At 72.9% G+C, this 57,671-nt stretch carries 44 protein-coding genes (2 of these 44 running past the window's edge); 17 read left to right on the top strand and 27 right to left on the bottom strand.

Translation table 11 applies throughout. The annotated features are described in order from the left end of the window. Positions 1-42, top strand: partial view of a hypothetical protein gene (locus NQZ70_RS39770; protein ID WP_237244465.1) — the end only. It extends 786 nt beyond the left edge of the window; 42 of the gene's 828 nt are visible here — the last part of the coding sequence; its start codon lies beyond the left edge, outside the window; it ends in the stop codon at positions 40-42. Positions 43-183: 141 nt separating this feature from the next. Here the strand turns inward: NQZ70_RS39770 and glyA are convergent, their stop codons facing one another. Then, complete coding sequence (gene glyA / locus NQZ70_RS39765) at positions 184-1,455, bottom strand: serine hydroxymethyltransferase (RefSeq protein WP_129578882.1); 1,272 nt, start codon at positions 1,453-1,455, stop codon at positions 184-186. Further along, positions 1,452-2,789 (bottom strand): dihydrolipoamide acetyltransferase family protein, encoded by a 1,338-nt coding sequence (locus NQZ70_RS39760; protein WP_272826511.1) that lies wholly within the window; start codon positions 2,787-2,789, stop codon positions 1,452-1,454. The genes glyA and NQZ70_RS39760 overlap by 4 nt, the downstream gene beginning before the upstream one ends. Before the next feature lie 272 nt (positions 2,790-3,061). Here NQZ70_RS39760 and NQZ70_RS39755 point away from each other — a divergent pair, with 272 nt between their 5' ends. Further along, a complete protein-coding gene (locus NQZ70_RS39755; RefSeq protein ID WP_129578881.1) occupies positions 3,062-4,855 on the top strand; it encodes a glycosyltransferase family 39 protein in 1,794 nt (597 codons plus the stop codon). A 56-nt stretch (positions 4,856-4,911) separates the two neighbouring features. Here the strand turns inward: NQZ70_RS39755 and NQZ70_RS39750 are convergent, their stop codons facing one another. Then, complete coding sequence (locus tag NQZ70_RS39750; protein ID WP_237244463.1) at positions 4,912-6,675, bottom strand: hypothetical protein; 1,764 nt, start codon at positions 6,673-6,675, stop codon at positions 4,912-4,914. Between the two features lie 410 nt (positions 6,676-7,085). On the opposite strand from NQZ70_RS39750, the gene NQZ70_RS39745 reads away from it, so the two are divergent. Further along, on the top strand, positions 7,086-8,132 hold the full coding sequence (locus NQZ70_RS39745) for a glycosyltransferase family 4 protein (protein ID WP_129578880.1): 1,047 nt from the start codon (positions 7,086-7,088) through the stop codon (positions 8,130-8,132). Positions 8,133-8,185: 53 nt separating this feature from the next. Beyond that, entirely contained in the window at positions 8,186-8,989 is an 804-nt protein-coding gene (locus NQZ70_RS39740) for a class I SAM-dependent methyltransferase (protein ID WP_165374394.1), read from the top strand. 75 nt (positions 8,990-9,064) lie between these two features. On the opposite strand, the gene NQZ70_RS39735 is transcribed toward NQZ70_RS39740, so the two are convergent. The 3 genes from NQZ70_RS39735 to NQZ70_RS39725 all read right to left on the bottom strand — a co-directional run bounded on the left by NQZ70_RS39735 (position 9,065) and on the right by NQZ70_RS39725 (position 12,724). Then, on the bottom strand, positions 9,065-9,370 hold the full coding sequence (locus NQZ70_RS39735) for a hypothetical protein (RefSeq protein ID WP_129578879.1): 306 nt from the start codon (positions 9,368-9,370) through the stop codon (positions 9,065-9,067). A gap of 295 nt (positions 9,371-9,665) precedes the next feature. Then, positions 9,666-10,298, bottom strand: coding sequence for an AgmX/PglI C-terminal domain-containing protein (locus NQZ70_RS39730; protein ID WP_129578878.1), 633 nt, complete (start codon positions 10,296-10,298; stop codon positions 9,666-9,668). Between the two features lie 59 nt (positions 10,299-10,357). Then, positions 10,358-12,724, bottom strand: coding sequence for a glycosyltransferase family 39 protein (locus NQZ70_RS39725; protein ID WP_129578877.1), 2,367 nt, complete (start codon positions 12,722-12,724; stop codon positions 10,358-10,360). 110 nt (positions 12,725-12,834) lie between these two features. Between NQZ70_RS39725 and NQZ70_RS39720 the strand changes: the two genes are divergently transcribed. Further along, a complete protein-coding gene (locus NQZ70_RS39720) occupies positions 12,835-13,680 on the top strand; it encodes a Uma2 family endonuclease (RefSeq protein ID WP_129578876.1) in 846 nt (281 codons plus the stop codon). 21 nt (positions 13,681-13,701) lie between these two features. Here the strand turns inward: NQZ70_RS39720 and NQZ70_RS39715 are convergent, their stop codons facing one another. Further along, entirely contained in the window at positions 13,702-15,282 is a 1,581-nt protein-coding gene (locus NQZ70_RS39715; protein WP_129578875.1) for an ATP-binding protein, read from the bottom strand. Between the two features lie 540 nt (positions 15,283-15,822). Here NQZ70_RS39715 and NQZ70_RS39710 point away from each other — a divergent pair. The 4 genes from NQZ70_RS39710 (at position 15,823) to NQZ70_RS39695 (ending at position 20,815) form a co-directional block, all read left to right on the top strand. Continuing rightward, complete coding sequence (locus NQZ70_RS39710) at positions 15,823-17,667, top strand: hypothetical protein (RefSeq protein WP_129578874.1); 1,845 nt, start codon at positions 15,823-15,825, stop codon at positions 17,665-17,667. Positions 17,668-17,703: 36 nt separating this feature from the next. Next, positions 17,704-18,543, top strand: a complete 840-nt coding sequence (locus NQZ70_RS39705) for an HmuY family protein (protein WP_237244462.1) — start codon at positions 17,704-17,706, stop codon at positions 18,541-18,543. Beyond that, complete coding sequence (locus NQZ70_RS39700) at positions 18,540-20,231, top strand: MXAN_6640 family putative metalloprotease (protein WP_237244461.1); 1,692 nt, start codon at positions 18,540-18,542, stop codon at positions 20,229-20,231. Before NQZ70_RS39705 ends, NQZ70_RS39700 begins: the two co-directional genes overlap by 4 nt. 161 nt (positions 20,232-20,392) lie before the next feature. After that, entirely contained in the window at positions 20,393-20,815 is a 423-nt protein-coding gene (locus tag NQZ70_RS39695; protein ID WP_129578872.1) for an STAS/SEC14 domain-containing protein, read from the top strand. Positions 20,816-20,817: 2 nt separating this feature from the next. On the opposite strand, the gene NQZ70_RS39690 is transcribed toward NQZ70_RS39695, so the two are convergent. Beyond that, positions 20,818-22,392, bottom strand: a complete 1,575-nt coding sequence (locus NQZ70_RS39690) for a S8 family serine peptidase (RefSeq protein WP_129578871.1) — start codon at positions 22,390-22,392, stop codon at positions 20,818-20,820. 541 nt (positions 22,393-22,933) lie between these two features. On the opposite strand from NQZ70_RS39690, the gene NQZ70_RS39685 reads away from it, so the two are divergent. Then, positions 22,934-23,953: a beta-propeller fold lactonase family protein gene (locus tag NQZ70_RS39685; RefSeq protein ID WP_129581845.1), complete on the top strand. Its 1,020-nt coding sequence runs from the start codon at positions 22,934-22,936 to the stop codon at positions 23,951-23,953. Positions 23,954-23,992: 39 nt separating this feature from the next. Here the strand turns inward: NQZ70_RS39685 and NQZ70_RS39680 are convergent, their stop codons facing one another. From NQZ70_RS39680 to NQZ70_RS39645, 8 genes are all read right to left on the bottom strand, one after another. Beyond that, positions 23,993-24,547 (bottom strand): hypothetical protein, encoded by a 555-nt coding sequence (locus tag NQZ70_RS39680; RefSeq protein ID WP_129578870.1) that lies wholly within the window; start codon positions 24,545-24,547, stop codon positions 23,993-23,995. A gap of 553 nt (positions 24,548-25,100) precedes the next feature. Next, positions 25,101-25,580, bottom strand: coding sequence for a hemerythrin domain-containing protein (locus tag NQZ70_RS39675; RefSeq protein ID WP_129578869.1), 480 nt, complete (start codon positions 25,578-25,580; stop codon positions 25,101-25,103). A gap of 188 nt (positions 25,581-25,768) precedes the next feature. Then, positions 25,769-26,464, bottom strand: a complete 696-nt coding sequence (locus NQZ70_RS39670; protein WP_129578868.1) for a pirin family protein — start codon at positions 26,462-26,464, stop codon at positions 25,769-25,771. A 124-nt stretch (positions 26,465-26,588) separates the two neighbouring features. Continuing rightward, entirely contained in the window at positions 26,589-27,548 is a 960-nt protein-coding gene (locus tag NQZ70_RS39665) for a GNAT family N-acetyltransferase (protein ID WP_129578867.1), read from the bottom strand. A 270-nt stretch (positions 27,549-27,818) separates the two neighbouring features. Beyond that, complete coding sequence (locus NQZ70_RS39660; RefSeq protein WP_129578866.1) at positions 27,819-28,994, bottom strand: hypothetical protein; 1,176 nt, start codon at positions 28,992-28,994, stop codon at positions 27,819-27,821. Next, positions 28,991-29,221, bottom strand: a complete 231-nt coding sequence (locus NQZ70_RS39655) for an acyl carrier protein (RefSeq protein WP_129578865.1) — start codon at positions 29,219-29,221, stop codon at positions 28,991-28,993. The genes NQZ70_RS39660 and NQZ70_RS39655 overlap by 4 nt, the downstream gene beginning before the upstream one ends. Before the next feature lie 15 nt (positions 29,222-29,236). After that, the gene (locus NQZ70_RS39650) at positions 29,237-30,031 is read right to left on the bottom strand and encodes an acyltransferase (RefSeq protein ID WP_129578864.1); all 795 of its coding nucleotides are present in this window, start codon (positions 30,029-30,031) and stop codon (positions 29,237-29,239) included. A 252-nt stretch (positions 30,032-30,283) separates the two neighbouring features. Next, on the bottom strand, positions 30,284-31,312 hold the full coding sequence (locus tag NQZ70_RS39645) for a lysylphosphatidylglycerol synthase domain-containing protein (RefSeq protein ID WP_129578863.1): 1,029 nt from the start codon (positions 31,310-31,312) through the stop codon (positions 30,284-30,286). A 155-nt stretch (positions 31,313-31,467) separates the two neighbouring features. Here NQZ70_RS39645 and gor point away from each other — a divergent pair, with 155 nt between their 5' ends. Next, positions 31,468-32,886 (top strand): glutathione-disulfide reductase, encoded by a 1,419-nt coding sequence (gene gor, locus NQZ70_RS39640; RefSeq protein WP_129578862.1) that lies wholly within the window; start codon positions 31,468-31,470, stop codon positions 32,884-32,886. A 172-nt stretch (positions 32,887-33,058) separates the two neighbouring features. After that, complete coding sequence (locus NQZ70_RS39635) at positions 33,059-33,649, top strand: DUF420 domain-containing protein (protein WP_129578861.1); 591 nt, start codon at positions 33,059-33,061, stop codon at positions 33,647-33,649. 60 nt (positions 33,650-33,709) lie between these two features. Here NQZ70_RS39635 and msrQ read toward each other — a convergent pair whose 3' ends face one another. The 7 genes from msrQ to NQZ70_RS39600 all read right to left on the bottom strand — a co-directional run bounded on the left by msrQ (position 33,710) and on the right by NQZ70_RS39600 (position 41,854). Continuing rightward, a complete protein-coding gene (msrQ, locus tag NQZ70_RS39630; protein ID WP_207217603.1) occupies positions 33,710-34,360 on the bottom strand; it encodes a protein-methionine-sulfoxide reductase heme-binding subunit MsrQ in 651 nt (216 codons plus the stop codon). A gap of 2 nt (positions 34,361-34,362) precedes the next feature. Further along, positions 34,363-35,406 (bottom strand): protein-methionine-sulfoxide reductase catalytic subunit MsrP, encoded by a 1,044-nt coding sequence (gene msrP, locus NQZ70_RS39625; RefSeq protein WP_129578860.1) that lies wholly within the window; start codon positions 35,404-35,406, stop codon positions 34,363-34,365. Positions 35,407-35,452: 46 nt separating this feature from the next. Then, positions 35,453-36,235 (bottom strand): DUF5995 family protein, encoded by a 783-nt coding sequence (locus NQZ70_RS39620; RefSeq protein WP_129578859.1) that lies wholly within the window; start codon positions 36,233-36,235, stop codon positions 35,453-35,455. 1,204 nt (positions 36,236-37,439) lie between these two features. Next, complete coding sequence (locus tag NQZ70_RS39615) at positions 37,440-38,213, bottom strand: succinate dehydrogenase/fumarate reductase iron-sulfur subunit (RefSeq protein WP_129578858.1); 774 nt, start codon at positions 38,211-38,213, stop codon at positions 37,440-37,442. Further along, complete coding sequence (locus tag NQZ70_RS39610; RefSeq protein ID WP_129578857.1) at positions 38,213-40,126, bottom strand: fumarate reductase/succinate dehydrogenase flavoprotein subunit; 1,914 nt, start codon at positions 40,124-40,126, stop codon at positions 38,213-38,215. Before NQZ70_RS39610 ends, NQZ70_RS39615 begins: the two co-directional genes overlap by 1 nt. Before the next feature lie 19 nt (positions 40,127-40,145). Beyond that, positions 40,146-40,841 carry a succinate dehydrogenase cytochrome b subunit gene (locus NQZ70_RS39605; protein WP_061628392.1) on the bottom strand — a complete coding sequence of 232 codons (696 nt, stop codon included), beginning with the start codon at positions 40,839-40,841 and terminating at the stop codon, positions 40,146-40,148. A gap of 152 nt (positions 40,842-40,993) precedes the next feature. Then, positions 40,994-41,854, bottom strand: coding sequence for a response regulator (locus NQZ70_RS39600; RefSeq protein ID WP_165374392.1), 861 nt, complete (start codon positions 41,852-41,854; stop codon positions 40,994-40,996). Positions 41,855-43,376: 1,522 nt separating this feature from the next. Here NQZ70_RS39600 and NQZ70_RS39595 point away from each other — a divergent pair. The 3 genes from NQZ70_RS39595 (at position 43,377) to NQZ70_RS39585 (ending at position 49,514) form a co-directional block, all read left to right on the top strand. Next, positions 43,377-44,699 (top strand): cyclopropane-fatty-acyl-phospholipid synthase family protein, encoded by a 1,323-nt coding sequence (locus NQZ70_RS39595; protein ID WP_237244459.1) that lies wholly within the window; start codon positions 43,377-43,379, stop codon positions 44,697-44,699. Positions 44,700-44,785: 86 nt separating this feature from the next. After that, the gene (locus NQZ70_RS39590) at positions 44,786-45,907 is read left to right on the top strand and encodes an aminopeptidase (RefSeq protein WP_129578855.1); all 1,122 of its coding nucleotides are present in this window, start codon (positions 44,786-44,788) and stop codon (positions 45,905-45,907) included. Positions 45,908-47,255: 1,348 nt separating this feature from the next. After that, a complete protein-coding gene (locus NQZ70_RS39585; protein WP_129578854.1) occupies positions 47,256-49,514 on the top strand; it encodes an ATP-binding protein in 2,259 nt (752 codons plus the stop codon). A gap of 75 nt (positions 49,515-49,589) precedes the next feature. On the opposite strand, the gene NQZ70_RS39580 is transcribed toward NQZ70_RS39585, so the two are convergent. The 4 genes from NQZ70_RS39580 to NQZ70_RS39565 all read right to left on the bottom strand — a co-directional run bounded on the left by NQZ70_RS39580 (position 49,590) and on the right by NQZ70_RS39565 (position 54,562). Continuing rightward, positions 49,590-50,108 (bottom strand): nuclear transport factor 2 family protein, encoded by a 519-nt coding sequence (locus NQZ70_RS39580; RefSeq protein WP_129578853.1) that lies wholly within the window; start codon positions 50,106-50,108, stop codon positions 49,590-49,592. Positions 50,109-50,218: 110 nt separating this feature from the next. Beyond that, a complete protein-coding gene (locus NQZ70_RS39575) occupies positions 50,219-50,629 on the bottom strand; it encodes a response regulator (protein WP_129578852.1) in 411 nt (136 codons plus the stop codon). Between the two features lie 108 nt (positions 50,630-50,737). Beyond that, entirely contained in the window at positions 50,738-53,101 is a 2,364-nt protein-coding gene (gene purL / locus NQZ70_RS39570; RefSeq protein ID WP_129578851.1) for a phosphoribosylformylglycinamidine synthase subunit PurL, read from the bottom strand. 186 nt (positions 53,102-53,287) lie between these two features. Continuing rightward, positions 53,288-54,562 (bottom strand): SpoIIE family protein phosphatase, encoded by a 1,275-nt coding sequence (locus tag NQZ70_RS39565; RefSeq protein ID WP_129578850.1) that lies wholly within the window; start codon positions 54,560-54,562, stop codon positions 53,288-53,290. A gap of 338 nt (positions 54,563-54,900) precedes the next feature. Between NQZ70_RS39565 and NQZ70_RS39560 the strand changes: the two genes are divergently transcribed. After that, positions 54,901-55,935, top strand: a complete 1,035-nt coding sequence (locus tag NQZ70_RS39560) for an outer membrane lipoprotein carrier protein LolA (RefSeq protein WP_129578849.1) — start codon at positions 54,901-54,903, stop codon at positions 55,933-55,935. After that, positions 55,935-57,671, top strand: partial view of a class I SAM-dependent methyltransferase gene (locus tag NQZ70_RS39555; protein ID WP_129578848.1) — the 5' portion only. 279 nt of this gene lie beyond the right edge of the window; 1,737 of the gene's 2,016 nt are visible here — the first part of the coding sequence; its start codon is at positions 55,935-55,937; the stop codon falls past the right edge of the window. The genes NQZ70_RS39560 and NQZ70_RS39555 overlap by 1 nt, the downstream gene beginning before the upstream one ends.

Genomic DNA, 57,671 nt, shown 5'->3' with positions numbered 1-57,671 from the left:
GCCGGCTCGGGCGTGGCCGCCGCGCAGCTCTACGTGAAGTGACGCCCCGAAAGCGCCGAGGACGCCGGGAGAGCTCTCTCCGGACGTCCTCGGGGCTCGCCGTGAAGTGACGCCCCGAAAGCGCCGAGGACGCCGGGAGAGCTCTCTCCGGGCGTCCTCGGGGGCTCGCTCCGTCGATCGGTGTTAGACGCGGATCCCGGGCGCCGGGAAGCCGCGGCAGAGCTCCGCGACCTCGGCGGCGATGCGCGCGATGCGCGCCTCGTCGTTGATGTTCTGCGCCACGTCATCCATCCACGCCGCCAGGCGCTCCATCTCGGCGACGCCCATGCCGCGCGACGTCACCGCCGGCGTGCCGATGCGGAGCCCCGACGGATCGAACGGCTTGCGCGGGTCGAACGGGATCGAGTTGTAGTTGGCCACGATGCCCGCGCGATCGAGCGCCTGCGCATAGGGCTTCCCGCCGATCCCCTTCGGGGTCATGTCGATCAGCAGCAGGTGGTTGTCGGTCCCGCCGGTGATGAGCCGGAAGCCGCGCGACTCCAGCGCGCGCCCGAGCGCCTGCGCGTTCTCCACGATCTGCTTCGCGTAGGCCCGGAACCCGTCCTCCGAGGCCTCCTTCGCCGCGACCGCGATGGCCGCGGTCGTGTGGTTGTGCGGCCCGCCCTGGAGGCCCGGGAACACCGCCTTGTCGATCGCGCTCGCGTGCTCCTTCTTGCAGAGGATCATCGCGCCGCGCGGGCCCCGGAACGTCTTGTGCGTCGTCGACGTCACCACGTCGGCGATGCCCACCGGCGACGGGTGCACCCCGCCGGCCACGAGCCCCGCGATGTGCGCGATGTCCGCCGCCAGGATCGCCCCGACCTCGTCGGCGATCGACCGGAACGCGGCGAAGTCGAGCGTGCGCGGGTACGCCGTCGTCCCGCACCAGATGAGCTTCGGCCGGTGGGCGCGCGCCAGGTCGCGGACCTGGTCCATGTCGATGCGGTGATCGCTCTCGCGCACCCCGTACGGGACGCTCTTGAAGTACTTCCCGGTGATGCTCACCGACCAGCCGTGGGTCAGGTGCCCGCCCGCGGGCAGGCCGAGGCCCATGATCGTGTCGTTCGCCTGCGCGAACGCGAGGTAGACGGCCAGGTTGGCCGGGCTCCCGGAGTAGGGCTGCACGTTCACGTGGTCGGCCCCGAACAGCTTGGCCACCCGCGTGCGCGCGAGCTCCTCGACCACGTCGATCTGTTGCTGGCCCTCGTAATACCGCTTGTGCGGGTAGCCCTCGGAGTACTTGTTCGTCAGCACCGAGCCGGTCGCCTCGAGCACCGCCCGAGACACGTAGTTCTCGCTGGCGATCAGCCGGAGCGTGTCCGCCTCGCGGCGCTCCTCCAGGCGGATCAGCTCGGCGATCTCCGGATCGACCTCGCTCAGCGGCCGCAGCCCCTTCACGTCGTTCTTCACGCTCATACCTCGAACTCCCCGCGTGAAAGGATGTCGGTGACCCGCCAGAGGAACGAGTTCGCCAGCACCCCGTCGATGATGCGATGGTCGTAGGACAGCGCGAGGAACATGACCGGATGGATCGCGATCGAGTCCTCCTTGTCCTTCGTGACCACCACGACGCGCTTCTTGATCTCCCCCATCCGCAGGATGCCGACGTTCGGCTGTGAGATGATCGCGCCGCCGAACAGGTTGCCCTTGAGGCCGGGGTTGGAGACCGTGAAGGTCGTGTTCGCCAGGTCGTCGGCGGTGATCTTGCCCGACTTCGCCCGCCCGGCCAGCTCGTCGATGCTCCGCGCGATGCCGCGCAGCGACAGCTCGTCCGCGTGCTTGATGCTCGGGACGATGAGGCCGCCAGGCGTGTCCACCGCCACGCCGAGGTTGACGTCGCGCAGCACCACGTACGAGTTCTCGAGCACGCGCGCGTTGAACTCCGGGTGCTCGCGCAGCGCGCGGACGGCCGCGGCGCAGATGAAGGACAGGAACGTCAGCGACACACCCGCCTTCTTGAACTCGTCCTTGTGCGCGTCGCGCAGCTTCGACGTCTCGTGCAGGTCGACCTCGGCGACCGTCACCACGTGCGGGGAGGTCACCTTGGAATAGACCATGTGGTCGGCGGTGATGCGGCGGCGCCGGCTGAAGGGCACCACCTTGTCGCCCGGCCTGGGCGTGTAGGGCGGCACCTTGTACGCGCCGTACCCGACGCCGGGCACCGGCGGCACGAACCCGCCGCTCGACTGGATGAGCTGCGACAGCTCGGCCGCCTGGCTCGCCGCGACCGCGGGCGGGGGCGCCGCGCTCGCCGGCGGCGCCGGCTCGGCCGCCGCGCCGTGGGCCGCGCGCATCACGTCGTCGCGGGTGATCCGGCCGTGCTCGCCGGTCCCCTGCACGCCGCGTAGATCGACGCCCGCCTCGAGCGCCAGCTTCTTCGTCGACGGGCTCGACAGCGGACGGGCGCTCTCGTCATGCCCGTTGCTGCCCGGAGCGGGCGCGGGCGCCGGCGCCGGGGAGCTGGCCGCGGCCGCGGCCTGCGGGCGCTGCTCGGCTGCGCCCTGCGCCTCCGACGCAGCCTCGTCGATCTGGCAGAGCAGACCCTCCTTGGCGACGACGGATCCCTCGGCCGCCGCGATCCGCGTGACGCGACCGGCGGTCGGCGCCGGGATCTCCGTGTCTGCCTTGTCGGTCGCAACCTCGAGCAGCGGCTGCTCGCGCTTGACGAAATCGCCCTCGCGCACGAGCCACCTCGAGACGGTCCCCTCGAGCACGCTCTCGCCGAGCTGTGGCATGCGAACATCGACCATCGCTTCTCGCTCCTCCAACGCGCGCCGCCGTGAGCGCCCGTTTCTCGGGGCAAGGCGGCACGGTCGTATACGCCGCCCGCCCTTCGAGAGCAACGACACAGTGTTCGTCCGCTGCGCATCCTTTTCGTGATTCACCCGCCGCTGCCTGGGCCGGCTCGGCGACGGCGCGCCGCGCTCGCCGACACGCCCGGCGCAGGAGGGCTGGAATCGTACGTGGAATCGCACGTCGACGCACGTAGACGCTGGCGCGCCCGAGCCGGTAAAAGGGCGCGGTGCGTGACGCCGCGCCGGATGTGACCGCGGTCCCTCGTCCCCGGGCCGCCTCGACCGAGATCGCGCGGGAGCGCCCCGACGCCGGGCCGGCGCGCGTCGCGGGGGCGCGGGCGATCTGCGCGGTCTCGCTCGGCGCGATCGCGTTCCTGCTGCTGCAGATCCTGACCTACGGCTACGGCCGCGATCAGGGCATCTACGCCATGGTCGCGCGGGCGGTGCTCGACGGCGGCATGCCGTACCGCGACGCGTTCGACTTCAAGCCGCCGGGTATCTTCTTGATCTACGCGCTCGCGCGCGCGCTCTTCGGCCCGGCGCAGTGGGGCGTCCGCGCCCTCGAGGTCGCCGGCCTCGCCGGCATGTGCCTCGCGATGACGTCGCTCGCCGGCCGCGCCTTCGGCGATCGCCGGATCGGGATCGTCGCCGCCGCGCTCGCCGTGCTCGTGCACGCCCAGCTCGATTTCTGGCACACGGCGCAGCCCGAGTCGTTCGGCGGCATGCTCACCGTCGCCGCCCTGCTCGTGGCCGCGCCGCGGGGCCGCGCCGCCGGCGCGCCGCGCGCCGCCGCGCTGGTCGCGTCGGGCGCGCTCTTCGGCGCCGCCGGCCTCCTCAAGCCGCCGCTCGCCGGCGGCGGCGTCGTGCTCGCCGTCGCGCTGGCCGCGCCCGCCCTCGCCGAGCTCGCGCGGCGCGGCGTGGCGCTCGCGCGGCGCGGCTCGGCGAGCGCCGCGGCCGTCCGGCCCGCGATCGAGGGCGAGCCGGCGCGCCCTCTTCCGGGCGCGCCCGCGCGCTCCTCCGCGGCCGCGCTCGTCTGGGCGGCGCTCCGGCCCGCCCTGCTCGTCGCGCTCGGCGGCGTGCTCCCCGTGCTCGCCTGCGTCGCATGGTTCGCCGCGCAGGGGGCGCTCGGCGACCTGTGGGAGGTCCTCTTCGTCTTCACGCCGCATTACACCGCGCTCGGGTGGCGCGGCGTGGGCGTGCTCGAGATGGCGTGGCACGGCGTCAGCGAGTGGCTCGTCGGGTACTCCGGCCCGATCGCGCTCGGCCTCGCGTGCCTGCTCGCGCTGCACCCCGATCGCCGCGAGCGCGCGGGCGTGGCGCTGTTCGCGGGCGTGATCGCCATGCACCTCGTCGGCGTGGTGATGCAGGCGAAGTTCTTCCCGTACCATTACGGCGCGACCTGGCCGCTCACCGCGATGCTCGCCGCGCTCGGCCTCTGGAAGGCGTGGCAGCGCTGCGTCCAGCGCGGCGCGCGGGCGGCCGCCGCGCTCGTCGCGGCGCTCGTCGCGGCCGCCTTCGCCCGCTCCGCGACGAAGGACGTGGCCGACGGGTACCTCGATCGCTGCGCCGAGCGGCTCGCGCTGCTCGCCGCGGGCGCGCGGGACCAGGGCCGCCTCGACCGCCTCGCCTCGGTGGCCGACGTCAACGCCGCGGCGAACCGCGCGGTCGCGGCGTGGCTGCGCGATCGCGTCGCGCCGGGGCGGCCCGTGCTCGTGTGGGGCTTCGAGCCGGTGATCTACGACCTCGCCGATCGCGCGCCGGCGACGCGTTACCTCTACAACGTCCCGCAGCGCGCGGCGTGGGCCCGGCAGGAGGCGCGCGACGCGCTGATGCGCGACCTCGTCGCGAGCCCGCCGGCGGCGATCGTGGTCGAGCGCCGCGACGTCTTCCCCTCGGTGACCGGCGACGCGCTCGACTCGCGCGACACGCTGGACGGGTTCCCTGCGCTCGCGGGGCTCATCGACGAGCGCTACGAGCTCGCCGTGCTCATCGAGGATTTCGAGATCTACCTGGAGCGCTGAGGATCGGGCTGGCGTGGGGCGGCGGCGCGGCCCGGAGGGCCGCGCGCGCGCCGGGATCAGGGGCAGGCGTTGTCACGGCCCGGGGTGGGCGCGGCCGTCACGAAGCGGCGGCCGTCGCGGGCGCCGTCGGCGCAGCGCTGGATGGACTGCGTCGCCGGCGCGGCCGTCGCACCCTCGTTGACCTGAACGCGCTCCGGGGCCTCCGGATCGCTGGAGATCAGCGCGTCCAAGAGCTCCTCGTCGTCGGCGTCGTTCGTGTCGTAGACCAGGGCATCGAGCAGGCGCGCGCTGGTGGCCGGCGTGCCCGAGGGGAAGTCCGCGGGCAGCCCCTGGTACAGGGCGACCGCGTCCGCGCCGTTCTGCAGGGTGTCGTTCGGGAAGACGAGGGCGGGCGCCGGCATGACGCCGCTGTTGCCGACGAGCAGGAGGCCGAATCGGTCGGTCGTGGCGTTGAGCTCGATCGCCCGGTAGGAGGCGTCGTCGGCGGACCCGTTGAAGAACACGAGCGTGTAGCCGGCGAGGCTCGTGGACCGCCAGCCCGTGCTGATCTCGACGAACTCGAGCGCGTCGACGTCCGGCGTGTCGGCGTCGAGCTCGTTGATCTGGAGCCGGAGCACCGTCACCCGGAACGACGTGCGCCGCGCGCCCGGGCGGCTCACCACGATGTCCCCCGGGCCGATCGGCGTCGCGCCCGAGAGCGCGGGGATCGTGATCCGCGTGTCGGAGTCGACCCTGAAGGGTTGCGTCGCGTAGCTCACGGTCACCTCCGTCGCTCCGGTGAACCCCGTGCCGGTGAGCACGAGCGCGCCTCCGACGGCGATGACCGGGTAATCGACCGAGGTCACCTGGGCCGGCGGCCCGCACGGCGGGCACGCGGAGCCGCCGCAGTCGATGCCGCCCTCGTCGCCGTTGAGGCGGCCGTCCTCGCACGTGGGCGTCTGGCACACGTAATCGAGGCACACCTGGGACGGGCAGTCCGTGTGGACCAGGCACTCCACGCAGGTCCCGGCGGCGTTGCACAGCCCGCCGTCGCCCAGGGTGCACGCGGTGCCGACCGCCTTCGGCTCGTGGACCGGGGAGCCGTCGCGGCAGGCGTCGATCGTGCACTCGCTGCGGTCGTTGGGCACGTCGTCGTCGTCGTCGACCTCCACGACCGCGCCGCCATCGTCGCAGACGCGCTCGCTGCAGTCGCCGGCCATCTGCTTCTCCGCCGGTGTCCCTGCGGCCACGGGCTCGGTGACGCACCCGCCGTCGACGCACCTCGCGATCGCGCACTCGCTCGCGGGCTCGGCGCAATCCGCGTCGACGGTGCAGGTGTCGCCGCCGCCGCTGCCGCCGGACCCGCCGGCTCCGCCGCCGACTCCACCCTCGCCGCCGTCACCCCCAATGCCACCGACTCCGCCGGATCCGCCGTTGCCATTCCCGGCGCCGCCGTCGCCGCCGCCGGAGCCACCGTCGCCGCCGCCGGAGCCACCGTTGCCACCGCCGGAGCCACCGTTGCCACCGCCGGAGCCACCGTCGCCGCCGCCGGAGCCGCCGTTGCCACCGCCGGAGCCACCGTTGCCACCGCCGGAGCCGCCGTCGCCGCCGCCGGATCCGCCGTCGCCACCCCCGCCGCCGTCATTGCCGCCGGAGCCGCCGTCGCCGCCCCCGCCGCCGTCATTGCCGCCGGAGCCGCCGTCGCCGCCCCCGCCGCCGTCATTGCCGCCGGAGCCGCCGGCTCCGCCAAGTCCTCCTGCGCCCCCTTGCTCGCCGCTCCCGCCGTCGCCGATCAGGCTGCGATCGGGCATCGTGATCAGCTCGCAGCCCGAGGTGGCCACCAGCGAAATGCTCAGCGCGAGCGCGGATCCGTATCGATTCGATCTCCAAGTCATGAACACACCTGGTTGCAGGTTGGGCTGGGCGCGCAGGCCGTCGACGCCGCCTGCGCTGCCCCGCGGCAGGGACGAGCGGGCGGCCATCCTAGACGCACGGGACGCCCGTTGAAAGCGCGCCGCGCAGCCCGCCGCGGGGCCGAACCCGCGCTGACCGCGGCGGCCCTGCTGGCTCGCAGCAGCGGCCGCTCCCGCGCGCTCCCTCGCCGGGGTGGCGGGATCCACCTGCTGGCATGCTCGTTGATGCGTCGATCCGCCGGCATGCGCTCCGCCTCGGGCGGGGGTCGAGCATGACGCCCCGGTTGCGGCGCGGCGACGCAGCGACGCAGCGACGCGGCGATCGAGGAGCAACGAGCATGCGAGTCGCGATCATCTCCACCCCGTTCATCCGGGTGCCGCCCTCCGGATACGGAGGGACCGAGCTGTTCTGTTACGAGCTCGCCGAGGGGCTGTCGGCGCGCGGACACGAGGTGACGCTCTTCGCGACGGGCGATTCGTCGGTCGCCTGCCGTCGCCGGTCGCTCTACGCGAGCCCGTGTTGGCCCCCTACGCCGGAGGACGAGGTCAACCACGTCGCGTGGGCCGTGTCGGAGATCGCGCGGGAGGACAGGTTCGACCTGGTCCACCTGAACAGCCCGATCGCCGTCCCGTTCACCCGCTTCCTCCGCGTCCCGGCCGTGCACACCCTGCACCACGCGTCGTGCGTCGAGAGCTCGCGCATCTACGCGCAGCACCCGGAGGTCGCGTACGTGGCCATCAGCGAGCGGCAGCGCTCCCTCGAGATCGCGCTCCCGCGCTCGTGCGTGATCCATCACGGCGTCGCGCCGGCGCGCTACCCGACGAGCCTCTCCGACGAGGGCTACCTCGCGCACCTCGGCCGCTACGCCGAGGAGAAGGGGACCCACCTCGCCCTCGACATCGCGAGGGCCGCGGGCATGCAGCTCAGGCTCGCCGGCCGCGCGCACCCCAAGGATCATCTCTATTATCTTCGCGAGGTCGCCCCGCGCCTCCGGGAGAGCGGCGCGTCGGAGCTCGGGGAGATGGATCACGAACGCAAGGTCGCGCTCCTGCGCGGGGCGCGCGCCCTCCTCTGCCCGCTCCAGTGGGAGGAGCCGTTCGGGCTGATCGCCATCGAGGCCATGCTCTGCGGCACCCCGGTGCTCGGCTTTCGCCGCGGCTCCTTCCCCGAGATCGTCGACGAGGGGATCACGGGCTTCCTGGCCGCGCCGGGCGACGCCGCGCGCCTCGCCGCGCTCGCGGCGGGGCTCGCGCGCTTCGACCGCGCCGCCTGCGCGCGCCGCGCGCGCGAGCGCTTCAGCAGCGCCGTGATGGTGGGGAGGTACGAGGCGCTCTACCGCGCCGTGAGCGGCCCGCGGCGCGCCCAGGGCTCCCGCGCCGCATGAGCGCCGCGGGGGCTGCCCCGCTCGCGCGGCCGCGGCGGTGATAAGAGGCGGCCATGAACGAGCTCTTGCACGCCCTGCTCCGGCGCCCGCCGCTCGGGCGCGCGGCGCGGGCCGCGTCGGACTGGGTGGATCTCCAGCTCACCCACGTCGTGACCTCGCTCGCGCGCCTCGCCCCGCGGGCGCGCGGGCGGCTGCTCGACGTGGGCTGCGGCGACAAGCCCTATGAGCACCTCTTCCTCCCCCACGTCCGCGAGTACCTCGGCGTGGAGCACGAGGCGACCTTCGGCGCCACGGCCGCGCGCGCGCGGGGCAAGGCCGACGTGCTCTATGACGGCGAGCGGCTGCCCTTCCCGGACGCGAGCTTCGACACCGTGCTCAGCGTGCAGGTCCTCGAGCACACCCCCCGCCCGGAGGCGCTCGTCGCCGAGATGGCGCGCGTCCTCCGCCCGGGCGGCCTGCTCATCCTGAGCGCGCCGTTCTCGTTCCGCCTGCACGAGGAGCCGCACGATTACTTCCGGTTCACCCCTCACGGCCTCCGCGCGCTGTGCGGCCGCGCCGGCCTGACCATCGAGGAGATCTGCCCGCACGGCGGCCTCTGGAGCTTGCTCGGCCACAAGGTGAACAGCTACCTGGCGCTCCAGGTGGCGCAGATCGGCGGCGTCGCGCAGGCGATGGGCAAGCTCGGCCACGAGGCCCGCGAAGGTCGCGGCGCGCGCGTGTGGACGCTGCCGCTGGTCGCGCCGGCCATGATCGCGGTGGCCGCGGGCGCGCGCGCGCTCGACCGCGCGCTACCCGACCCCACCGAGACGCTCGGCTTCACCCTGGCGGCGCGGCGGCCGGCGGCCACGGCGGCCTGACGGCGAGAGGGGTTGAGCCAGGGGGCGCAGCAGGCCATCGGGCACGCCCGCGCGGCCGCGAGCGCGACGACCCGCCTACGAGCGGCCCGGGGCGAGCTCTCCGGCGATGCGCTGCACGCTCTGGAGCAGCGCCTTGATCTGATCGCCGACGACCGGCCCCGCGTCCTCGACGAGCCCCTCGACCTGCTCGAGCACGGGCGGCAGCCCGTCCGCGGTGACCTCGTGGATGCGCTCGCCCCCGAGCTTCGCCTCGATGCGCGCGAGCTCGTCCTTGAGCTCGCCGAGCGCCTGCGACACGTGCTCCCGGTTCTGCACGTGCTCGTGGCGCGAGAGCTCATACGCTATCGCCATCGCGCTCCGGACATCCCGCTGCACTTCCATCCGCTCCATGCTCCCTCACCCGTGCCGTCGCCGGCGATAGTGGATCTCGAGCCGCCTTCAGCGTTTCAGCGCTTGAGCGTTTCAGCGCATAGCAGCTTCCGTGCCCTCGCCGGCCCTCTCGCCCTGCTCGGCCGAGCCCGGGCGGGCGCGTCTCCCGGGCGCGCGCCCGGCGCGGCCCACGCGGACGATCCGCCTCACGTGTCGCAGATCGCCACGCGGTCGCGCGCCTCTACCAGATCGGCCGTTCGCGGGGGCCGGCCGCGCCGGGCCCGCCGCGCTCCCGGGCAGGGGCCTCTCAGGGCACCAGCTCGACGCCGCTGAACTCGATGGGAAAGGTGATGACGGTCGTCACCCCGCCTTGCGGCGCGGGGAACTGCATCTTCTCGAACGCATCGGCCACGCAGCGGTCGACCTGCGGGTTCTTCGCCGTCGACCTCACGACGTCTGCCTTGTTGACCTTGCCGCTCGGGCCGATGGTCGCCTTGACGGTCACCTTCCCGACGAACTTCGGCGAGCTCTTGACGCCGATCTTGTAGCACTCGTCGAAGACCTCTCCGTGCTTCTCCACGACGTCGCGGACCTGCGCCTCCGAGATGCTGCCCCCGAGCGTCCCGGTCGCGACGGCCGCGCCGGGCTTCACGTTGCCGTCGCCCCTCGACGCGGCCGGCTTCGGCGCGGCCTCGACCGGCGCGGCCGCCCCGGGGACCTGCGAGGTCGCCGGGGGCGCCTCGCCGGCGGCGGGCGTCCGGCCCGCCGGCGTCGGGCCCGCCGCGCCCGCCGGCCCGGCGGACGTCGTGTCCGCGGGCGCCGTGGAGGTCGTACCCGCCGGCTCCGGCGGCGCGGGCTGCGCCGGCGCCTGGGCGGGCGGCGGCGCGCAGGCCGACGCGAGCGCGAGGACCAGAACCAGACCTGTTCGGCGAGAGCTCATGCCCGAAGGTAAAACCCGGATGCGGGGCCGTGTCCACGAGGATGGAGGCGCGCCGCCGCTCAGCGCAGCCGCAGCACCTCGACCTCGGACGCGTCGCCGCCGAGGAGCTTCGGCGCTCGGCCCCGGTCGCGGGCCTTCAACGACGCCCAGAACACCTCCGTCCCCGGCCGCTTCCGGATCGGCACCGGATCGGCGTAGACGAAGCCCGCCCTCCAGCGCTGCGGCGAGATCGCCGTCGGGAGGCCGACCTCGCGGTAGACCGGGTCCGCCATCGTCGAGGACAGCGGGGCGCGCTCGACCACCCGCGACCGCACCGTGAGCGTCACGTCGCTCGCCGCGGGCCCGCCCGCGCGCACGAAGATCGTGAGGAGCGAGCGCGCGCCCTCGTGGAACGTGGTCCCGAGCAGCTCCGTGCCGTCGTCGAACCGCGCGCCGAGCGGCGCGAGCGCGGCGGTGATCTCCGAGAAGAGCGCCGCCGCGCGCGCCGTGTCGCCCGCGGCCAGCGCGGCGTTGTGGGCGATCCGCTTCTGCTCCAGCGTCTCCGGCGGGCCGGCCGGCGGCTCGGCCGGCTGTCCGAAGTGCGCGCGGAGCTCCCACGTGAGGAACGGATCCGGCACGATCTCGCGCTCGGGCTCGGTGCCCGAGACGAAGTACCAGGCGAGGAGCCCCGGCTCCCGCTCGCGGAACGAGAACGCCTCGATGCCGCGCGCCCCCTGCGCCGGCGCCTCCGCCCCGACGCCCGCGCCGAGCGCCCAGAACGGGCCCACCGCGGTGATGTCGAAGCGCTGCGCGAGGCTCGCCTGGTCCCGGTCGAGCATGAACCGCGTGTCCACGAGGTAGGCGCCGCGGGGCGGCGTCTCCCTCGGCGCGGGCCGGGTCGGCTTGACGACGCGCCCGCCGAGCGCCCAGACCTGGGCCCACGTGGCCTTCATGCCCTCGTGCATCTCGACGAGCGCGCCGGTCGGCGTCCGCGGCAGCCTCGGCGCGAGCCAGCGCAGGAACGCCGTCTTCTCCCCGTCGGAGTCGATGAGGTGCCCCCGCTCGTTGAAGCGCCCGCCCGTCTCGCGCGCGTAGCGCAGCGCCGGGAGCCCGTCGCGCAGCACGGCGGCGAGCGGCGCGAGCCACAGCGCGAGCGCCGCGAGCGCCGGCCACGCGGGCGCCGGCCCTGCGATCCCGGCGGCCGCCGGCGCCGCGCGCGATCCTGCGGCCGCCGCCCCCGCGGCCGCCGGCCCGGCGGGATCGCGCGCGGCGTCGGGCGCGCGTTGCGCGGCCGCGGCGGCGGCGCGCTCGAGCAGCGCCGCGCCGGTCGCGACGAGGGCGGCGGCGCCGAGGGCGAAGTAGGCCCCGAAGTAGTGCGGCCAGAAGATGTGGATGTCGGCGCCCTGGCGGAAGACGACGTACTGCACCGTCGCCGTCGCGAGGTAGAGCAGCGGCAGCGCGTCGTGCTCGCGCCGGAGCAGGACGAGCCGCGCGGCGCAGACGATCGCGGCGAGCTTCCCCGCGGCGATGGCGATCGGCGTGAACGAGAGCTCGATCCAGTACCGCCGGCCCGCGAGCACCTTGGCGAGCGGCTCGGCGTTGCCCGAGGAGCGGAACCCGTAGCTCGCCAGGAGATCGCCGAGCTTGCCGGCCTGGTGGAAGAGGGCGAGGTAGAGCGCGGCGGTCAGCGCCGCGAGGAAGGCGGTGAGCACCCACCACTGCGCGTAGCGCCGCTCGTGGATCGGGCCGAAGACGCGCTTCGGGAGCAGGTAGGCGCGGATCGCGCCGAACGCGAGCAGCCCGCCCGTGAGCACGAACGCGGGCCAGTCGGCGTGCATGCCGAGCGTGAGCCCGAGCGCGCTCACCGCGAGGTAGCGGCGCCGGCCCGTCTGCGTGAGCCGGACGTACCCGAAGAGCCCGAGCAGCGTCCAGGCCATGACCGGGACCTCGAGCGCGTTGAGGTTCGCGAACGAGAGCGTGATCGGCAGGACGACGAACGCCGCCGCCGCGGCCGCCCCTGCGGCGGGGCGGTAGACGCTCCGGCCGATGGCGTAGAGCAGGGGCGGCGTCACGGCGCTCAGCAGGACGGCGGGCAGGCGGCAGACGACGTCGTGCCGCCCGAGGACCTGCATGAACGCGGCGGTCGTCCAGAAGATCCCCCAGGGGTGGTGGCAGTAGTACATCTCCGGCGCCGGCCGGCCCGCGGTGTACTCCCACACCGGCCCGGGGATCTCCCAGCGGAGCATGTTCTCCGCGATGATCCCGACGCCGGCGGACGACGCGTAATGGCCCGCGAGGATGGGCCCGAACAGCTCCCACGCGGCGACGAGCGCGAACCACGCGGTCGCGACGGCGGTGACGGCGAGCGCCGCGCGGGTCTCGAGGCGGGAGGCGGCGGGGAGGCCGCGCAGATCGGTCGGGCGGGGGGCGGGGCGCGGGAAGAGCAACGTGCGCGCAGCCTAGCGTCGATGGGGCGCTTCCGGAGAGGGGAGAAGCCCCCGCCGTCCGCGGCGGCGGCGCGGGTCGATGCGCGCGCGCGGCTCGGGTAAGGTAAGGCATGTCGACCGAGGCGCAGAGGCAGGCTCACGGGCGGGCGCACCGCGACGGCAGGGGGCGCGATCCGACGTTCTATCCCGTGGAGAAGAAGATGGGGGAGGACTCCCTTCAGACATGGATCGTGGAGCTCCTCCGCCCGCTGATCGAGCGCTGGTACCAGGAGCTCGGCCGGCCGCGGTTCGTGGGGGCGGACCAGTTCATCTATTATCAGCAGTTCGATCCTTCCAAGGTCGTGGCGCCGGACGTGTACGTGCTCCCCGGCGTGCCGCCGGGCCGGCGCGTGCGCAGCTGGAAGGTGTGGGAGACCGGGATCGCCCCGAGCTTCGCGCTCGAGGTCGTCTCCTCCGACGAGCCGTACAAGGACTACGCGGACGCGCCCGAGCGCTACCGGGAGCTCGGGGTGAGGGAGCTCGTGATCTTCGATCCCGACTGGGAGAGGAGCCGGGATCGGGTGCGCTTTCAGCGCTACCGGCGGCTGAAGACGCGGGGGTTCGTCCGGGTGGAGACGACGAACGTCGACCGGATCTACGCGCGCGTGCTCGGCTGCTGGCTGCGGGTGATCGGCGCGGGCGACGCGGCGCGCCTCCGGCTGGCCACGGGGCCCGAGGGCGAAGCGCTCTTCCCGACCGCCGCGGAGGCGGAGCGGGCCGCGAGGGAGGCGGAGCGGGCCGCGAGGGAGGCGGAGCGGGCCGCGAGGGAGGCGGAGCGGGCCGCGAAGGAGGCGGAGCGGGCCGCGAAGGAAGCGGAGCGAGCCGCGAAGGAGGCGGCGCTGGAGCGGGTCGCGGCGCTCGAGGCGCAGCTCGCGAGCGCCGCGGGCGCGAAGGACGAGGGGCCGGGCGTTCCCTGAGCCTCGCCGGCGCGCGGCCGTTCAGGCCCGGAGCAGCGCGACCCGCCGGCCCGAGGGCGTCCGGGCCTCGTCGAGCCGCGTGCGCGCCTCGACGTCGCCGGCCGCGGCGCGGCGGTCGAACAGCACGAGCACGCCCTCGTCGAGGCCGAGCTGGGCGAGGTAGCCGTCGAGCTGCTCGAGCCCCTTCGGCGTGGGATCCTTCTCTCCCTCGCGCCAGACCTTGAGCTCCAGGGCCGCGCGCTGCACGGCGCGCGACCCGTCCTCGCCGCGGTAGGGCCACCGGACCAGGAGGTCGATCCTCCCCCGGCCGAGGCCGTACTCCCGCTCGATCAGCCCCCCGCCGTTGACCACCCGCTGGAGGAAGGCCATCAGCACGAGCTGCGGCGCGACCTCGTGGTAACCGAGGTTGCCGGCCAGCGCCTCGCCGTGCTCCCTCCAGAAGGCGGCGAACTCCCGGAGCAGGCGCGCGACGTCGAGCCGGCCGTCGGGGAGCACGAAGCTCCTCGGCTCGGTCAGGATGACCGGCTCCACGTCGCCGGCGAGCACGCGGGCGATGACCTCGCGGTAGATGGGGTTCGCGATGCGCGCGGGGTTGGTCGGCGCGACGAGCCCGAGATCGCGGACGTACTGGAGGTCGTCCTGGTAGGCGTCGCCGACGATCGCGAGCGTGCCCGAGAGGATCGGCTCGAGCACGCGCCGGACGCGCGGCTCGTGCAGGCGGGCGACCAGCGAGTCGAGGTGGGTGGCGCGCGCCAGGATGAGCCGCTCCTTCGCCTCCTCGACGTGCGCTCGGGTGATCGGCTCGCTCGCCGGCACCGCGAGCTCCTCCACGATCTCGCGGGCGAGCGCGTTGACCAGCCAGGGCTGCCCGGCCGTGAGCGCGATGGCCCGCTCGAGCGCCTCCTCGGTGAAGACCTGGCCGGTGTCGGCCGTGTGCTGGGCGTAGAGCTCGCGCACCTCGCCGGGGTCGAGATCGCCGAGCTTGAGGGACTTCAGCTTGACGTTGAACGGGCTGGCCGTGCCGAGGCGGCTCGGGTCGCCGCCGCTCGCCGCCTTGTACTCGCGCACGTCGCGCAGGCCGCAGAGCGTCACCGCGGCGGGAAAATCGCCGGGGCGATCGGGGAAGCCGGCGCGCAGCTGGCGCAGCACGCTGAGGAGGCTCTGGCCGCGCAGGGCGTCGATCTCGTCGAAGAACAGCGCTAGCGGGCGCGGGCAGGCGCGGGCCCAGGCGCGCAGCGCGATCTCGACGCGGTTGCCCTCCGGGGCGGCGGGGAAATCCGGCGGGTGCAGCGCCGGCGGCAGGGTGAGCTCGGCGCGCGTCCGGATCGAGCTGAGCAGGATGCGCTCGGCGGCGCCGTAGTCGTCGCCTGCCGCCTCGCCCGCTTCGCAGGAGAAGTGCAGCGCCGCCCAGCGGCCTGACGCGGTGAGCTGCTCGGCGAGCGCGCGGAGCGCCGTGGTCTTCCCCGTCTGTCGCGGCGCGTGAACCACGAAGTAGGCGCGCTGCTCCACGAGACCGGGCGCCTCGGGCAGGCGCCGCTCGGCCGGGATCATGTAGTGCCAGTCGGGACGGCAAGGGCCGGCCGTGTTGAAGCGGCGTGCCATGCGCGCAGCTTGCGTCCCGGAGCCGGGCGGCGGCAAGGGCCGCGCGCGTCCTCCGCCGCCGTCGTCGCCGGGCGGCGTGCGCTGCGCTCGCGCAGCGGCATCTCCCCATCTCGGGGAGACCCTGACCGCGCGCCGGTTCTGGATCGAGCCCTCCGGCCCTCCGAGGGCTTCTCCTTCGGTTTCAGATCGACGCACCCCCCCCTCGGAGGGGTCGCCGGCACGTCGCGACCTCCCCGTGCGGGCTTTCGAGGCCCTCGGGTCGGTTCTGGATCGACCCCACCCCCCCTCGGAGGGGTCGCCGGCACGTCGCGACCTCCCCGTGCGGGCTTTCGAGGCCCTCGGGTCGGTTCCGGATCGACTCCACGCCCCCTCGGAGGGGTCGCCGGCACGTCGCGACCTCCCCGTGCGGGCCTCCGAGGCCCCCCGGTCGGTTCCGGATCGACCGAGCGCCCCTCGCCAGGGGTCGCCGGCACATCGCGACCTCGCGCGCGGGCCTCCGAGGCCCTCCGGTCGGTTCCGAGATGGTAGCTTCCCGCCACTTTGGGTACCCCGTCCCCCCCGGCGGAGCCTCCGGCGGCCCCCGCCCCGGCGGTCCGCGCGCCGTCCGGCCCGCTCCGCCGCGCCGCGGGCGCCGCGCGCCGCGCGCTGTCCGGCCCGCTCCGCCGCGCCGCGGGCGCCGCGCGCCGCGCGCTGTCCGGCCCGCTCCGCCGCGCCGCGGGCGCCGCGCGCCGCGCGCCCCTCGACGCGGCGCTCGCGCTCGTCGTCGTCGCCGCGTCCGTCTACGTGATCGCCCTCCCGCTCGCGGTCGTCCGCTATCCGCCGATGACCGATCTCCCGTTCCACGCGGCCCAGACCGCGGCGCTCCGGCACTACCTCGACCCGGCGTGGCACTTCCGCGAGCAGTTCACGCTCCAGCCGCTCGCGGTCCCGTACATGTCCATGTACGCGCTCGGCGCCCTGCTCATGCTCGTCCTCCCGCCCGTGGCCGCGGTGAAGGTCGCGGCGGCGGTGATGCTCGCGCTCCTGCCCGCGGGCCTCGCCGTCCTCTTCCACGGCCTGAAGCGGAGCCCCCTGCTCGGCGTCCTCGGCCTCGTCCTCGTCTGGTGCAACCTCACGCACTGGGGCTTCCTCAACCACATGGGCGCGCTCGGCCTCTTCGCGATGGTCGTCGGCTTGACGCTCATGCTCGTCGATCGCCCCTCGCGCGGGCGCCAGATCGCGCTCGCGCTCGCGCTCGTCGCGCTGTTCTTCACCCACGTCTTCCGCTTCCCGTTCGCGATCGCCGCCGTGGTCGGCGCGGCGATCGTCGTGTTCCCGGCGACGCGGCGGCTCCGCCCCATCGCCCTGCCGCTCGCGCCCTCGCTGGTCCTCTTCGCGGCGTGGCTCGCGGTCCGGACCGACACCCTCCACGCCGCGCCCTTCGCCCCCGCGCTCCACGGGGAGCGGCTCGGCGAGATCCCGTCGCTCCTGTTCACGAGCTTCACCGATCCCGCCGAGGCGGCGGCGGCCCGCCGGGCGGCGCGCCTCGTGCTCGCCGCGCTGCTCGTGTGCGTCGGAGGCGCGGCCGTGCAGCTCGCCGCCTCCACGTCCGCGCCGGCGCCCGCGCCCGCCACCCCCGACGCGGCGCCCGCCGCCTCCACGTCCGCGCCGGCGCCCCCTCTCGCCGCCCCCGACGCGGCGCCCCCGCCCGCCACGGACGCGCGGCAGCGGTCGTTCGCGCGCCTCGCGGCCCTCGTCCCGATCGCCTGCGCGGCCGTGTTCCTGGGCCTGTTCCTGAGCCTGCCGCTCCAGATCGGCCTCTGGTGGTACGTCTACCCGCGCGAGATCGTCGCGGCCCTGTTCCTCGCCCTCGGCGCCTTCCCGGACCTGCCTCGATCGCCCTGGCTCAAGGCGCCGGCCGTGCTCGCGATCGCGGCCGCGGCGATCTCCCTCGGCGACGTGGCGCGCGACAACTACCGCCGCTTCGACCACAGCACGCGCGACTTCGACGCCATCATCGCTCGCATCCCGCGCGCGCCCAGGCTGCTCTACCTCGTCTTCGATCACGGCGGCTCGACCCGGGCGACGACCCCGTTCATCCATCTCCCCGCCTGGGTCCAGGCCACGCGGGGCGGCTGGCTCAGCTTCCATTTCGCCGTCTGGGACGCCTCGCCGATCGCCTACCGGCCTCGCGACGAGCCGGGCGCCGTCGTCCCGCCGGAGACGCCGCTCCGGTGGGAGTGGACGCCGGAGAAATTCGACGTGCGCCGCCACGGCGCCTTCTTCGACTGGTTCCTCGTCCGCCGGCGGGCGGGCGCCGCTCACCTCTTCGCCAAGGACCCGAGCATCGTCCCCGTCGATCACGTCGGCGACTGGTGGCTCTACCGGCGCGCCGGCGCGCCGTAACGCTCCGGCCTGGGCTTCTCTGTTACCATGCCGCCCATGCGCTCCTCCGCGGCTTCCGCCCTCCTCGCGGGCTTCGCCCTGCTCGCCCTCTGCGCCTGCGGTTCCGACGAGCCGGCCAATCCTGGCGCGGGCGGCGCCGGCGGCGGCGCGGGCGACGGGGGCGGCGGCTCCACCGCGGGGCCCGTGTGCAGCGAGCCGACCCCGGTGCCCTGCGAGGACGAGGTCTTCCAGCAGATGAACCTCCAGTCCGACGTGGCGCCCGGGGAGCTCAGCAACGAGCAGGACGGCGGCGGGTTCCGCTCCCTCATCGACGCCACCGCGGGCGGCGCCTTCGCCTCCGAGCCCCACGCCTACGTCTATGCCCGGTTCACCGACGGCGGCCTCGAGAAGGTCGAGATCTCCGACGAGGCGTCGCTCGGATCGATGGACTGGGACATCGCCTTCCGGCGCTACGTCGTGCGCATCAACAGCGGCCACTCCGGGCCGTCCTGCGTGACGGCGGCGCGGCTGCCGGGGACGCCCGACTACGACGCGCTCGCCGAGGCCCCCGGCGAGCTGAGGCTCCGCAGCGACGAGTACTTCACGAGCGACATGAGCGACATGAGCGACATGAGCGACACCTGCGACCTCATCCCCGACGGCTCCGGGCTGGAGTCGCCGGCGACCGCGCTCTCCGGCTACTGGAAGTACCCCGGCTGCGTGCAGATGAGCGGCGCCGTCTACGTCCTCCAGCTCGCGGACGGCCGGAGGCTCAAGCTGACCGTCACGCACTTCTACGACGAGGAGAACCAGGCGAAGTGCCAGGAGACCGGCGAGGTCCCGATGGGTGACACCGGCGCGGCCAACCTCCAGATCCGGTGGGCCTTCCTCCCGTGAGCCGGCCCTCCGGCGCCGGGCGCCCCGCCCCCGCGCGGCGCCGCCGCGCCGCATGCGCCGCGGCCTCGTGGCGCCGCCGCGCCGCCTGCGCCGCAACCTCGCTCGCCCCGGCGCTCGCCGCCTCGCTCGCCCCGGCGCTCGCGGCCTGCAGCGCCGGCGACGCGCCCCCAGGCCCGCTCGACGGGCCCGCCGCGGCGCCGCTCGATCGGCCGGACACGCGCGGCACCGATCTCCAGTTCCGGTTCGATCCGGACGACGCGGTCGAGACCTTCGCGTCGGCCTCGGGCAGCTTCCTGGTCCACTTCGCGCGCGAGGGGCGCAGCGCGGTGCCCGCCGAGGACGCCGACGCGACGGGCGTCCCCGACTTCGTCGAGGAGGTCGCCGCCATCTACGACGAGGTGATCGTCCACTACCGCGACGTCCTCGGCTTCCGGCCGCCGAGGAGCGACGAGGACCTCCCCGACAACGGCGGCGACGGCCGCTTCGACGTCTACCTCGTCGACTTCGCCGGCGTCGGCGACGGCGTGTTCCGCGTCGACGCCTGCGCGCCGGACGACGAGGGCCGCTGCGCCGGCTTCATGACCCAGGAGAACGACTACAGCGGCTACGACTATCCGTCGACGCGGATCGCGAACCGGATCCTCGCGAGCCACGAGCTCTTCCACGCCGTGCAGGCGGCCTACGATCACGGCCAGGACACGCCGATGCTCGAGGGCAGCGCGGTCTGGGCGACCGAGTCGTTCGACCCCTCGCTCCAGGACTTCGAGGGCTTCGTCGGCGGCTACCTCTCGAACTCGGATCGATCGCTCGACGTGCCCATGATCGGCCCGGTCGACCCCTTCAGCTACGGGAGCGCGCTCTTCTTCCAGTTCCTCGAGGAGCGCTACGGCGACGGCACGGTCCGCGAGCTCTGGGAGCGCGTCGAGGACGGCGCGTTCGACGAGGCCGATCCCGTGTGGTTCGAGCAGCTCGACCCCTTGCTCGCGTCGCGGGCGCAGGCGACGTTCGCCGACGCGTTCGTGGAGTTCGCCTCCTGGAACCTGCTCACCGGCCTCCACGCCGATCCCGAGCGCTCCTACGCCGCCGGGGCCGGCTACCGCGGCCTCGTCCCGGAATCCGTCGCGGCGCCGCACGCCGGCCGGCTCCGCGTCTTCCACGCGTCGGCGCAGTACTTCAGCGTCCCGCCCGACGGGCGCGCGGCCATGACCGCCGCGCTCGCGGGCGACCCCGCGCAGCGGGACGGCCTCGCCCTGCTGCTCGCGGCGCGGCGCGGCCGCGCGTACGGCGAGATCGCGCGCGCCGACGACGTCGCCTCCGGCGCGGCGCTCGTCGACACGGCCGGCGCCGACGGCCTCGCCGTGATCGTGGTCAACGGCCTCCAGGACGGCGACTCGCGCAAGCCGACGCTGTGCATCGGCACGGCGGACGAGGTCGCGGCGTGCCGGGCCGCCGCGGAGGGCGGCGGCGCGGGCGGCAGCGGCGCGGGCGGCGGCGGCGGCGGCGCGGGCGACGCCGGAGGAGAGGCGCCGCCGGAGGGCGAGGGAGGCGGCGACGACAGCGGGTGCGGCTGCCGCGTCGTGGCGCCCGCCGCGGCCGCGAGCTCCGCCGCAGCCGGGAGCTGCGCGCTCGGCGCGTCGCTGCTCGCGCTCGCCTTGCGCCGGCGCAGGTCCACGCGCATCCACCGCTGATCTCGGACGATCGCGCACCCGCTGCGGCGCGGCGCGATCGCGCGGCGGCGCGCGGCCGCGCCGCGCCGCCCGTCACCGCCGAGGCTGCCGCCGCGTGAGCGCCGCGCCCGCTGCGCCGGAATGCGCTCCCGCGCTCGACGCGAGACGCTACGATGCTCTGCATGAGCGACCCCGGTCCCGAGGCCGCGCGCCTCACCCTTCGCGAGGATCCGGACGGCTTGCTGTGCACCGTCGTCGAGGGCGACCTGTCGGACGACATGGCGCGCGAGATCGCCGCCGCCTGCAAGAGCTTGTCGGACAGCGGCCGCGAGGTCCTCGTGCTCTCCGATACGCGTCGCATCGGCACCATCTCGCCGTCGGCGCGCAAGGTGATGGCGAGCGAGATGCGCGCCGTGCGCTTCGACGCCATCGCGCTCTTCGGCGCGAGCTTCGCCGTGCGCGTCGTCTCCACGCTCGCGGCGAAGAGCGTGCAGATCCTCACGCAGCAGTCGTATCCGGTGCAGTTCTTCGAGACCGAGGCCGAGGCGCGCGCGTGGCTCCTCGCGCAGCGGGACGCGCGCCGCGCGAGGCGGCCGGGCGCGTGACGTCACGCGCCGCGGCGCGCGCCGGCCGCCCACCGCCGGCGCGCCGCCGCGGCCAGGCCGAGGAGCGCCGCGACCGCGAGGCCGCGCCGCTCGCCCGAGGGAGCGCCGGCCGCCGCGCACGCGCAGCCTGCCTGCTCGTCCTCGCCCCCTTCTTGCGGGGGCGGCGGCGGCGGCTCGTCCCCGAGCACCTCCCTGAGCGCCGCGACCGGGTCGATGATCCCGTACCCGAAGATGGGGTCGTGCCCGCGCTCGTCGGGGAGGGCGAACGGCGCCGGCCGCGCGGTGCGGATCAGGACGTCGTAGAGCTCGCCCGCGGTCCGCTCGGGCGCGGCGCTCACGAGCAGCGCGGCGACGCCGGCGGCGACCGGGCACGCCGAGGAGGTCCCGCCGAACAGCGACGTGTAGTCGTCCGGGCTGTCGCCCTCGCGTCCGGCGATATCGGTGCTCAGCGTCCCCGTCGGCGCGACGAGATCGAGGGAGCTCCCGCGGTTCGTGAACGGCGTCTCCTCTTCCAGGTGGTTGACCGCGCCCACGTTGAGGACGCCGCGCGCGGCCTGGATCTCGTCGTCGTCGATCTCCCGGTCGTCGTTGCCGGCGGCGAAGAGGACGAGCGCCCCCTTCCCGTCGCGCCCGGCGTCGAACAGGCGGCCGATCGCGTCCTCGACCACCCTGGGGACCGGCATCGGCTCGGCGTATCCCCAGCTGTTGGACACGACGGCGGCGTTCACCTCCAGGGCGAACTCGAAGGCGTCGACCGAGGCGGAGATCGGCTGCGGCTCCTCGTCGAGCAGCCGCACGCACCGCAGCCTGCACTCGGGGCAGCCGCCCGCGATGCCCACGCCGTTGTCGGTGTCGGCGGCGATGAGGCCCGCGCAGGCGGTCCCGTGGTTCACGCCCTCTGCGCCTGACCGGTAGGTGGGGTCGTCGTCGCCGTCGATGACGTCCAGGCCCGGATCCATCTTCGCGGCGAGGTCGGGGTGATCGAGGTCGCAGCCGGTGTCGATGACGACGATGGAGGTGGCCGCGTCGCCTCGCGTGCGCCCCCAGGCCTCTTCCATCCTGAGGTCGTCGAAGTACCACTGCCCGGGCAGGCGCGGGTCGTCCGGCGTGAACGGCGCGCCGCGCGCCTTGAGGCGCACGTGGAGGTCCGGGATCGCCTCGCGCAGGAAGGCCGGCCGCGCCGCGCCCTGCAGCCGCTCGGCGACGTCGAGGCCGTCGCCGCCGCCGGAGTCCCTGACGAGCCATAGCCCGATCGAGGGCATGAGCGGCCTCACCACCTCGAGGCCCGCGCCGGCGAGCTCGCCCTCGGCGCCCGGCTCGACCTTCACGATCGCGGTCGCGCCCACGCTCGCGTGGATCGTCCGGCCGTCGGGGTAGCGGAGCCGCAGCGGCGAGAGCGCGCCGCGCGAAGCGGCCAGCGCGGCCGGCCCGAGCCGCTCGACGGCGACGCGGCGCCCGCCGTCCAGGAACGACGGCGCGCTCGCGGCCGGGCGCGGGCCGCTGGCGAGGGCGTCGCCGGCTCCGGCGGCCAGGAGGAGCGCCGCCGAGGAAAGCAGGATCGAGGGCTTGCGTCTCATCGCCCTCCTGGATCTACCGGACCGCGCGGCCTCCCACCAGGGCCGCCCTGGAGCGGCGCTCGGACGAGAAAGAACCAGACGGCGAGCCGGTGCTCGGCGGAGCGAGAGGAGGAGAGAGGCCGCCGAGGCGCCGAGAGCGCCAGGAGGAGAGTTGTTTCCGGCGAGCGCTCCGCAACGATTCAGACCGACGGAGTCCTGATATGCCCGAGCAGCAGATTTGCGATGCTCGTGCGGGCTGTCGCGCGGGCCGTCTGGCCTCATCATCCATCGTGCTCGAGGAGAGCCGCGAGAGGATCGATCGGCGTAGATATCCGCGCAGAGCTCGAACGGGCTGCTCACGTCGGTGATGAACGCGCTCGGCTACGCCGCGACCGGCATCGGCATCGAGCCGAGCTGCGGACCGCTGCCGGGCTTCCTCCTGAGGCCGCTCGGGGCGAGGCGACGCGTCGCTGGCGTCGCCTTTGCAGGGGGCCTCGGATCGGATAGAAGGCGTTCCTCTCCACCCTGCCTGCTGACGCTGGCCGAAAGCCCCTTCACCGCGATGACCCAGGCCGCCACCTACGTCTACGTCTCCAACGCCGAGAGCCGCGCGATCTCGGTGCTGCGCCTCGGCACCGCCGACGGGTCGCTCTCGCCCGTGCAGACCGTCGGCGTCGACGGCCAGGCCGGGCCGCTGGCGATCTCGCCGGACCGGCGCTTCCTCTACGTCGCGTTGCGCTCGGAGCCCTATGCCGTGCAGAGCTTCGCGCTCGACGCGGCGAGCGGGCATCTGAAGCCGGTGTCGGCGGCGCCGCTGCCGGACAGCATGGCGCACATCGTCACCGATCGCAGCGGGCGAACCCTCTTCGGCGCCTCCTACCACGGCCACAAGATCACCATCAGCCCGCTCGACAGCGACGGCGCGGTGCGCGCGCCTGCTGCGGTGCTGCCCGCCGGCCGCCACCCGCATGCCACGCTGGTGGATCCGTCGAACCGCTATGTCTTCGTCAGCGCCCTCGGCTCGGATGCGGTGCTGCAGTGGCGCTTCGACGCGGCCACCGGCCAGCTCACGCCGAACGATCCGGCGGCGCTGCCGGTGCATCCCCTGGCCGGCCCGCGCCACCTGGTGTTCTCTCCCGACGGGCGCTTCGTCTACCTGCTCAACGAGCTGGACGCGACCGTCGAGCTCCTGGCCTTCGACGCCGAGCGCGGCACGCTGTCGGCGGTTCAGCGCCTCTCCACGCTGCCCGAGGGCTTCTCGGGCAAGCCCTGGGCGGCCGACCTGCACCTCACGCCCGACGGCCGCTTTCTCTACACCTCGGAGCGCACGTCGAGCACGCTCGCCGGCTTCAGCGTCGATGCGCAGACCGGCCGCCTGACCTTTGTCTCGCGCTCGCCCACGGAGCAGCAGCCGCGCGCCTTCCAGATCGATCCCAGCGGCCGCTGGCTCGTCGCCGCCGGGCAACTCTCGCACGCCGTGCGCGTGCACGCCATCGACCGCGCGAGCGGTCGGCTCACCGCCTCGACGCCGTACCCGGTGGGCCAGAATCCCCTCTGGGTCGAGATCCTGAGCTTCCCCTGAGGGGGCCCGCGGCGCCGGCGCTCGTCGCGCGGCCCGGAGCTATCCCTTCTCTCCGCCTCGGATCACCATCGACGTGAGCAGGTCCATCAGCCTCGACAGGTCCTCCCGCGCCGCCCCGTCGGGGAGCGTCGCGAGCCGCGTCGCGACGCGCTCCAGGAACTGCTGCCTCGCCCGCTCGAAGCCCGGCGCCAGCTGGTCGTGCAGCGCGCACGTCACCAGCTCCTGATCGAGCTGCCGCCAGAAGAACTTGCCGTCGACGGTCGCGACGTAGAGCCGACCGGTGAAGCCGACCACCGTCCGCGCGCCCGCCTCGAGGAGCTTGTCGAACAGCGGGCCGCTCGCCGTCTCGCCGCAGCAGAAATACAGCACGCGGCCGCGCGCCCAGAGCTCGATCTCCTGCGCGGGGCTCTCGTGCGACAGCAGGATGCCGTCCGGCGACTCGTCGTCCACAACGCAGCTCGTCCTGCCGTGGGACGACACCACGATCCCGCGGAACGGGTTGCCCCCGCTCTCGGCCCGCGCGATCTGGCGGATGATCCTCCGCCGCTCCACGCTGGCGCGCCCGAACGGTACGACGGAGAACTGCTCTCCCATACGCCCATAGAGCTGCGTGCGTCCCGTCGCGAACCAGGCGCTATCCGGGTCGAGGGATGTGTCAATCGAGAGTACAGGTCGAGCCGTCATCCTACCTCCGTCGAAGATTCCCCGTGCGCGCCGCCCAGCGCTCACCCGCACCGGCGATGGCGAGCGCCGCCGCTCGCGCCCGCTGCGCCGGCCGGCTGGCGCCGGGCATCAAGCCCGCTCCACCGGCTTCTTCGCAGCATCCATCGTATCCGCTGGCATTTCGAACCCTGCCACAAAAGTCGCGACAGTGTACAATATCAACCGTAGGGGAATTCCTTCTAGAAAAATCGTGATCGTTCCGATGAATTTTCTCGCTCACGTATGCTGTTGGTGGGCCCTTGCGCGCGCTGCGGCTCATGTTTTTTAACGCGGTCGTTGGCACGCGTGCGTTGCGCGAGGGTATCGCGTCGAACAATCGCCGCGAGGCGGGGGGGCTCACACGAGCGCGCTGCCCCGCCGCGCGCTCGCGCAGCGGCGCCCATCGAGCGTCGCGGCGCGAGCGCGCGGCGGGGCAGCGCGCGGGTCAGGGGAGGGGCGCGGCGGCGTCGGTCTGGGCGAGGACGAGCTTGCGGGGTTCACCCCGCCGGAGCTCGGTCATCCTCGCTTGCATCGCTTGCCCGAGCTCCTCGCGCGCGCCGTCGTCGAGGAGCTTCTTCACCTTGGGAAACAGGTGCTCTTCTTCTTCCTTGTGGTGGTGCTCGAGCTGCTCGGCGAGCACGTGCAGCTTGGGGCCGAACGTCTCGTCCTTGGTGTCGAGCGCCAGGAGATCGGCCAGCACGCGCTTGAGCGACAGGTGCTCCTCCAGCGACTCGAGGAGGATATCCTCGGTGCGGCGGGCCCGAACGGCGGGGTAGAAGTCCTGCTCCTCGATCGTGATGTGCGTGGCGAGGAGGTCGGCGGCCGTGAAAAACTGCTCAGGGGCGACGGAAGAGGCCTCTTTCAGGCCGGAGAACTGCTGCTCGAGCTCGCGGTGATGGCGCTCGAGGAGATCGATGGCATCCATGGAGACTCTATGTAGCGGTGCCGCTCCGCGAGCAAGCCGGGCGGCGCTCGTCCCGGCGCCGCGCGCGGCGGAGCGGGCGTAAGGTCGCCGCATGGACTCCCCGATGAGCCGAGGCGCGGGCCGGGCCGCCCTCGGCAACGTGGGTGTCTGAGCCAGGGAGCTCCTGATGCAAATTGCCGATCTCCCCTTCACGCGAGATCGAACAACAGCACCTCGCCCGCGTCCTTCCCGACCAGGTGGAGCGCGCCTCCCGCGCCGATCGCCGCCGCGTCGCCGGCCTCGAGCCGCGTCCCGTTCAGCTCGACGCTCCCGCGCGCCACGTGGACCCAGGCGCTCCGCCCGGCCGCGAGCTCGTGTCGCGCCTCCTCCCCCGGCCCGAACAGGCCCGCGAACAGGCTCACGTCCTGGTGGACCGTCACCGAGCCGTCGCGCCCGTCCTGCGAGGCGACCAGCCGCAGCTTGCCCTGGCGCTCCTCCTTCGAGAACGCCTTCTGCTCGTAGCTCGGCGGATACCCGCGTCGATCCGGCAGGATCCAGATCTGCAGCAGGTGGGTCTCGCCCGTCTTCGAGGGGTTCATCTCGCTGTGGAACACGCCCGTGCCCGCCGACATGCGCTGGACCTCGCCGGGGCGGATGATCGAGCCGTTCCCCATGCTGTCCCGGTGCGCGACCTCCCCCTCGAGGACATAGGTGATGATCTCCATGTTCTGGTGCGGATGCGTCCCGAACCCCCGCGCCGGCGCGACGCGATCGTCGTTGATCACGCGGAGCGTCCGGAAGCCCATGTGCGCCGGGTCCTGGTAGTCGGCGAACGAGAACGTGTGGAACGACTTCAGCCATCCGTGGTCGGCATAGCCGCGCTCGCCGGAGCGGCGGAGCTGCATCGAAGAAGTGGTGTTTGCCATGCACTTTATGATGCGTCGGCCGATCCATCTTGTGAATCGGCATTCACCTCATGGTTTCCATCTGGATCGTAGATGGATCCCGCCCCCCCCACGGGGCGCTTCATCAGACGACCTCGAGGTTTGTCGCCTCGGCGTCGAGCCACGGCCCGTCGCCCGGGAGGAGCACGAAGGCGTCGAAGGCCGCGTCGGTCGGGCGCGCGCCGGCCGGCCTGAGCTGGTCCTGGGGGACGAGCGCCAGGTTGGGCGCGCTCACCACCGGCGCGGTGGCCTGCCCGGCGAAGGCCTCGGAGGCGGCGCGCAGGACGGCCGCGAGCCGGTCGGCGGTCGGCTCGGGCAGGAAGAGCGCGTCGACCGTCGCCACGCGGTCGATCCCCCGGGCGGTCGCGATCTCGGACAGGAACACGGCGGCGGCGCCGACGGGCCGGCCCGCCTCCTCGACGAGCAGCAGCCGGCGCGGCCGCGGATCGCGCAGGCTGTGCTCGAGCTGCGCCGCGTCGGGCGCCGACCACAGCACGCGATCGTCGCCGCACGCCGCGATGGCCGCGAGCACGTCGGCCGCGGCCTCGGTCGGCCTGGCGACGGCCTGCGTCGGCGCGGCGCTCGCCCGGGGGACGAAGCCGTGGTTCCGGCACGTGGCCAGCTGTTTGCGCCTGAGGCCGGCCGCTTCGACGGCCCTGAGGAGCACGCGCTGCGCGGGCGCGGAGCGCGCCTCCACGAACACCACGATCGGCAGGCCGGACGCGCGGAGGCCGGCCAGGAGCTCGCCGTACAGCCGGCTCGCGAGCCCCCGCCCCTGGAACTTGGGGCGCACGCTCACGAACGAGAGGATGTACCCCGCGGACGCGGCGCCGCGGAAGCGGAAGCGGCGCGGCGCGACGCCGATGAAGCCGGCCGGCTCGCCGCCCTCGCGCGCGAGCACGGCGCGCGGCGCCGGGCCGGGGAAGCCGAGCTGCCACCGCAGGTAGTCGGCCGTGTAGTGGAGTGCCGGCGGCGTCCACGCCTCGCGCAGGACCAGGCTGGCCTCCTCCGCTGCGGCGATCGGGTCGACGTGTTCGAGTTGCATGGCCGCGAGCCTCGCAGAATCGTCCGGGAAACGGAACAATCGGAGCCGAGCGCCGCGCGAGAACGCCGATCACGTTGGAATTCGGCGAAAATCGATTCATGGGAAGATGACCGCAAGGGGCGCAAGGGACGCAAGGGGAAGAGAAGAATACAATTTCATCTCTGTCCCGTTGCGCCTCTTGCGCCCTTGCGGTCTCTCCCCTTGTGTTCTTTTGTGCCTTTGCGTTGAAGTCTCTCTCCGGATCCCTGACCGGATTCCCGGTGGGCGGAGTTAGATACCCGCCATTTCGGGGGAGCGGCGCACGACCTCGGGCCAGCCCGAAGGGTCGTTGCCGTGCTGGGCGAGGAAGGCGTAAACCCACCGCTCGAGGCCGAACGCGATGCACACGCTGTGCATCGGCCCCGCGCCCTCGACATTGCAGCTGAACGCGCGGCCGAAGAAGTCGGTATGGTAGTTCAGCGACCCGGCCGCCACCCGCTCGCCCTCCGGGAGCATCAACGAGATCTCGTACTTCGTCTCGCTGCTGATCTGGAAGTACGTCTTGGCCGCCGCGTCCGGCGCGATGAAGAACGGATCGCTCGCCGTCCGGATCTCGCCCGCGAGCCGGTGCTCGTCGAGGTAGCGCGCCACGAGCTCGTTCCCCTGCTCCCGCAGCCCGAGGACGTGCTCCCGCGTCCCGAGGAAGACGATCTCCCGCATCGTGAACTCCCAGAGCCGGCGGAGGTCGACCATCTTGCTCGACTCGTAGCGGAAGCAGCGGCCCGCGAGGGCGTAACGCGCGCCGCCCGCCGGCAGCACGCGGTCCCGGTTCGCCGCGTACACGTGGTAACAGACCGCCGGCGAGAGGCAGACCTCCGGGGGCGCCATGTCGCCGAGCGCCCGGTCGTCGAGCGTCTCCAGGTCCTGGTGCCGCGCCCGGAAATCCTCGATGCGCGGCATGTCCTCCGGCAGGTGGCACGCGAACGTGACGATGTGGGGAAACGAGCGGAAATAATCGCACTTCGACAGCGTCGCGGCCGGGATCAACGTCGGTACCAGGATCGGGCTCGGCGAGAACGGCGCGCCGAGCGCCTCCAGCGAGCGATCGAAGTAGCGGTAGAGCCGCAGCGGGATGCCCTCCAGGGCGACCTGGCCCTGGCCCATCTGCGTGATCCCGGCGGGGAGCGCGCCGCCGCGGAACTCGACCCGGTCGCACGCCGGGCTGCGGTACACGAGCTTCCGCGCGAGCGAGCGCAGGCTGCGCTGCATGGTGCGCGCGAGCCCCTCGGCCGCGCGCGCGAGATCGGCCGCGCGCTCCTCGGGGGCCTCGAACGCCAGCGCTGCGCCCTCGCGGACGAAGCGGATGTCCGAGATCTCCTTCGAGAGGAAGGCGATCTGCTTCGGGATCTCCTCCTGCGCCATCTCGGTCGCGGGCGTCGCGAGCTCGACGGTGACGGTCTTCCTCACGAGGCGCGCTCCTCGATGAGGGCGCTCAGCGCGCGCGGCGTGCGCGCGAGGCTGAACCTGTCGTCGGGGAGCGTCACGTTGAACTTGTCCTCCAGCTCGGTGAGCAGCTGGAGCGCGCGAATCGAGGAGAACCCCGCATCGTAGATGTCGTCATCGGGATTTATCGCGGCCGGCAGGCTGCCGACCGTGACGATGACCTCGATCACCTTCTCGACCTCAATCGCCATGAGCAAGCTCCAGGGTTACGATGCGCTGCTTTCGAGCGAGCGCCTCCCCGCGTCGTCCGCGCCGTTGCTCCTCGCGCCGGCGCGGTCCGCCTCGGCGGCCGGCGGCGGCTCGGTCCGGAGTGATGCCACCCGCCTCGCCGGATTGCCAGCGACGACCGTGTACGGCGGGACATCGGCCATCACGATGGAGCCCGCCGCCACGACGCTGCCCTCGCCGACCGTGACCCCCGGGAAGACCATCGACCGGGCGCCGAGCCAGACGTTGTCCTCGATGACCACGGGCCGCACCTCGCTGTCCGCGGGGGGCAGGCCGCGCTTGCGGTCCTCCGGATCGCTCGGGTGGCCGCTCGAGTCGAGGATGTAGACGCTCCCCGCGATCCGGCAATGCTTGCCGATGGTGACCGACTTGCCGACGATGATCCGGCAGTCGTGCCCGATCCCGGTGTTATCGCCGATCCGCAAGGTCGGGCGGTCGGTGAACCGGGCGGCGAAGACGATGTTGACCTTGCCGTCGAGCACCACATTGTCGCCGAGGATCATGTCGCCCCGGCCCTGGATGTAGTGAATGAAGTTCCCGGTCCGGACGCCCTTGCCGTACTGGGCGCAGTGCGACTTGAGGTGCGGCTCGCAGACGAGCACGCGAGCACCGAACCAGTACATCTCGCGCGCTGCCTCGAACGCCAACCGCATCGGGACCACGAGCGGCCGCGGCGCGGGCAGCGTGAAGCTACGGACCTCCCGGCGCGCGTGGCGCACGGCGCGGGCGACGCTGTGATCGGAGGTGGCGAGGAAACGAACCAGGTTCTTCATGGAGGGTCGCTCTGCGCAGCCTGGCCGGAGCAGCGATGTTCAGCGGGCGCCCGGCAAGAAGGACGGAAGGAACGTCAGCGAGCTCGAGACTATACCTCGGAGCCTACCGCGTCGATCGTTCTCTAGCCGCTCTATGGCGCGGTCCCGGCGCTGTTCCGCACCCTATTACAAACCAATTACAGGCAGCGCATCACCCGCGGGCACAAGCAAATACCGTGACAACACCGCGACGCGGGCCCGCGCCGCGCCGCTTCAGGCGGGCTCTCGTTGTGCGCCCGTGGGGGCGGCGCCCGCGGGCGCGGCGGCGGTGGGGTCCTTCGCCTCCATACGGGGCAAAACGCCCCGGAGCAGGGCCAGGCCGAGCGCGGCTTCGACGAGGGTGAGCGCCACCGCCCATGTGGTCGTGGTGGCGGCGATGGCGGCGAGGCGCTCCTCGCGCGTGACGCCGGCCGCGAAGCCCTCGAGGAGCGCGGCGGCGAGCACGTCGCGCGTGCCGAAGCCCTGCGGGGTGAGGGGGAGCGTCACCGCCACCATCAGGATGGGGATGTACGTCAAGGCGGCCCCGAGGGGGATGCGCACACCGAAGAACCAGAAGGGGAGCCAGGTGCCGGCGAACAGGATGAGGAGGTGCGGCACGCGCGCGGCGAGGGCGACGAGGTGGCCGCGCACGCCGGCCTCGAAGAGCGGGGCGAGGAGCTTTGTGCGGGCGAGCCGGGCGGGGCGCAGCGCGAGGACGGCGAGGTAGAGCACGCCCGCGGCGAGGAGCAGGGCGGACCCGGCGAGCGGCCCGCCGTTCGCGGGCACGGCGACCGCGCCGAGGAGGAGCAGGCAGCCGAGCCACGACGCGTAGACCACGAGCGTCGCGCCGGCGACGCGCGCGAGCGGCACGCCGTGCGCGCGCGCGAGGAAGACCGTGATGAACGCCTGCCCCACGTGGTGGTTGAGCAGCGAGGGAAGATAGGAGGCGCCGCGGAGCACGAAGAAGTCGCGGAAGGCGACGGGGGCGATCAGCCGGCGGTAGACGAGGACGGTCGCGAACGTGTCGGCGCCGAGGAGCGCGAGGATGAAGAGGGCGGCGAACCCGCCGAAGAGCGGGGCGTCGACGCGCGCGAGGGCGGCGCGGAAGGCGTCGAGGTCGAGGCGGCCGAGGACGAACGCGACGAGCGCGATCGCGAGCGCGAAGGGCAGGGCGCGGCGCGCGCGATCCCAGCGGCGCGGGGCGCGCCGCTCGGGCGGCGGCGCGGCGTCGGCGAAGGTTCCGGTGTGGGTCGAGGAGCGCAACGGCGGGACCCTAGCAGAATCCCCGCCGCGGGGCCGAGAGGAGCGGCGCCCGGGACCGCGTCGTCCCCCGGCCTCGGCGGGCGCGCGCCGCCCCCGCCTCCGGAGGGCGCACGCTGCGCGGCGACCGCGCCCCGCATGGGGCATAGTCGTCCACCATGTCCAAGTACGATTACGATCTGTTCGTCATCGGCGCCGGCTCCGGCGGCGTGCGCGCCGCCCGCATGTCCGCTTCCTACGGCGCCAGGGTCGCCATCGCCGAGTCGCGCCACCTCGGCGGAACGTGCGTCAACCTGGGATGCATCCCGAAGAAGCTCCTCGTCTACGCCTCGCACTACGCCGAGGACTTCGAGGACGCCGCCGGCTACGGCTGGTCGGTGCCCGGCCACGGCGGAGACGGGCAGGCCGGCCCGTCGTTCGACTGGGCGACGTTCCTCCGGAACAAGGACAAGGAGATCGAGCGCCTGAACGGCGTCTACGAGCGGCTGCTGAAGAACTCGGGCGCCGACATCCGCTGGGGCCAGGCCAAGGTCGTGGACCCGCACGCCGTCGAGATCGACGGCGCCAGGATCACCGCCGAGCGGATCCTCGTCGCGACCGGCAGCTACCCGTGGGTTCCGGACCTGCCCGGGCGCGAGCTCGCGGTCACCTCGGACGACGCGTTCCACTTCAAGGGCCTGCCGCGCCGGGCGGTCATCGTCGGCGGCGGCTACATCGCGGTCGAGCTCGCCGGGATCTTCCACGGGCTCGGGGCGAAGGTGTCGCTGATCCACCGCGGCATGCACCTCCTGCGCGGCTTCGACGACGACATCCGGGCGTTCCTCGCCGCCGAGATCCAGAAGAAGGGCCTGGATCTCCGCCTCGGCGCGAGCGTCGAGAACATCGAGCGGCGCGGCGACGGGCTGTGCGCGGCGCTCGCCGACGGCACCGAGCTCGCGGCCGACTGCGTGCTGTACGCGACCGGGCGCCTGCCGAAGACCAAGGGGCTCGGCCTCGAGGAGGTCGGGGTGGCGCTCGACGAGGACGGCGCGGTCGTGGTGGACGACGCGTTCCAGTCGTCGGTCCCGTCCATCTACGCGATCGGCGACGTGATCGCGCGCGTGCAGCTCACGCCGGTCGCGATCACCGAGGCGATGGCGCTGGCGAAGCGGCTGTTCCGCGGCGAGGACGCGCGCGTGGACTACGCCGGCATCCCGACCGCCGTGTTCAGCCAGCCGAACGTCGGCACCGTCGGCCTGTCGGAGTCGCAGGCGCGCGAGCACCACGACGTCGCCGTGTACCTCTCGACCTTCCGCGCGCTCAAGCACACCCTCTCCGGGCGCGAGGAGAAGACGATGATGAAGCTGGTCGTCGACCGCGCGACCGACCGGGTGCTCGGCGTCCACATGGTCGGGCCCGACGCCGGCGAGATCATCCAGGGGTTCGCGGTCGCGCTGAAGTGCGGCGCGACGAAGGCGCAGTTCGACGCGACGGTCGGCATCCACCCGACCGCGGCCGAGGAGTTCGTGACCATGCGCGAGCCGCTGCGGAAGATGGATCGCAGCCCCCCGATGGGGATCGCGCCGAGCTCGGCGTGAGCTCGCGGGCGCGCGCGCGCCGGCCCGCCCCAGCGCGCGCGCCCGCCCGTGCGCTGGCGACGGCTGCGGCTGGCTGCAGGCCACGTCCGTCCGTTTTCGCCGGCCTTCGATCGCCGGCGTACGGTCGCTCCGGCTCGCCCGCTCGCGTTCGCGCTCTGCGCGCTCCTCTGGTATGGACCGCGCGATGTCGACACCCGCCTCGACCCCCTTGAAGCCGGTCGGCCTGCTCGCCCGCACGAGCGACCGCTCGTTCTACGTCTTCAACGCCGTGCTCTCCGCGGCCGCGCTGGCGTTCCTCGCGTACATCCTCCTCATCCGGCGCGGCGCGGGCGGCGCGGATCTCCGCTTCATGCCGCCGCTGAACGCCGCGCTCAACGCGACGGCCGCCACGCTGCTCGTCGCGGGCTGGATCGCGATCAAGCGCCGCGCGATCGTCGCGCACAAGTACCTGATGGTGTCGGCGTTCGTCGCCTCGTCGCTGTTCCTCGTCGGCTACCTCGCCTACCACTTCGTCCACGGGGACACGAAGTACCAGGGCACGGGCCCGCTCCGCGCCGTCTACTTCGCCGTCCTCATCTCGCACATCGTGCTGTCGGCGGGCATCGTGCCGCTCGCGCTGACGTCGTTCTACTTCGCCTACAAGGCGAGCTTCGCGAAGCACGCCCGGGTCGCGCGGGTGACGCTGCCCCTCTGGCTCTACGTGTCGGTGACCGGCGTGCTCATCTACTTCATGCTGCGCGGCAGCACGCCGGCGGTGCCGTGAGCGCGCCGCCGCCGCGCCGGCCCGGCCTCGGAGGTCCTCGGCGGCGACGCGGCGCAGGGCTCAGCGCGACGCCGCGCGCCTGCGCAGGGCGGCGCTGACGATGCGCGCCGCGAACAGCAGGGCGAGCAGCGCGGCGTAGATCATCGGCTCGGTCGCGTCCTTCTTCACGCGGAGGAAGAAGTGCGCGACCCCGAGGACGGCGGCGACGTACGCGAGGCGGTGCAGCCGCTTCCAGCGCGCGGCGCCGAGGCGCTTCAGCATGCGCGCGGTCGACGTCGCCGCGAGCGGGACGAGCAGGAGGAGCGCGACGAAGCCGGCGAGGATGAACGGGCGCTCGGTGATGTCCTCGACGATCGCGCCGACGTCGAGCCCTTGATCGACGAGCGCATACGTCAGGAAGTGCGCGCACGCGTAGAAGAAGGCGAGCAGCCCGAGCGCCTTGCGGATGCGCAGCGGAAACGTATAGCCCGAGACGATCTTGAGCGGCGTCGCCGCGAGGGAGGCGACGAGCAGCACGAGCGCGAGGAGCCCGAGCTGGTTCAGCGCCTCGGCGACGGCGTTCGGGCCGAGCGCGCCGGCGCGGGCGCGCAGGCCGAGCACGGCCAGCGGGATCAGCCCGCCGGTGACGACCGCCGGCACGAGCCAGGGCAGCTTCCGGCCGGCGGGCGCCGCGGCGCCCGGCCGCGACATCGTCCTCGCGGGCGCGCCCATGGTCAGAAGCTCTCCCGCAGGTCCATGCCGCTGTAGAGGCTGGCCACCTCCTCCGCGTAGCCGTTGAACGGCAGCGTGGGGCGGCGGCGCAGCTCACCGATCCTCCGCTCGGTCGCCTGGCTCCAGCGCGGGTGAGCCACCGCGGGGTTCACGTTGGCATAGAAGCCGTACTCGTCCGGCGCGGCCTGGCTCCACGTCGTCTTCGGCTGCCGCTCCGTGAGCTTGATGCTGACGATCGATTTGCACCCCTTGAACCCGTATTTCCACGGGACCACCAGGCGGATCGGCGCTCCGTTCTGGCCGAGCAGCGATTTGCCGTAGAGGCCCACGGCCAGCATCGTGAGCGGGTGCATCGCCTCGTCGATCCGGAGCCCCTCGACGTAAGGCCAGTCGAGGACGTCGCTCCGCTGGCCGGGCAGCTGCTCCGGATCGAGCAGCGTGGTGAACTGGACGTACCGGGCGCGGGAGGTCGGCTCGAGGCGCCGGAGCAGCGCGGCCAGAGGGAACCCGAGCCAGGGGATCACCATCGACCACGCCTCGACGCACCGCATGCGATAGACGCGCTCCTCCAGGGGAAACCACGAGAGCAGGGTGTCGAGGTCGATGATCGCGGGCTTCTCGATCTCCCCCTCGCACGCGACGGCCCAGGGGCGCAGCCGGAGCCGGCCGGCGTTCTTGGACGGCTCCGACTTGCTCAGGCCGAGCTCGTAGAAATTGTTGTAGGTGACGATGGCCTCGTAGTCGGTCCGCGCTTCGTCGGTGACGAACGCGTTCTTCGCGTCCGCCGCGCCCGCCCCGACGCGCGGCGCGGCGGCGTCCGGCGGCGGGGGCGCGCCGGCGAGCGGCGCGGCCTCGCCGCCGGGGGCGCCGGGAGCGCCGGCGTCCGCGACGCCGGCCTCGCCGCCGGTGAGCCAGACGAGGCCGCCGCCGATGGCCGACGCCGTGCCCGCGAAGAGCGCGGCGTTCTTCAGGAGCTCGCGTCGCCTCAGGTAGAGCGCTGGAGGGGTGATCTCGCTGGCGGGCGGCTCCTTGGGCAGCTTGCTCATGCCCCATTCTACGATCGGCCCGGGCTCCGGTTACGGTCGGACGCGCTCACGCGGCCCTTGACAGGAGGCGGAGCGCGGCGTGAGGCGCGTGGTGGAGCGACGGCAGCGCGAGCATCTGCCCGATGCGCGCGGAGCGCTGCTCCACCCCGCGGGCGATCGCCGCCCGCTCGCTCGCGGTGCGCGCCTTGAGCAGGGCCAGCACGTCGCTCCAGACGCGCTCGCGCCACCGCGAGAGCATCTCCATCGACACCCAGACCGCGAGATCCGGGGCGGTGTCGCGGAAGATCGCGCTCAGGGGGCAGCCATGCCGGACGGCGAGGCGCTCGAGCGCCTCGATGACCGAGCGGCGGAGCAGGATATTGACCTCATCGTGATCGTGCTTGAGCCGCGCGAGCATCCGCGGGTCGCGGCCGTGGCCGAACTCGACGATCGTCGCGTGGATCCCGAACACCAGGTCGTAGTTGATGTGGGCGCTGAACCCGAGCAGGGCGTTCTGCACGGGGGGCGCGAACCGGGACGAGGTGCTCGCGTACGCGATGTGCCAGGCGCCGCAGTCCTGCGCCGCGCCCCCCTCGCACCACCGGAACGTCTCGAGGTACCGCTCGCAGAACCTGCCGGCGAGGCGCGAGATCCACGCAGGCTCGAGGAACATGCCATCGGGCCGCTCCACCTGCGCCGCGACTGCGCGCGTGACGATACCGTAGACGTCGGTGAACGCCGCCCGCCGATCGCCCGCGGCGATCAGGCGATCCGTCACGGTGTCGAGAACAACGGCAGCATCGTGGACGCTCTTCGGGTGCAGATTAAGGCCGTCGATGCAGCTGCTCATGAAGTCCCCTCCTACTTCTTCGCTCGTCAAAGAGACCTGATCCGATGTTCGAACTTCCGCATCCGACCGCCTCGCTGGCGCCGGCCGCATCGCCTGAGCGCAGCACGAACGGTGAAGCAGCGGCGCCGGCCGTCGGTCCGCCCGGACCCGGCCTTCCTGGTCTGCGCCCCGGTGCGCTTCGTTCCCATGTCGAAAGCGGATCTGGAGACCCGCCGGGAGAAAGGTCGCCGCGGATGTTGCCCTTGCTTCTCCTACTGCCGGCCCTCCCCTTGAACCGGCCCCCCGCAGAAGAGCGATGACTCGATGCGATCCAGACGCGCTCGCAGCGGGATGCCCCCCCTCGCCGCGGCGCTCTAAGGTGAACCTAGTCTACGACATGGTGTGGGGTGACCACAATTGTCTTATGACTGCTGATCCCGTTCGGGACAGTCTCGAGGTTATTCTAACTAGCGAGCTCGAACAAGCGGCCGTTGACCCTGACACGTTTCTTTCTCGCGCGGGAGAGCGCCACGGCATCTTCCGGGTTGCGCTGCCACTGGAGCGAGGGTTCGTCGAATTCGGAAACCCATCGTCTCACGTAGCTGCAAGTCTCGACGAGATGTTCTCGAAACATGCCGAGTGCTTATCCCATGTCGGCTGTACGGTCGGGGCTGGGAATGTGAAGAGCGTTTAGGAAGTCCCTGAGCCAGAGCTCAGGAAACTCCTGGCTCGTTTTCCACAGGGGAGGTCGGTTTCTTGCGTCGATGTTGAAAATCGCGCGGATGTGGCGGATGAGGACGCTCGCATCGCAGCGTGGCCTCCACTGCGCGTCTGCGCGAGCGGCAGGGTTCGCCTGTCATCGCCGCTGGGCCCTGCGGGGTGATCCTCGCGCCGAGGTCCTGCAGCCTGCGCCTGCAGGGCGCGGGGGCCGGCCGTACGGCGGCGATGGCCGGGAAGGCGCGCCGCGATCGCCGGCCGCAGGGCTCGCGTAGGGCTCGCCCGGCGCTGGACGGCCGGTCGGCGCGAGCGGCGGCGGCGCCGACGGCGCGGCCCCGGCGCGGGCGGGACGGCCGCGACGGAGCGCCGCCGTCCACCGCGCGCGCGGGGAGGGGCCTCGCTGTCGAGGAGAAAGAGGAGGGGCTCCGCTGCCGGAGAGGGGGGAAGAGCCGGAGAGGAGGAAGCGCCGCCGGCGTCGCCGGGCGAGGCCGGCGAGCCGGCGCGGCGCTCAGCCGGTGCCGCCCTTGGCCTGCACGTCGCGGTAGCTCAGCGTCGCGCGCAGGTAGTCGCGGTTCATCTGCGCGATCACGTCGAGGGGGATCTCCTTCGGGCAGACCGCCTCGCACTCGCCGATGTTCGTGCAGTGGCCGAAGCCCTCGGCGCGCATCTGGCCCACCATGTTGAGGCTCCGCTGATCGCGCTCCGGCTGGCCCTGCGGCAGGATGTTGAGGTGCGTGAGCTTCGCCCCGGTGAAGAGCGAGGCCGACGCGTTCGGGCACGACGCGACGCAGGCGCCGCAGCCGATGCACGCGGCCGCGTCCATGGAGCGCTCGGCGACCGGCTTCGGCACGGGGACGGCGTTCGCGTCCGGCGCGCTGCCGGTCGGCACCGAGACGTAGCCGCCCGCCGCGATGATGCGGTCGAACGCGCTGCGGTCCACCGCGAGATCGCTCACCACCGGGAACGCCTGGGCCCGCCACGGCTCGAGCCACAGCACGTCGCCGTCCTTGTAGTGACGCATGTGCAGCTGACACACGGTCGTCCCACGGAGGGGGCCGTGCGCCTGGCCGTTGATCATGAAGCCGCACATGCCGCAGATGCCCTCGCGACAGTCGTGATCGAAGGCGATCGGCTCCTCACCCTTGAGGATGAGCCGCTGATTGAGCACATCGAGCATCTCGAGGAAGGACATGTGCTCGCTGACGTCGGGCACCTCGTACGTGACGAACCGGCCCGCTTCGTACTTGCCCTTCTGCCGCCAGACATGGAGGGTGAGGCGCATTATTTGTAACTCCGCTGCGTTGGGTGAACCTCGTTGAACTGGAGCGGCTCCTTGTAGAGCTCCTGTGCCTGACCTTCGCCTCGCCAGCCCCAGGCGGCGACATAGGTGAAGTTCTGGTCGTCGCGCTTCGCCTCGCCCTCCGGGGTCTGGTGCTCCTCGCGGAAGTGCCCGCCGCACGACTCTTCCCGGTGGAGGGCGTCGCGGCACATGAGCTCCGCCAGCTCGAAGAAGTCGGCGACGCGCGCCGCCTTCTCGAGCTCCTGGTTGAGGCCGGTGCCCGTGCCCGAGACGCGGACGTCGCGGTGGAACTGCTCCCGGAGCTCCGGGATCCGCGCGAGCGCGCCCTTGAGCCCGGCCGCGTTGCGCGCCATCCCGCACTGCTCCCACATGATCTTGCCGAGCTCGCGGTGGAACGAGTCGGCCGTGCGCGAGCCGTTCGTGGCGAGCAGCCTGTTCAGCCGCTCGCTCGCGTCGCGCTCGGCGTCCCGCACCGCGGGGTGGAGGTCGTCGACCCGCTCGAGCTTCGTCGACGCGAGGTAATCGCCGATGGTGTAGGGGATGATGAAGTAGCCGTCGGCGAGGCCCTGCATCAGCGCGCTCGCCCCGAGGCGGTTCGCGCCGTGGTCGGAGAAGTTCGCCTCGCCGAGCACGAACATGCCGGGGATCGTGCTCATCAGGTTGTAGTCGACCCAGAGCCCGCCCATCGTGTAGTGGATGGCCGGGTAGATGCGCATCGGGACGCTGTACGGGTCGTCGCCGGTGATGCGCTCGTACATGTCGAAGAGGTTGCCGTAGCGCTCGGCGATGGCGGCCTTGCCGAGGCGCCGGATGGCGTCCGAGAAGTCGAGGTACACGCCGAGCCGCGTCGGCCCCACGCCGCGGCCCTCGTCGCACACCGCCTTCGCCGCGCGCGACGCGACGTCGCGCGGCACGAGGTTGCCGAAGCTCGGGTAGCGGCGCTCGAGGTAGTAGTCGCGCTCGCCCTCCGGGATGAGCTCCGGCGGGCGGGTGTCGCCCGGGTTCGTCGGCACCCAGATGCGGCCGTCGTTCCGGAGCGACTCGCTCATGAGCGTGAGCTTCGACTGGTAGTCGCCCGAGACCGGGATGCACGTCGGGTGGATCTGGGTGAAGCACGGGTTGCCGAAGAGCGCGCCGCGCTTGTGCGCCCGCCAGATGGCGGTGGTGTTCGACCCCTTCGCGTTGGTCGAGAGGAAGAAGACGTTGCCGTAGCCGCCGGAGGCGAGGACGACCGCGTCGCCGAGGTGCGTCTCGAGCGCGCCCGTGATCAGGTTGCGCGTGACGAGGCCGCGCGCCTTGCCGTCGACCACGATGAGGTCGAGCATCTCGGTGCGCGGGTACATCTTGACCTTGCCGAGGCCGATCTGCCGCTCGAGCGCCTGGTAGGCGCCGAGGAGGAGCTGCTGCCCCGTCTGCCCGCGCGCGTAGAACGTGCGCGACACCTGCGCGCCGCCGAAGGAGCGGTTCGCGAGAACGCCGCCGTACTCGCGCGCGAACGGCACGCCCTGCGCGGCGCACTGGTCGATGATGTTCACGCTGATCTGCGCGAGCCGGTACACGTTGGCCTCGCGCGCGCGGTAGTCGCCGCCCTTCACGGTGTCGTAGAAGAGGCGGTAGATGCTGTCGCCGTCGTTCTGGTAGTTCTTCGCGGCGTTGATGCCGCCCTGCGCGGCGATGCTGTGGGCGCGGCGCGGAGAGTCCTGGAAGCAGAAGCTCTTCACGTTGTAGCCGAGCTCGGCCAGCGTCGCGCTCGCCGCGCCGCCGGCGAGGCCGGTGCCGACGACGAGGATCGTGTACTTCCGCTTGTTCGCCGGGTTGACGAGCTTCAGGTTGAAGCGGTGCTGGTCCCACTTCTTTTCGATGGGACCTTCGGGGATCTTCGCATTGAGCTGCATGATGACGGGGGCTCCGGGCTCAGCGGACGATGCCGAACAGGACGGCCAGCGGGATGGAGGAGAAGCCGACGGCGAGCAGGATCGACGCGGCGGCGGCGAACTTCCTGAGCGCCGGCGTGTAGCGCGGGTGGCTGAGGCCCATCGACTGGAACATGCTCCACGCGCCGTGGTAGAGGTGCAGCGCGAGCAGCCCCATCGCCACCATGTAGGCAATCGCCACGGGCGCCGAGCTGAAGCCCTTCACGACGTTGTCGTAGGCGTCGAGCGGCACGAAGTCGGGGTGCACGGTGCCCGTCGTCAGGTGGAGCAGGTGATAGACGATGAACGCGGCGAGGACGCCGCCGCTCAGCAGCATCGTGCGGGCGGCGAGGTTCGGGTGCCTCTGCCCCTTGACCTGGTAGCGGACCGGCCGGGCAGCGCGGCTGTGCAGCGCGAGCGATACGCCCGTGTAGACGTGGACGACGAGGGCGGCGAGGAGGAGCAGCCGCGTCCCCCAGAGCAGGGAGGGGGTCCCGTGGAGGAAGGCGGCATAGTCGTTGAACTTCTGCCGGCCGAGGAAGACCTGCAGGTTGCCGGCCATGTGACCGATCACGAAGCCGAAGAAGACGACGCCGCTCAGCGCCATCGCGAACTTCTTGCCGACGAGATCCCGGTAGAAGAGCGCGATGCGCTGGGCCCTGGTGGGGAGAGTCGATGGGGCAGCAGTGGGGCTCATCGCTCCCCTCCTTTAGTGGCGTGCGAACGCGTTCGCCAGAGGGAATCTCGCGCTCGATCGCGGAAGATTTTGCGGACGTCGGCCGCAGATCTCGGCCCGAAGGAGGCGCGCTGCCCGCGGCGTTCGCGGCGGAGGCGGGCGGGGCGCGGGCGTCAGGCGGCGCGCGGGTCGTGCGCGCGCCGTACCTTGCGACCGTAAAACGCCAGTGCGAGCTCGATCGCGAAGATGCCGATGGCCTGCTCTTCCTGGCTGGTGAACGCCGGCAGGCGCTCGTCGCGGAGGACGACGAGGCCGCCGAACGAGCGCTCCCCCAGGCGGAGCGGCGCCACGATGGCGGCGCCGAAGCGATCGCCCTCCGCGGTGCAGAGCAGGTCGGGCGCGTCGTCCGCCGACAGGCGGACGGGGGCGAGCGCGCCCTCGATCTGGCCGGCGAGCCGCGCGATGAACGCGGCGGACACCTCGGCGCCGGAGGCCGCCTGGTAGAGCGCGGCCCCGTGGTCGAGCGCCAGGGAGAGCGCGGCGCCGGTTGTATAGACCACCTTCGCCGCGAGATCCACGGCGCGCTCCGGGAAGTCGTCCCGGGAGAGGGACGCGACCAGGGCGGCGCTCGCCTGGTGGACGGCCGCCACGGCGTCGAGGTGGGTGCGCAGCATGGCCGCCTCGAGCAGCCGCTTCATGTCCGCGATGTCGTACGGCTTCTCGAGGATGTCGTACGCGCCGCTCTGGATGCACTCCACGGCGGCCTGCGCGCTCGAGCACGGGGCGCCGACGATGATCTCGAGGTCCGGGCTGATCGCCTTGAGCGCGGCGATGGTCCCGGCGCCTTCCATGCCGGGCGCCCTCACGTCGGCGATCGCGACGTCGAATCGGCGCGCCTTGACGAGCTCGATCGCGGCGAGCCCGCTCTCGGCGCAGGTGACGTCGAAGCCGCCGTCGCTGAGCTCGACCGCGAGCCTGTCGAGGACCCTCTTCTCGGCGTCTACCACGAGCACATGGGGTCGGGCCTGGCTCACTGATGCCTCCTCCTCTGGTTACAAGGGGTGCGCCGCGCCGCCTCGCCGTCCGGCGCCGTCGTGATCGCGCGACGACCACGCCGGTCGTGGCCGATGTCGCCCCACCCGGCGGAGCCCCCTCCGGTCTCTACCCGCTGTCCAAAGTTCGCCTACAGTCCAATAGAACCGGGTTTCCAGCGAAACGGAAGTCGAAGCGGCGTTGACGCGGTCCACCTTGAACAGGCGAGGCGCCGCGCGCCCGGCGCGGATGTGCTCCGGTATGCCGACTCCTGTGGACCGTGTGAGCGCGCGTCGCAGGGAGAGAGCGCGCGGGGCGCGCGTCTTCGGGCCCGTCTCGCGAGGAGCGGCGGTGGTCGCGCGCCGCACGGCGGACGGGATGGGGTCGGTGCGCTGCGCGTCGCCGCCGGCGACGTCCGTCACGCGGAGCGCGGCGCGGGCGAGCTCGCGCCGGGCAGCGGGTTCGCTGGCGGCGCGCTCCACGAGGAGGCGCTCGAGCGCGGCGCGGCTCGTGGTGTCGTCGCGGCGGGCGTCGATCCCGCGCGTGAACGCGCGCGGCGCATCGAGGGCGCGCGAGCGCGTGATCGCCGCGCGCATGCGCGCAGTCGTCGTGCGCGTGCTCGTCCTCGTGCTCGTTCTCCGTCCCCGTCCTCGTGCGCGTGCGCGTGCGCGTGCTCGTTCTCCGTCCTCGTGCGCGTGCTCGTGCTCGTTCTCCGTCCCCGTGCGCGTGCGCGTGCTCGTTCTCCGTCCTCGTGCTCGTCCTCTGTCCTCGTCCCCGCGGCCGCGCATGCTCGCGTCGCCTTCGCCTCCGTGCGCGTGGCGAGTCGGCCTCGCATCGTGCCTCTCCGCGGTGGACCTGCGCGCCTCCCTGCACCCGTCGCGACCAGCGCGCGATGCGTCCCACCACGTTGGCGATCTTCTCGAGCGCGCCGTGCATCGCCTGCGCGCGCAGCGTCGCCTCGAGCCGCGCGACCGCCGCGGCGCGCCCCCGTCGCGCGCTCCGCCTTCGCCTCGCGCGCCCCGCGCGATCCGATCCGAGCGCATCCCGCCGACCTGGACGACCGACGCGCCCCCGGCGAACGCGACGTCGACCTCCTGCCCTCCGGCCGTCCCCAGCCGTCCCGCGAGCCCGCACGGCCGACGGTCGGCTAGGGGGAACGGACCGCGGCGGCCGCTCGCGACGGGAAGGCTGGAAGAAGGTGGGGAGAAACTCGACGCATCCTCTCGATTTCCTCCCTTCGTCTGGAACATGAAACCTCCCAGACACAGTTCTGTTGTCGGGACTTCCCCGAACACTTCTCCGATGCCCCTGGAGCCCTGTCGACCACGTTCCTCCTGTCCCCGACGACAGCGCATGTCCGCGTCGTCCTCCGACCGTTGTGGGCGTTACGGGACTCGCTGCCATGGTGTCGATGAAATGACATGTCGCTTGACGGGAAAGCGCAGCTCGGTTCAGCTCGTCGGGCGGCCGGGGGGTCGCGGAGGGGGTCCGATGTTCATCGTCAGGAAGGGCGAAGTTCCGCTGTTGTCCCGTTGGGTGAAGGAGGCGACCTCGCGCCTGCTGGAGCGCTATGACGGGACCCCGTTCGAGCTGCGCTTGTGGGGCGGCGAGCGGCTGCGCTTCGGCGCGGGCGCGCCGGCGTTCGCGGTGACGTTCCGGACGCGCCGGGCGCTCTGCGAGGCGGCGCTCCGGGGCACGCTGGGGCTCGGCGAGGCCTACGTCCGGCGCGAGGTGACGTTCGACGGCGATCTCGAGGACTCGCTCGCCGGCCTGTTCCAGCTCGCGCGGTCCGTGCGGTCCGTTGAGGCGCGCTTGCCGCGCCTCGCGCCCGCGCTGCCGTCGTTCGAGCGCGGCCTCTCCGGCGTGCTGGACGCGCTCCGGCTCGGGCTGCTCTCCGGCGCGGCGAAGCGCGAGCGGCTCGCCGTCGAGCGCCACTACGGGCTCGGCAACGACTTCTATCCTCTTTACCTCGACAGGCGCCTCCAGACCTCGTGCGGCTACTTCCGGTCTCCGGGCGAGGCGCTCGACGACGCGCAGGCGCACAAGATCTCCCTCGTCGCGCGGAAGCTCGCGCTCCGGCGCGGGCAGCGGCTCCTCGATCTCGGCTGCGGGTGGGGCCACCTCATGTTCCACGCGGCGGAGACCTACGGCGTGCAGTGCCTCGGGATCACGCTCTGCGAGAACCAGGCGAGGTACATCCGCGAGCAGGCCGCGGCGCGGCGGCTCCCGGTCGAGGTCCGCGTGATGGGCTGCGACGAGCTCGAGGGCGAGCCGCGGTGGGATCGGCTCGTCTCGCTGGGCTCGATGTGCCACGCCGGCGCGCGCCGGATCGAGGTGTTCTACGACAAGGTGAAGGCGCTGCTCGCCGAGGGCGGCGTCTGCCTGCTCGAGAGCGTCACCCGCGAGCTGGAGTCGCCCCGGACTGACCCCTTCGTGCAAAAGCACATTTTCCCGGGGTACTGGCCGCCGTCGATCCAGGGGATGGCGGCGCGCGCCGCCGCGCGCGGCCTCGACGTGCTCGACGCGGAGAACCTGCGCCGCCACTCCGCGCTCACGGCGCGCTGCTGGCGCCGCAACTTCCTGGACAACCGGGAGAGGATCGAGCGGGTCACCGGCTTCGACGGCGCGTTCCTGAGGACGTGGGAGTTCTACCTGGCCTGCGCCGCCGCCGCGTTTCGCAGCGGGCACCTCGGCGCCGTGCAGATGGTGCTGTCGAACGGGGCTCCGCGCGACTACCCGCTCGCACGCGAGCCCCTGTACGCCGCGGAGGAGCCGTCGCCGCGGGACCGCGCGCCGATCGTCCCGGCCGTGCAGTTCAGCGCCTGGGGCGCCGCCGCGCCGTCCTGATCCCGGAGGCGCGCCGTCCGGCCGGCACGCGCGCCCTCCGCGCGGAAGACCTTGTGAACCCCGCGCGGCCAGCTATCAGCTAGAGCATGAGCGAACGGCTGCCGGCCAGCGCCCATCGCGGCGCCGCGCCCTCGTGGTCTGCGTCGCGCCCCCGCCGCCCGGCGCGCGCGGGCAAGGCCGGAAGCGCGCTCTTCGCGGCCGCCCTCTGCGCCCTGCTCTCCTCGTGTACCCAGATCCGCTACATCGCGCAGGCGGGCCTCGGTCAGCTCTCGATGGCGTGGAAGACCGAGTCGCTCGAGGACGCCGTCGGCGACGCCCGCAGGCCGTGGCGGACGCGCGCGCTCCTGCGCGAGGTCCCGCACATCAAGCGCTTCGGAGAGCGCCACGGGCTCACCGCGACCGACAATTACCGGACGTACGTCGAGCTCGATCGCCCGGCCGCGGTCTGGGTGGTCAGCGCGTGCGAGCCGCTCCGGTTCCGCTCCAAGACGTGGAGCTTCCCCATCGTCGGCACCGTTCCGTACGTGGGGTGGTTCGACCTGAAGGCCGCCAAGGCGTTCGCGGCGCCGCTCAAGGCGGCCGGCTGGGACGTCGACGTGCGCCCGGCGGGCGCGTACTCGACGCTCGGCTGGCTGGAGGATCCGGTCCTGTCCACGATGATCTCCAGCGGGGACGAGGCGCTCGGCGAGCTCGCCAACGTGGTGCTGCACGAGTCGCTGCACGCGACGCTGTACGTGAAGGGCCAGACGAGGCTGAACGAGAGCCTCGCGAGCTTCGTCGGGGACGAGCTCGCCAAGCGCTACCTGGACGAGCGGGTGGGCCCGTTCTCCGCGGAGAAGACGGCCTACATGCGGGAGCAGGAGCGCAGCGAGGCGCGGGCGGACGCGCTGCATGAGGCCTACGTCCAGCTCGACCGGCTGTACGCGTCCGCGGCGCCCGACGCCGAGAAGCGGGCCGCGAAGGCGGCGGTGCTCGCCCGGCTCAAGGCGGCCATCGGGGCGCGCAGGCAGCTCAACAACGCGTCGCTCGTCCAGTTCCGCGTCTACAACTCGGGGGACTCGGAGCTCCGGGCGCTGCTCGCGACCTGCGGCGGCAGCTGGCCGAGGTTCCTGGGCGCGCTGCGGAAGCTCGAGCGCCACAAGTTCTCCGCGCCCCAGGAGAACATCGGCCAGGTGATCGAGCCGCTGATCCGGGCCGGGTGCAGGTAGCTCCGTGCGCGCGTAGGGCCGTGTGCGGCATTGCGCGCGTGCGGTGCTGCGCGCCGCGTGCCGCAGTGCGCTGCGCGCGCGTGCGGTGCTGCGCGCCGCGTACCGTGCTGCGCGCCGAGGGCAACGTGTAGCGTCAAAATCCGCTGCGGTGCGTCGCTCGGAGCGTGCTGTGTCCTTGCAATCGTGCGCTCTCACGGCGCAATGCAATGCGATCGACCCCAGGTGAGTGGACAAATCATTGTCCAGGTAAGAATTCCGTTCTGGATCTGAACCCATCCCTGGATCGGACCAGTCCCTGCGGAAATGTATGACGAGCATCGCACCTCCAGGCGGTGCGCCCCGCGGCTGGCGACGGGCTTCTGCGGGTTTTTTGGCCGTGGGGGCCCGTCTGTGCGGGGGGATCGAGGTTGGCCCGCCGGTTGCTGAATGTATCCGCCAGATGTCGCTCCCGTTCGCTGCTCGGTTTCATGGGGCCTCGGCGGGAGCGGCCCCCCTGGCACATCGTTCGCAGTGCAAGCCCCAGTCGTTGGGGGGCGCCGAGCGAGGTGATCGGCGGCATCTCTGCCGAGCGATCGTGACCCCGCCGCCACCCGGATGCCATGGACCTGCTGTCGGCTCCTTGATTGACTTGTCGCCGGACGCCGGCGGAGAGCTTCGATTCTCGTGACGATAGCCGCCTTGCGGGGCGATTAAGGAGGGATGATCGAGGCGCGCGCGACGCGCGTCGCCAGATGAGATGGCTTATCGTGATCAGCTTGTCGATCTTGGTCCGAGCTTCTCTTACTCTCTTGCAGCTCTCGAGTTCGACTCCGCTTCGTCGCTTCGCTTCCCCTTGCCCCTGCCTCTGCTTCGCTTGAGCTTGCCCCTACGGTCTCTGGTCTGCGCTCGATCCTTTGCTTCTCCTTCTTCTTTCGCTTTGACTCGCTTCTTTGATTGTCTTACTGTCTCGCTTCGACTTTGCTTCCTCTTTGCTCGTGCTTTCTTGCTTGGACGCGCTTCGTATCGCTTTCCTGGCTTTCATGACTTCTCTCTCGTGACCGCGGGCCTTTCAGGTTCCTCCGGTGGATCCCCCCTCCACCGGCGCTCCTGAGCGGCTCCGGTGGGTCCGCGGCTGCGGACCTCAGGCCGGCGGGCTCTCCCGACCGGCCTTTCTTTTTTTGATGCGCACGTGCGCCGTCGTCCGCGCTGTCGGGCGCGGCCGTACGGGAGCGCCCGTACGGCGGCCGAATCCCTCGACCCGGCCGTGGAAATCCACTAACGACGAGCCCTCATAACGATCCGCGTGCCCTCCTCGCCCTCGCGAGGTCTCGTCGAGGGCGTGGGGACGTGTGGACGTGGAGGGCGGGACATGATGCAGGGGCACGGTGGGCGGGGGCAGGGCGTCGATCTCACGAATTGCGCGGCGGAGCCCATCCACATCCCCGGGCGGATTCAGCCGCACGGAGCGCTGCTCGCCCTCTCGCCCGGCGATCTCGTCGTCCGCCACGTGAGCCTCAATGTCGGCGCCGTGCTCGGGAGCGGTCCCGAGGGCGTCCTCGGGCGCCCGCTCCTCGACCTCATCGCGCCTCTGGCGGGCGGAGATCTCGAGTCCATCCTCCGGTCTCCGGAGCCCGGCGCGCTGAACCCGCTGAAGGTGACCCCCAGGAACGAGGGCGCGGCGGCGTGGCTCGACGCCATCGCGCACCGGGCGGGCGAGCGGCTGATCGTGGAGCTCGAGCCGCTGGAGGCGCCGGGCGACGTGTCGTTCTCGAGCGTGTACCGCGCGATCCGCGCGGCGATCGAGCGGATCCAGTCGGCCGAGGGGCTCTTCGACGCGTGCGAGGCGACGGCCGAGGAGATCAAGCGGCTGACCGGCTACGACCGGGTGATGATCTACAGGTTCGACCGCGACTGGAACGGCGAGGTCATCGCCGAGGCCAGGGCGGCGGACATCGAGCCTTATCTCGGGCTGCGCTATCCGGCCTCCGACATCCCGCCGCAGGCGCGGGAGCTCTATCTCCGCAACTGGCTCCGCATCATCCCGGACGTCGACTACCGGCCTTCGGACATCGTGCCTTCGCCGGAGGCGCCCATCGATCTCAGCTTCTCCGTGCTGAGGAGCGTCTCGCCGATGCACATCCAGTACCTCAAGAACATGGGGGTCGGCGCCTCGATGAGCGTCTCGCTCATCCGCGAGGGGGTCCTCTGGGGGCTCATCGCCTGCCACCACCGCGCGGCGAGGCCGCTGTCGTTCGAGATCCGGCAGGGCTGCGAGCTCTGCGGGCGGTTCCTGTCGATCCAGCTCGCGGCCAAGGAGAAGCTCGAGGACAGGGGGCACGAGCAGGCGCTCAAGGCCCTGTCGGACGAGATCGTCGCGGCGGTCTCGCAGCGGGAAGATCTCATGGTCGGGCTCGCGGAGAGCGCCGGAGCGCTCATGAGGCTCGCGGACGCGCCGGGCCTCGCCCTGCTCCACGGAGAGGAGGCGACCGCGCTCGGCGCCGCGCCCGCGCCGGACGAGCTCCGGCGCCTGTACGCGTGGCTCCGGCGCACGGTCGCCGATAGGCCGGTGTTCCACGCCGAGTCCCTGTCGCGGGTCGATCCCGAGTTCGCCCGCATCAAGGACGTGGCGAGCGGCGTCCTCTGCATCTCCATCCCCGAGCCGGAGCCCTGGTACGTCGTCTGGCTCCGGCCCGAGGTGATCCAGACGGTGAGCTGGGGCGGCAACCCCGAGAAGCCGGTGGAGAGCACGGCCGAGGGCGCGGTGCTCGGCCCCCGGCGCTCCTTCGCGCTGTGGAGGCAGGTCGTGGAGCAGACGGCCGTCGCCTGGAAGCCCGCCGAGATCGAGGCGGCCGAGCAGCTCCGGCGCGCGCTCATCGAGCTCGACCTCACGCGGCAGGTCGTGCGGGAGAGGACCGCGCGCTCCGCGGCCGAGCGGAGCAACGCCGAGCTCGAGCAGTTCGGGTACATCGTGGCGCACGATCTCAAGGAGCCGATCCGCGGGATCCGGTCGTTCTCGACCTTCGTGATGGAGGACGACGGGGAGGCCCTCTCGGCCGAGTCGCAGGGCTATTTGCGGCGCATCGGCGACCTCGCCGGGAGCACGATGGAGCTCATCAACTCGCTTTACGAGTACTCCCGCGTCGGCAACGTGGATTTCTCCTTCGGGGAGGTCGACCTGAGCGAGGTGCTGGCCGACGTCGAGCGGCGGCTGTCCGGCTCGCTCCTGCAGCGCGGCGCCGAGATCCGCGCGCCGCGCCGGCTCCCCCGGGTGGTCTGCGACCGGATCCGGATCGCCGAGGTGCTGGCCAACCTCATCTCGAACGGCATCAAGTACAACGCGAGCCCGAACCCCTGGGTGGAGGTGGGCTTCGACGAGCGGTCGGAGCCGACCGTCTTCCACGTCAGGGACAACGGCGTGGGCATCCCCGCGGACGAGCGGCACCGCCTGTTCACGATGTTCGAGCGGCTCTCGACCGCGGCGCAGTACGGCGAGGGGACCGGCTCGGGGCTCGCCATCACCCAGCGCATCGTCGAGCGGCACAAGGGGAAGATCTGGGTGGATTCGCCCCCGACCGGGGGCACGACGTTCTACTTCACGCTCGCCGAGGCGCCCCCCGCTGACCGGTGATCCCGGGCGCGGCCGCCGGCCCGCGCGCGCCACGCCGGAGGCCGCCGTCCCCCGGCCGGGGCCAGGGCGCCGCGATCAGAGGTCGTCGTCGCCGGGCGCGCGCCGGGGGTGGACGGTGGCAGAGACGATCTTCCAGTCGCCGTCGACCTTCTCCAGCCGGAGCGCGACGGGCAGCTCGTCGCGCCGGGCGGGGTGGCCGTGCCGGGCGCCCGTGACGGTCGCGGTGGCGGTCACCTCGGCGGTCATGCCGGCCGGATCGACCTGGATCTCCGTGTCGCCGAAGCTCACGTCCGCGGTCTGGTAGACGACCGCGGCCTGGGTCGCGGCCGCGGCGAGCTCGTCGCGGCCGCTGAGCCGGTCGCTGATCTCGACGACGCGGGCGCTCGCCTCCTTCGTGAAGATCTCGGCGAACTCCTTGCGGACGCGGCCGTGGCGCACCAGCGGGTTGCGCTCGCCGTCGTCGATGCGCACCGCGTCCGCGAGCTGGGCGAGCCGGTCGCGGATCCGGTCCTCGTCGGAGGGGGAGAGCAAGAGCGCCACCGCGGCGAGGACGGCGCCGAGGGCGATGAGCCCGAGCGGGAGCCAGCGTTTCATGCGGGAAGTATAGGCGACCGGCGCCGCGCGAGCCCACCCGACCCCGGATGGCGCGCGGCAGCGCGCGCCGTCGCCGCCGGGATCCGCGCCTCCGCGGCGAGCGCGCCCGCTCAGGCCGTCGCGGCGAACACGGCGAGGGCGCCCACCCGGAGGGCGGCCAGGACGGCCTCGCGGAGCCTCGCCGAGCCGAGCACCTCTTTCCAGAGATAACCCGCGATGCCGAGCGACTGGGCGCGCGTCAGCATCATCGGCGCCGGCTGGCCCGTGATGAAGATCACCGGGGCCTCGGTGATGCACTTGAGCTTCTCGAGCAGCTCCAGGCCATCCATGTCGGGGAGGCGGTAATCGAGGATGATGCAATCGGGCGGGCTCGTCCGGCACGCCTCGAGGGCGGCCTTCGCCGTCGGCGCCTCGATCAGCGTGACGTCGATGTCCGCCCAGTCCCGCAGGTAGCGCCCGTAGATGGTGCGATCGATCTCGCTGTCCTCGACGAGGAGAATCACGGCCTTCCGGAGCGCCATGGGGACCAATCTCCTTTGTCCAGCCGTGAGACGCAAGTTGGACGTTGCACGCAGCGCGTGGGGAACCACCCCGAACACCGCAGGGGCAGCCCCCGATAGGCCTCGTCGCTAGCTCCCGACGATCGGCTCGAGGCACCGGTCGCGCGCGTCGCGCAGCGCGCTGAGCTCGACGTCGATCACCGCGCCGCCGCCCGACGCGATCGTGAGCCGATCCCCGCCGGTGGTGCCGAGCTCGGTGCAGGGCACGCCGGCCTCCCTGGCCCTGCGGGCGACCTCGGCGGCGTCCTCGGGCCGGACGCTGACGACGACGCGGCTCGGCGCCTCGCCGAACAGCGCCTCGGCGAGCTCCTCGCGCGCCTCGCCCTCCGGCAGCCGCACGCGGGCGCCCACCATCGCCGCCGGGTCGTCGGCGGCGGCGCAGCACTCGCCGAGCGCGATCGCGAGCCCGCCGTCGGAGACGTCGTGCGCGCTCTGGAGCAGCCGCGGCCGCGAGCGCGCGAGGGCGAGGCAGAGCCCCTGGAGCCGCGCCTCGCGATCGAGATCGATGGCGGGGCTCGGCCCCTTCACCTCGCCGGTGTGGCGCGCGAGGTACTCCGAGCCGCCGAGCGGGCCGCCGCGCGGGTCGCCGAGCAGGAGCACCGCGAGGCCGGCGGCCGGGAACGACGCCCGCAGCACGTCGCCCGGGTCCGCCACGAGCCCCACCACCGCGACCGTCGGGGTGGGCAGGATCGCGCGGCCGTCGGTCTCGTTGTAGAGCGACACGTTGCCGCTCACGACCGGCACCGAGAGCGCGCGGCACGCCGCCGCCATGCCGTCGATCGCGAGCGCGAACTGCCGCATGATCTCCGGCCGCTCCGGGTTGCCGAAGTTGAGGCAGTCGGTCAGGCCGATCGGCTCCGCGCCCGCGCACACCACGTTGCGGCACGCCTCGGCCACGGCCATCGCCGCGCCCTGGAACGGGTCGAGCTCGCAGAGCCGCCCGTTGCAGTCGCTCGAGAACGCGAGGAGCTTCTCGAACCGCTTCCCGTCCTTCTCGCAGGGGACGCGCACCACCGCGGCGTCGCTGCCGGCCCGGACCTCGGTGCCGCCCCGCACGATCTGGTCGTACTGCCGCCACACCCACGCGCGGGAGCCGAGGTTCGGCGAGCCCGCCATCGCGAGGAAGAGCTCGGACCACGAGGTCGGGGCGGGGAGGGTGCGCGGGTCGAAGGCCCGGCGCGCCGGCAGCGTGGCGTCGTCGCGCTGGGGGCGGTCGTACTTCGGCGCCGCGTCGGTCAGGAAATCGACCGGGAGGTCGCAGACGACGACCGGATTGCGCGGGGTGCTGGCGGCCGCGCCGCCGAGCGGGTCGTAGCCGGGCGTGGCGCGCACGATCCAGCGGCCCGTGTCGGTGACCTTGCCGATGATCGCCGCGTCGAGCTCCCATTTCGTGCAGATCTCGATGACGCGCGCCTCGCACCCGGGCTTCGCGACGAGGAGCATGCGCTCCTGCGACTCGCTGAGGAGCATCTCGTACGGGGTGAGCCGGGCGGCGCGCCGCGGGACCAGGTCGAGGTCGAGATCGAGGCCGCTGCCGCTCCGGCCCGCCATCTCGACCGACGACGAGGTGAGCCCCGCGGCGCCCATGTCCTGGACGCCGACGAGCAGGTCCTCCGCGAAGATCTCGAGGCACGCCTCGAGCAGGAGCTTCTCCATGAAGGGGTCGCCGACCTGGACCGTGGGCCGCTGGCTCGGGCCGCCCTCGGAGAACTCGTCCGAGGCCATGGTGGCGCCGTGGATGCCGTCGCGCCCGGTCTTGGCGCCGACGTAGAGCACGTTGTTGCCGATGCCGCTCGCGCGGCCGTAGAAGATGCGGTCGGTGCGGACGACGCCGCAGGTGAAGGCGTTGACGAGGATGTTGCCGTCGTAGGCGCGGTCGAAGAAGAGCTCGCCGCCGACGGTGGGGACGCCGATGCAGTTGCCGTAGCCGCCGACGCCCGCGACGACGCCGCGGAGCAGCTGCGGGGTGCGCGGGTGGTCGGGCCGGCCGAAGCGGAGCGAGTCGAGGTTGGCGACGGGGCGCGCGCCCATCGTGAAGACGTCGCGGAGGATGCCGCCGACGCCGGTGGCGGCGCCCTGGTAGGGCTCGATGTACGACGGGTGGTTGTGCGACTCCATCTTGAAGACGGCCGCGAAGCCGTCGCCGATGTCGACGACGCCGGCGTTCTCGCCGGGGCCCTGGATGACGCGGGGGCCGGCGGTGGGGAGGCGGGAGAGGTGCACGCGCGAGCTCTTGTACGAGCAGTGCTCGCTCCACATGACGCTGAGGACGCCGAGCTCGGTGAACGTCGGCTGCCGCCCGAGGCGCTCGCGGGCGCGCTCCCACTCGCTGGCCGAGAGCTTGTGCGCCTGCGCGAGGGCGAGGTCGACCGGCGGGTCGCCGGGGAAAGGGGTGGGGGCGGCGGGCGGAGGGGCGGCAACGACGGCGCTCATCGCGGGCCTAGCTAGCGCAAGGACGCGGGGAGGGGAAGCAGGGGAGCGGCCCTCACCGAGCAGAGCGGGGCTCACCCGCACAGGAGCCGGGCCCAGATCGGCGTTTTCGGCGCGCAGGCGTGCTCCAGCACGCCGAGCACCGAAAACGTCGAGATGGGCCCGGATCCGCAGCGGGTGGGCCCCGCTCTAGGCGTCGCGCTTGACGACGAGGGCGGTGAGGTCGTCGATCTGCTTCGCGGAGCCGGCGAAGCGGCGCACCTCGGCGAGGAGGGCGCCGAGGATGTCCGAGGTGGGACGCGCGTTCAGGCGGTGGATGAGATCGCCGACGCGCTCCTTGCCGAACACCTGTCCGGCGGCGTCCTGGTACTCGTAAAAACCGTCGGTGAGCAGGATCAGGAGATCGCCCGGCGCCATCACGAGGGGGGGCGTCGGGGGGAGGTCGAGATCCTTGAACATGCCGAGGGGGACCGTCGTGGGATCGCGCCAGACGACCTGACCCTCGGCCGCCCGGTAATGCAGGAGCGGGCCCTGCCCGGCCGCGTGGTAGCGGAGCTGGTGCGTGACCGGGTCGAGGATCCCGAGGAACGCGGTGATGAAGCGGTCGTTCGGCAGATCCTCGATGAGCTGCTGGTTGATGTGGTGCATGAGCGCGTCCATGTCGGCCGAGAGGCGCAGGCCGATGCGCAGCATCGCGCGGAACTGCGTCACGCTGAGCGCGGGGCCGATGCCGTGGCCGGCCGCGTCCGCGAGCAGGAGGAGGAGCGGCGACATGTCCGCGCGCTCGTCGAGCCGGATGACGTCGTAGATGTCGCCGCCGGTGTCGTCCGCCGGCTTGCTGAACGCCGACAGCGAGTATCCAGGGCAGCGCGGGAGCCGGCGCAGCAGGATGTTCTGCTGGATGTCGCGCGCGATGGTGAGGTCGTGCTCGAGCTTGATCTTGATCATCCGCTCCTCGAGCAGGAGCGTGCGCTGCACGGCGACGGCCGCCTGCGCCGCGAGCAGCTCCGCGACGTCGCGCTCGTCCGGGCCGAAGTGGCCCACCGCCGAATTCAGCATCTGCAGCACGCCGACGAGCTTGTCGTCGAGCCCGATGAGCGGCACCGTGATGAGGGATTTCGTGTGATATCCCGTCCGGCGGTCGATCTCCGGATTGAACCGCGGGTCGGTATAACAATCGTCGACGACGATGGTCTGGCGCTTGCGCGCGCACTCGCCGGCGATGCCCTTGTCGATGCTGACGCGGATTTGCGTCTCGCCCGTGGCGACACGCGAGTAAAGCTCTTTGGCCTCCGCGTCGTAGAGGAAGACGCTCCCGCGGTCGGCGCCTATCACCTCCCGCCCCGTCTTGATGATGAGCTCGAGCAGCTCGGTGAGATCGCACGGCGCCGCGAGCTTGCGCGAGACGTCCAGGATCAGGATGAGCGACGACGCATCGATCAGGGAGGGAGTGCCCACGCGCATGCGGCCCGAGAGTTTGGGCTACGTGGAAATAGGGGTCAAGACATGGTCTCGCCCGGGATGCTCGTGGCGAGCCCGTCGACCAGCGCGTCTCGCTTCCGTCGTCGCTCCCGTCGTCGCTTCCATCGTGATTTCCCTCGGGGTTTCGCCGTCGGGCCGCCGCGCTTCGCCCTGGGCGCTGCTTTTTTTTCGAGCGGCGGCGGCCCGGCGCGCCGCGGCGACGACGCGAGATCGTGGATGCAGCGCGGCGGCCCGCGGGCCGCTGCGTCGTCGGCGCTACCACCTCGGCCCTACCTGTCCTAGAACACGCGACGCACACGCCCCTGAAAGCGAGCTCTTCGATGATCCGCCTCCGCCTCGCCGCCCTCGCCCTGCCCGCCGCCCTGGCCGCGGCGGCCTGCGACGCGCCGTCCGCTCCGGTCGGCGCGGCGCCCGACGCCGCGCCCTCCGCCGCCGCGCCGCCGGACCCGCCGCCCCCTGCCGCCGCGCCGCCGGCGAGCGCCCCCGCGGCGCCCGCCGACGCTCCCGCGGCCGCGGCCGACGCGGCGGCGCCGGCCGATGCGGGCGCGCCGGCGGAGGACGCGGGCCGCAAGCCGTCTGTCGACGCGGGCGACGCGGGCGGCGCGGCGGCGGCGCGCGACGCGGGCGGCGGAGCGGCGGGCGGCGGAGCGGCGGGCGGCGGGGCGGCGCGCGACGCGGGCGGCGGGCGCGCCGAGGCGCCGGCGGCGACGGGCGGGTCCCCGCCGGTCGCGGAGGCGCCGCCGCTCGCCCCGCCCGAGGCCGGGTCCGCGGACGCCGTGGCGGCGGAGGTCGACGCGATCTTCGTCGGCAAGAAGACCTATGTCGCCCGCTTCAAGCAGGAGCACACCCAGAAGATCTCCGGCGCCGTCAAGAAGCAGAGCGGCGCGCTGTCGGTCCAGAAGCCGGACAGGATCTCGTTTCGCTACGATCCGCCGAGCCGGAACCGCATCGTCTCCGACGGCGTGTCGCTCAAGGTCTACGTCGCCGAGGACCGGCAGATGTTCGTCACGCCGGTGAAGAACTCGGAGTATCCGGGCGCGCTCTCGTTCCTGATGGGCCACGGGCTCCGCCCGTCGTTCACGTTCACCTTCAACGAGAAGGCGAGCTTCCAGGGCGGCCCCGTGCTCGTCGGCAAGCCGCGGGCGCCGACTCCCCACTACGAGCTCGTGATGTTCTATATCGACAGCGCGCTCCTCGCGAAGAAGGACCCGGGCGTCGTGCGCCGCGTCCTCATCGTCGACGCGCAGGGCAACCGCAACCGGTTCGACTTCGAGAGCGCGTTGCAGCCCGCGTCGATCGATCCCGCGGAGTTCCAGTTCACCCCGCCGCCCGGCACCGACGTCAAGCAGAATTGATGATTCCGCGCCTCTCGCTGCTGGAGCTGTTTCCCGACTTCCATCCGGAGTGGATCCTCGCCGAGGACGCGGATCTCATCGTGGTCGACAAGCCGGCTGGCCTGTCGACGCACGCGCCGGAGGCGGACCGGATCGACGACGTGGTGACGCGCCTCCGCGCCTTCCTCCGCGGCCGGGGCGACGCGGAGGCGTACCTCGGGATCCACCAGCGGCTCGATCGCGACACCTCGGGGGTCCTGCTGTTCACTCGGCGGCGCGAGGCGAACGCCGCCGTCGCGCGGCAGTTCGAGGGGCGCACCGTGCAAAAGACGTACGTCGCCGCCGTGTCCGGCTTCGGCGATCGCGCGCCGCGCGGCACGCTGCGGCACCGCCTCGTCCCGGCGCCGGGCGGCGCGATGCGCGCGATCGCCGAGGTCGGCGCGGGGCGAGAGGATCGGGGCGCGGGGCGAGAGGATCGGGGCGCGGGGCGAGAGGATCGGGGCGCGAGGCGAGAGGATCGGGCCGCGAGGCGGGAGGATCGGGGCGCGCGGCGAGGAGACCGCGGTGCGAGGCGGGAGGACCGGGGCGCGGGCGGCCCGGAGCGAGCCGCCGGCGGCGCGCTGGCGATCACCCGCTACCGGCTCCTCGAGCGCCGCGGCGACCGCGCCCTCCTCGAGCTCCGGCCCGAGACCGGCCGCACCCACCAGCTCCGGGTGCAGCTCGCCGCGATCGGCCTGCCCATCGCCGGCGATCCGCTCTACGGCGGCGCCGACGCCCCGCGCCTGCTCCTGCACGCCGCCGAGCTCCGCCTCGATCACCCGGCCACCGGCGCGGCCGCGACCTTCCAGTCGCAGCTGCCGGCGGCGTTCGAGGCGTGGCTCGCGGACGCGCCGGCGGACCCGTACGCGGGGGGCGTCGCGGCCGTCGAGCGCGCCATGCGCGAGGCCGCCGAGCGGCGCTACGCCGTCGCGCGCGCCGGCGACACCACGGCGTTCCGGCTCGTCCACGGCGTGGGCGACGGGCTCCCCTCCATCTCGGTCGACCTCTACGGCGAGCACCTCGTCGTGGCGCTGTTCGGCACGGGCGAGGGCGAGCCGGGCGCGCCGCCGCGCGACGTCGTGCTCGACGCGGCCCACCGGCTCGGGGCGAGGGGCGTCTACCTCAAGGTGCGCCCGAAGCACGCGAGCGTGATCGTCGACGCGCGGCGCGAGGAGTTCGCGCCGCGGCACGCCGTCCGGGGGGAGAGCGCCCCCGAGGAGCTCACGATCTTCGAGCACGGCCTGCCGTACAAGGTGCGGCTCGGCGACGGGCTCTCGACCGGCATCTTCCTCGACCAGCGCGAGAACCGGCGGCGCGTGCGCGAGCTCGCCCGGGGCGCCCGGGTGCTGAACCTGTTCGCCTACACGGGCGCGTTCACCGTCGCGGCCGTGGCGGGCGGCGCGCGCGAGAGCGTCACCGTCGACGTGTCCCGGGGCGCGGTCGCCTGGGCGCGCGAGAACCTCGACGCGATCGGCGCGGACGCGGCGGCGCACGTCGTGGTCGAGGCCGACGTGTTCCCGTGGCTGAAGGCCGCCGCTCAGGCCGGCCAGCGCTTCGACCTCATCGTGCTCGACCCGCCGAGCTTCGCGACCACGAAGAAGAGCCGCTTCAGCGCGGCGAGCGATTTCGGGGCGCTCGCCGCGCTCGCCTTCCGCCTGCTCGCCCCGGGCGGCCGGCTGCTCGCCTGCACCAACCATCGAGGCATCGCGCGCGCCAAG

Source organism: Sorangium sp. So ce836, assembly GCF_028553905.1.
In the GTDB taxonomy this organism is placed as follows: domain Bacteria; phylum Myxococcota_A; class Polyangia; order Polyangiales; family Polyangiaceae; genus Sorangium; species Sorangium cellulosum_D.
This window is presented reverse-complemented; position numbering and strand designations above follow the sequence as displayed.

Excerpts from the sequence above, each read along its gene's own strand:
- glyA (WP_129578882.1), bottom strand. The coding sequence starts at position 1,455 with ATGAGCGTGAAGAACGACGTGAAGGGGCTGCGGCCGCTGAGCGAGGTC.
- NQZ70_RS39760 (WP_272826511.1), bottom strand. The coding sequence starts at position 2,789 with ATGGTCGATGTTCGCATGCCACAGCTCGGCGAGAGCGTGCTCGAGGGG.
- NQZ70_RS39745 (WP_129578880.1), top strand. The coding sequence starts at position 7,086 with ATGCGAGTCGCGATCATCTCCACCCCGTTCATCCGGGTGCCGCCCTCC.
- NQZ70_RS39740 (WP_165374394.1), top strand. The coding sequence starts at position 8,186 with ATGAACGAGCTCTTGCACGCCCTGCTCCGGCGCCCGCCGCTCGGGCGC.
- NQZ70_RS39735 (WP_129578879.1), bottom strand. The coding sequence starts at position 9,370 with ATGGAAGTGCAGCGGGATGTCCGGAGCGCGATGGCGATAGCGTATGAG.
- NQZ70_RS39730 (WP_129578878.1), bottom strand. The coding sequence starts at position 10,298 with ATGAGCTCTCGCCGAACAGGTCTGGTTCTGGTCCTCGCGCTCGCGTCG.
- NQZ70_RS39720 (WP_129578876.1), top strand. The coding sequence starts at position 12,835 with ATGTCGACCGAGGCGCAGAGGCAGGCTCACGGGCGGGCGCACCGCGAC.
- NQZ70_RS39715 (WP_129578875.1), bottom strand. The coding sequence starts at position 15,282 with ATGGCACGCCGCTTCAACACGGCCGGCCCTTGCCGTCCCGACTGGCAC.
- NQZ70_RS39705 (WP_237244462.1), top strand. The coding sequence starts at position 17,704 with ATGCGCTCCTCCGCGGCTTCCGCCCTCCTCGCGGGCTTCGCCCTGCTC.
- NQZ70_RS39695 (WP_129578872.1), top strand. The coding sequence starts at position 20,393 with ATGAGCGACCCCGGTCCCGAGGCCGCGCGCCTCACCCTTCGCGAGGAT.
- NQZ70_RS39690 (WP_129578871.1), bottom strand. The coding sequence starts at position 22,392 with ATGAGACGCAAGCCCTCGATCCTGCTTTCCTCGGCGGCGCTCCTCCTG.
- NQZ70_RS39685 (WP_129581845.1), top strand. The coding sequence starts at position 22,934 with ATGACCCAGGCCGCCACCTACGTCTACGTCTCCAACGCCGAGAGCCGC.
- NQZ70_RS39680 (WP_129578870.1), bottom strand. The coding sequence starts at position 24,547 with ATGGGAGAGCAGTTCTCCGTCGTACCGTTCGGGCGCGCCAGCGTGGAG.
- NQZ70_RS39675 (WP_129578869.1), bottom strand. The coding sequence starts at position 25,580 with ATGGATGCCATCGATCTCCTCGAGCGCCATCACCGCGAGCTCGAGCAG.
- NQZ70_RS39670 (WP_129578868.1), bottom strand. The coding sequence starts at position 26,464 with ATGCAGCTCCGCCGCTCCGGCGAGCGCGGCTATGCCGACCACGGATGG.
- NQZ70_RS39665 (WP_129578867.1), bottom strand. The coding sequence starts at position 27,548 with ATGCAACTCGAACACGTCGACCCGATCGCCGCAGCGGAGGAGGCCAGC.
- NQZ70_RS39655 (WP_129578865.1), bottom strand. The coding sequence starts at position 29,221 with ATGGCGATTGAGGTCGAGAAGGTGATCGAGGTCATCGTCACGGTCGGC.
- NQZ70_RS39650 (WP_129578864.1), bottom strand. The coding sequence starts at position 30,031 with ATGAAGAACCTGGTTCGTTTCCTCGCCACCTCCGATCACAGCGTCGCC.
- gor (WP_129578862.1), top strand. The coding sequence starts at position 31,468 with ATGTCCAAGTACGATTACGATCTGTTCGTCATCGGCGCCGGCTCCGGC.
- NQZ70_RS39635 (WP_129578861.1), top strand. The coding sequence starts at position 33,059 with ATGGACCGCGCGATGTCGACACCCGCCTCGACCCCCTTGAAGCCGGTC.
- msrQ (WP_207217603.1), bottom strand. The coding sequence starts at position 34,360 with ATGGGCGCGCCCGCGAGGACGATGTCGCGGCCGGGCGCCGCGGCGCCC.
- msrP (WP_129578860.1), bottom strand. The coding sequence starts at position 35,406 with ATGAGCAAGCTGCCCAAGGAGCCGCCCGCCAGCGAGATCACCCCTCCA.
- NQZ70_RS39620 (WP_129578859.1), bottom strand. The coding sequence starts at position 36,235 with ATGAGCAGCTGCATCGACGGCCTTAATCTGCACCCGAAGAGCGTCCAC.
- NQZ70_RS39615 (WP_129578858.1), bottom strand. The coding sequence starts at position 38,213 with ATGCGCCTCACCCTCCATGTCTGGCGGCAGAAGGGCAAGTACGAAGCG.
- NQZ70_RS39610 (WP_129578857.1), bottom strand. The coding sequence starts at position 40,126 with ATGCAGCTCAATGCGAAGATCCCCGAAGGTCCCATCGAAAAGAAGTGG.
- NQZ70_RS39605 (WP_061628392.1), bottom strand. The coding sequence starts at position 40,841 with ATGAGCCCCACTGCTGCCCCATCGACTCTCCCCACCAGGGCCCAGCGC.
- NQZ70_RS39590 (WP_129578855.1), top strand. The coding sequence starts at position 44,786 with ATGAGCGAACGGCTGCCGGCCAGCGCCCATCGCGGCGCCGCGCCCTCG.
- NQZ70_RS39585 (WP_129578854.1), top strand. The coding sequence starts at position 47,256 with ATGATGCAGGGGCACGGTGGGCGGGGGCAGGGCGTCGATCTCACGAAT.
- NQZ70_RS39580 (WP_129578853.1), bottom strand. The coding sequence starts at position 50,108 with ATGAAACGCTGGCTCCCGCTCGGGCTCATCGCCCTCGGCGCCGTCCTC.
- NQZ70_RS39575 (WP_129578852.1), bottom strand. The coding sequence starts at position 50,629 with ATGGCGCTCCGGAAGGCCGTGATTCTCCTCGTCGAGGACAGCGAGATC.
- purL (WP_129578851.1), bottom strand. The coding sequence starts at position 53,101 with ATGAGCGCCGTCGTTGCCGCCCCTCCGCCCGCCGCCCCCACCCCTTTC.
- NQZ70_RS39565 (WP_129578850.1), bottom strand. The coding sequence starts at position 54,562 with ATGCGCGTGGGCACTCCCTCCCTGATCGATGCGTCGTCGCTCATCCTG.
- NQZ70_RS39560 (WP_129578849.1), top strand. The coding sequence starts at position 54,901 with ATGATCCGCCTCCGCCTCGCCGCCCTCGCCCTGCCCGCCGCCCTGGCC.